General features: G+C 70.6%; 49 protein-coding genes and 1 pseudogene (1 of these 50 only partly in view). 33 read left to right on the top strand and 17 right to left on the bottom strand.

Annotated elements, in window-relative coordinates; translation table 11 throughout:
* Positions 1-937: 937 nt before the first annotated feature.
* The 3 genes and pseudogenes from AB0411_RS00150 to AB0411_RS00160 all read right to left on the bottom strand — a co-directional run.
* Positions 938-3079: a xanthine dehydrogenase family protein molybdopterin-binding subunit gene (locus AB0411_RS00150; RefSeq protein ID WP_366414893.1), complete on the bottom strand. Its 2142-nt coding sequence runs from the start codon at positions 3077-3079 to the stop codon at positions 938-940.
* Positions 3076-4068 carry an FAD binding domain-containing protein gene (locus AB0411_RS00155; RefSeq protein ID WP_366414894.1) on the bottom strand — a complete coding sequence of 331 codons (993 nt, stop codon included), beginning with the start codon at positions 4066-4068 and terminating at the stop codon, positions 3076-3078. The genes AB0411_RS00150 and AB0411_RS00155 overlap by 4 nt, the downstream gene beginning before the upstream one ends.
* 236 nt (positions 4069-4304) lie before the next feature.
* Positions 4305-4844: pseudogene (locus tag AB0411_RS00160) on the bottom strand (2Fe-2S iron-sulfur cluster-binding protein); the annotation flags it as partial.
* Between the two features lie 387 nt (positions 4845-5231).
* On the opposite strand from AB0411_RS00160, the gene AB0411_RS00165 reads away from it, so the two are divergent.
* From AB0411_RS00165 to AB0411_RS00180, 4 genes are all read left to right on the top strand, one after another.
* The gene (locus AB0411_RS00165) at positions 5232-5822 is read left to right on the top strand and encodes a TetR/AcrR family transcriptional regulator (RefSeq protein WP_366414895.1); all 591 of its coding nucleotides are present in this window, start codon (positions 5232-5234) and stop codon (positions 5820-5822) included.
* 684 nt (positions 5823-6506) lie between these two features.
* Positions 6507-6872: a hypothetical protein gene (locus tag AB0411_RS00170; protein WP_366414896.1), complete on the top strand. Its 366-nt coding sequence runs from the start codon at positions 6507-6509 to the stop codon at positions 6870-6872.
* Complete coding sequence (locus tag AB0411_RS00175) at positions 6862-8406, top strand: glycosyltransferase family 39 protein (RefSeq protein ID WP_366414897.1); 1545 nt, start codon at positions 6862-6864, stop codon at positions 8404-8406. The genes AB0411_RS00170 and AB0411_RS00175 overlap by 11 nt, the downstream gene beginning before the upstream one ends.
* Positions 8407-8488: 82 nt before the next feature.
* Positions 8489-8680, top strand: coding sequence for a hypothetical protein (locus AB0411_RS00180; RefSeq protein WP_366414898.1), 192 nt, complete (start codon positions 8489-8491; stop codon positions 8678-8680).
* Here AB0411_RS00180 and AB0411_RS00185 read toward each other — a convergent pair.
* A complete protein-coding gene (locus tag AB0411_RS00185; RefSeq protein WP_366414899.1) occupies positions 8677-9543 on the bottom strand; it encodes a GNAT family N-acetyltransferase in 867 nt (288 codons plus the stop codon). The genes AB0411_RS00180 and AB0411_RS00185 overlap by 4 nt on opposite strands.
* A 255-nt stretch (positions 9544-9798) precedes the next feature.
* On the opposite strand from AB0411_RS00185, the gene AB0411_RS00190 reads away from it, so the two are divergent.
* Positions 9799-10245, top strand: a complete 447-nt coding sequence (locus AB0411_RS00190) for a hypothetical protein (RefSeq protein WP_366414900.1) — start codon at positions 9799-9801, stop codon at positions 10243-10245.
* Positions 10246-10474: 229 nt separating this feature from the next.
* Entirely contained in the window at positions 10475-11209 is a 735-nt protein-coding gene (locus AB0411_RS00195; RefSeq protein WP_366414901.1) for a S1 family peptidase, read from the top strand.
* A 269-nt stretch (positions 11210-11478) separates the two neighbouring features.
* Here AB0411_RS00195 and AB0411_RS00200 read toward each other — a convergent pair whose 3' ends face one another.
* Complete coding sequence (locus AB0411_RS00200) at positions 11479-12066, bottom strand: TetR/AcrR family transcriptional regulator (protein ID WP_366414902.1); 588 nt, start codon at positions 12064-12066, stop codon at positions 11479-11481.
* Positions 12067-12170: 104 nt separating this feature from the next.
* Here AB0411_RS00200 and AB0411_RS00205 point away from each other — a divergent pair, with 104 nt between their 5' ends.
* Genes AB0411_RS00205 through AB0411_RS00215 form a run of 3 tightly spaced genes read left to right on the top strand, consistent with a single transcriptional unit; the run spans position 12171 to position 13949 of the window.
* Positions 12171-12587, top strand: coding sequence for a nuclear transport factor 2 family protein (locus AB0411_RS00205; protein ID WP_366414903.1), 417 nt, complete (start codon positions 12171-12173; stop codon positions 12585-12587).
* Positions 12584-13456, top strand: a complete 873-nt coding sequence (locus tag AB0411_RS00210; RefSeq protein ID WP_366414905.1) for an NAD-dependent epimerase/dehydratase family protein — start codon at positions 12584-12586, stop codon at positions 13454-13456. The genes AB0411_RS00205 and AB0411_RS00210 overlap by 4 nt, the downstream gene beginning before the upstream one ends.
* Positions 13457-13511: 55 nt before the next feature.
* Positions 13512-13949, top strand: coding sequence for an NUDIX hydrolase (locus tag AB0411_RS00215; RefSeq protein ID WP_366414907.1), 438 nt, complete (start codon positions 13512-13514; stop codon positions 13947-13949).
* A gap of 63 nt (positions 13950-14012) precedes the next feature.
* Here the strand turns inward: AB0411_RS00215 and AB0411_RS00220 are convergent, their stop codons facing one another.
* On the bottom strand, positions 14013-14630 hold the full coding sequence (locus AB0411_RS00220) for a hypothetical protein (protein WP_366414909.1): 618 nt from the start codon (positions 14628-14630) through the stop codon (positions 14013-14015).
* Positions 14631-14690: 60 nt separating this feature from the next.
* On the opposite strand from AB0411_RS00220, the gene AB0411_RS00225 reads away from it, so the two are divergent.
* The 3 genes from AB0411_RS00225 to AB0411_RS00235 all read left to right on the top strand — a co-directional run bounded on the left by AB0411_RS00225 (position 14691) and on the right by AB0411_RS00235 (position 16776).
* On the top strand, positions 14691-15050 hold the full coding sequence (locus tag AB0411_RS00225) for a cold-shock protein (RefSeq protein ID WP_366414910.1): 360 nt from the start codon (positions 14691-14693) through the stop codon (positions 15048-15050).
* Positions 15051-15551: 501 nt separating this feature from the next.
* Positions 15552-16040, top strand: a complete 489-nt coding sequence (locus tag AB0411_RS00230; protein WP_366415594.1) for a GNAT family N-acetyltransferase — start codon at positions 15552-15554, stop codon at positions 16038-16040.
* Between the two features lie 88 nt (positions 16041-16128).
* A complete protein-coding gene (locus tag AB0411_RS00235) occupies positions 16129-16776 on the top strand; it encodes a GNAT family N-acetyltransferase (RefSeq protein WP_366414911.1) in 648 nt (215 codons plus the stop codon).
* A gap of 970 nt (positions 16777-17746) precedes the next feature.
* On the opposite strand, the gene AB0411_RS00240 is transcribed toward AB0411_RS00235, so the two are convergent.
* The 3 genes from AB0411_RS00240 to AB0411_RS00250 form a co-directional block, all read right to left on the bottom strand.
* Positions 17747-18169, bottom strand: a complete 423-nt coding sequence (locus tag AB0411_RS00240; protein WP_366414912.1) for a hypothetical protein — start codon at positions 18167-18169, stop codon at positions 17747-17749.
* 972 nt (positions 18170-19141) lie between these two features.
* Positions 19142-19822 (bottom strand): response regulator transcription factor, encoded by a 681-nt coding sequence (locus tag AB0411_RS00245; RefSeq protein WP_366414913.1) that lies wholly within the window; start codon positions 19820-19822, stop codon positions 19142-19144.
* Positions 19819-21105 carry a sensor histidine kinase gene (locus tag AB0411_RS00250; RefSeq protein ID WP_366414914.1) on the bottom strand — a complete coding sequence of 429 codons (1287 nt, stop codon included), beginning with the start codon at positions 21103-21105 and terminating at the stop codon, positions 19819-19821. The genes AB0411_RS00245 and AB0411_RS00250 overlap by 4 nt, the downstream gene beginning before the upstream one ends.
* Before the next feature lie 295 nt (positions 21106-21400).
* Here AB0411_RS00250 and AB0411_RS00255 point away from each other — a divergent pair, with 295 nt between their 5' ends.
* The gene (locus AB0411_RS00255; RefSeq protein WP_366414915.1) at positions 21401-22288 is read left to right on the top strand and encodes a CPBP family intramembrane glutamic endopeptidase; all 888 of its coding nucleotides are present in this window, start codon (positions 21401-21403) and stop codon (positions 22286-22288) included.
* Between the two features lie 535 nt (positions 22289-22823).
* Complete coding sequence (locus tag AB0411_RS00260) at positions 22824-23330, top strand: hypothetical protein (protein WP_366414916.1); 507 nt, start codon at positions 22824-22826, stop codon at positions 23328-23330.
* A gap of 362 nt (positions 23331-23692) precedes the next feature.
* Here AB0411_RS00260 and AB0411_RS00265 read toward each other — a convergent pair whose 3' ends face one another.
* Complete coding sequence (locus AB0411_RS00265; protein ID WP_366414917.1) at positions 23693-24001, bottom strand: hypothetical protein; 309 nt, start codon at positions 23999-24001, stop codon at positions 23693-23695.
* Between the two features lie 112 nt (positions 24002-24113).
* Between AB0411_RS00265 and AB0411_RS00270 the strand changes: the two genes are divergently transcribed.
* Positions 24114-24413, top strand: coding sequence for a hypothetical protein (locus tag AB0411_RS00270; RefSeq protein WP_366414918.1), 300 nt, complete (start codon positions 24114-24116; stop codon positions 24411-24413).
* A 453-nt stretch (positions 24414-24866) separates the two neighbouring features.
* Positions 24867-25448 (top strand): DJ-1/PfpI family protein, encoded by a 582-nt coding sequence (locus tag AB0411_RS00275; RefSeq protein ID WP_366414920.1) that lies wholly within the window; start codon positions 24867-24869, stop codon positions 25446-25448.
* 406 nt (positions 25449-25854) lie between these two features.
* Here AB0411_RS00275 and AB0411_RS00280 read toward each other — a convergent pair whose 3' ends face one another.
* On the bottom strand, positions 25855-26202 hold the full coding sequence (locus AB0411_RS00280) for a hypothetical protein (protein WP_366414921.1): 348 nt from the start codon (positions 26200-26202) through the stop codon (positions 25855-25857).
* A gap of 882 nt (positions 26203-27084) precedes the next feature.
* On the opposite strand from AB0411_RS00280, the gene AB0411_RS00285 reads away from it, so the two are divergent.
* Entirely contained in the window at positions 27085-28128 is a 1044-nt protein-coding gene (locus AB0411_RS00285; protein WP_366414922.1) for a S66 family peptidase, read from the top strand.
* Between the two features lie 424 nt (positions 28129-28552).
* The gene (locus AB0411_RS00290; protein WP_366414924.1) at positions 28553-37024 is read left to right on the top strand and encodes an SDR family NAD(P)-dependent oxidoreductase; all 8472 of its coding nucleotides are present in this window, start codon (positions 28553-28555) and stop codon (positions 37022-37024) included.
* Between the two features lie 209 nt (positions 37025-37233).
* Here the strand turns inward: AB0411_RS00290 and AB0411_RS00295 are convergent, their stop codons facing one another.
* A complete protein-coding gene (locus AB0411_RS00295; protein ID WP_366414926.1) occupies positions 37234-37524 on the bottom strand; it encodes a hypothetical protein in 291 nt (96 codons plus the stop codon).
* Positions 37521-38156: a ParA family protein gene (locus AB0411_RS00300; protein ID WP_366415595.1), complete on the bottom strand. Its 636-nt coding sequence runs from the start codon at positions 38154-38156 to the stop codon at positions 37521-37523. Before AB0411_RS00300 ends, AB0411_RS00295 begins: the two co-directional genes overlap by 4 nt.
* Positions 38157-38662: 506 nt before the next feature.
* Between AB0411_RS00300 and AB0411_RS00305 the strand changes: the two genes are divergently transcribed.
* Positions 38663-39313, top strand: coding sequence for a LysE family translocator (locus tag AB0411_RS00305; RefSeq protein WP_366414927.1), 651 nt, complete (start codon positions 38663-38665; stop codon positions 39311-39313).
* Positions 39314-39408: 95 nt separating this feature from the next.
* Here AB0411_RS00305 and AB0411_RS00310 read toward each other — a convergent pair whose 3' ends face one another.
* Positions 39409-39870 (bottom strand): MarR family winged helix-turn-helix transcriptional regulator, encoded by a 462-nt coding sequence (locus tag AB0411_RS00310; RefSeq protein WP_366414928.1) that lies wholly within the window; start codon positions 39868-39870, stop codon positions 39409-39411.
* Positions 39871-39949: 79 nt separating this feature from the next.
* Between AB0411_RS00310 and AB0411_RS00315 the strand changes: the two genes are divergently transcribed.
* On the top strand, positions 39950-40321 hold the full coding sequence (locus AB0411_RS00315; protein WP_366414929.1) for a VOC family protein: 372 nt from the start codon (positions 39950-39952) through the stop codon (positions 40319-40321).
* A gap of 2 nt (positions 40322-40323) precedes the next feature.
* The gene (locus AB0411_RS00320; RefSeq protein ID WP_366414930.1) at positions 40324-41331 is read left to right on the top strand and encodes a DNA-3-methyladenine glycosylase family protein; all 1008 of its coding nucleotides are present in this window, start codon (positions 40324-40326) and stop codon (positions 41329-41331) included.
* Positions 41332-41908: 577 nt separating this feature from the next.
* Here the strand turns inward: AB0411_RS00320 and AB0411_RS00325 are convergent.
* The gene (locus AB0411_RS00325) at positions 41909-43222 is read right to left on the bottom strand and encodes a cytochrome P450 (protein WP_366414931.1); all 1314 of its coding nucleotides are present in this window, start codon (positions 43220-43222) and stop codon (positions 41909-41911) included.
* Between the two features lie 595 nt (positions 43223-43817).
* On the opposite strand from AB0411_RS00325, the gene AB0411_RS00330 reads away from it, so the two are divergent.
* Positions 43818-44552 carry an alpha/beta hydrolase gene (locus AB0411_RS00330; RefSeq protein WP_366414932.1) on the top strand — a complete coding sequence of 245 codons (735 nt, stop codon included), beginning with the start codon at positions 43818-43820 and terminating at the stop codon, positions 44550-44552.
* 548 nt (positions 44553-45100) lie between these two features.
* Here AB0411_RS00330 and AB0411_RS00335 read toward each other — a convergent pair.
* On the bottom strand, positions 45101-45523 hold the full coding sequence (locus AB0411_RS00335; RefSeq protein ID WP_366414933.1) for a YjbQ family protein: 423 nt from the start codon (positions 45521-45523) through the stop codon (positions 45101-45103).
* A 145-nt stretch (positions 45524-45668) separates the two neighbouring features.
* On the opposite strand from AB0411_RS00335, the gene AB0411_RS00340 reads away from it, so the two are divergent.
* The 7 genes from AB0411_RS00340 to AB0411_RS00370 all read left to right on the top strand — a co-directional run bounded on the left by AB0411_RS00340 (position 45669) and on the right by AB0411_RS00370 (position 52132).
* Positions 45669-45761 (top strand): putative leader peptide, encoded by a 93-nt coding sequence (locus AB0411_RS00340; RefSeq protein WP_366414934.1) that lies wholly within the window; start codon positions 45669-45671, stop codon positions 45759-45761.
* 395 nt (positions 45762-46156) lie between these two features.
* Entirely contained in the window at positions 46157-47083 is a 927-nt protein-coding gene (locus tag AB0411_RS00345) for an ABC transporter permease (protein ID WP_366414935.1), read from the top strand.
* On the top strand, positions 47056-47955 hold the full coding sequence (locus AB0411_RS00350; protein WP_366414936.1) for an ABC transporter ATP-binding protein: 900 nt from the start codon (positions 47056-47058) through the stop codon (positions 47953-47955). The genes AB0411_RS00345 and AB0411_RS00350 overlap by 28 nt, the downstream gene beginning before the upstream one ends.
* A 223-nt stretch (positions 47956-48178) precedes the next feature.
* Positions 48179-49225, top strand: a complete 1047-nt coding sequence (locus tag AB0411_RS00355; RefSeq protein ID WP_366414937.1) for an ABC transporter substrate-binding protein — start codon at positions 48179-48181, stop codon at positions 49223-49225.
* Position 49226: 1 nt separating this feature from the next.
* Positions 49227-50432 (top strand): LLM class flavin-dependent oxidoreductase, encoded by a 1206-nt coding sequence (locus AB0411_RS00360; RefSeq protein WP_366414938.1) that lies wholly within the window; start codon positions 49227-49229, stop codon positions 50430-50432.
* Positions 50433-50575: 143 nt separating this feature from the next.
* Positions 50576-51733, top strand: a complete 1158-nt coding sequence (locus tag AB0411_RS00365) for an NAD(P)-binding domain-containing protein (protein ID WP_366414939.1) — start codon at positions 50576-50578, stop codon at positions 51731-51733.
* A gap of 180 nt (positions 51734-51913) precedes the next feature.
* Complete coding sequence (locus AB0411_RS00370) at positions 51914-52132, top strand: hypothetical protein (RefSeq protein WP_366414940.1); 219 nt, start codon at positions 51914-51916, stop codon at positions 52130-52132.
* A 114-nt stretch (positions 52133-52246) separates the two neighbouring features.
* Here AB0411_RS00370 and AB0411_RS00375 read toward each other — a convergent pair whose 3' ends face one another.
* Positions 52247-53584 (bottom strand): MFS transporter, encoded by a 1338-nt coding sequence (locus AB0411_RS00375; RefSeq protein WP_366415596.1) that lies wholly within the window; start codon positions 53582-53584, stop codon positions 52247-52249.
* 122 nt (positions 53585-53706) lie between these two features.
* Here AB0411_RS00375 and AB0411_RS00380 point away from each other — a divergent pair, with 122 nt between their 5' ends.
* The 4 genes from AB0411_RS00380 to AB0411_RS00395 form a co-directional block, all read left to right on the top strand.
* Positions 53707-54459: a (Fe-S)-binding protein gene (locus tag AB0411_RS00380; RefSeq protein ID WP_366414941.1), complete on the top strand. Its 753-nt coding sequence runs from the start codon at positions 53707-53709 to the stop codon at positions 54457-54459.
* Complete coding sequence (locus tag AB0411_RS00385; RefSeq protein WP_366414942.1) at positions 54456-55946, top strand: lactate utilization protein B; 1491 nt, start codon at positions 54456-54458, stop codon at positions 55944-55946. Before AB0411_RS00380 ends, AB0411_RS00385 begins: the two co-directional genes overlap by 4 nt.
* The gene (locus tag AB0411_RS00390; protein ID WP_366414943.1) at positions 55943-56602 is read left to right on the top strand and encodes a LutC/YkgG family protein; all 660 of its coding nucleotides are present in this window, start codon (positions 55943-55945) and stop codon (positions 56600-56602) included. The genes AB0411_RS00385 and AB0411_RS00390 overlap by 4 nt, the downstream gene beginning before the upstream one ends.
* 132 nt (positions 56603-56734) lie before the next feature.
* Positions 56735-57671 carry the 5' portion of a hypothetical protein gene (locus tag AB0411_RS00395; protein ID WP_366414944.1) on the top strand. Its footprint extends 485 nt past the window's final position, so only the first 937 of its 1422 coding nucleotides appear in the window; its start codon is at positions 56735-56737; the stop codon falls past the right edge of the window.

The raw sequence follows: 57671 nt of genomic DNA on the forward strand, positions 1-57671 counted from the left end.
CGAGGGCCGGACACGGACGACTGACGGAGCGGGGGCCGGACACGGACGGTTGGCGGGACGAGGGCCGGACACGGACGACTGACGGAGCGGGGGCCGGACACGGACGGTTGGCGGGACGAGGGCCGGACACGGACGACTGACGGAGCGGGGGCCGAGCTCGGACGGTTGGCGGGACGAGGGCCGGGCGTGGTCAGTCGACGCAGCGGGAACCGGGCACGGACCCACGACGGGACAGGGGCCGGACCCGGACAACTGACGGAGCGGGACCGAACTCGGACAACTGGCGGAGCGGGCCGGGCCCGGATTCGCTGCCGTACCGGAGCCGGAACGCATGCAGGGCGGGACGGGGGCCGGGCCCGGACGCCCGGTGAGACGGAGGACGGCGCGGACACGTGACGGACAGAGGGCAGGCCCGTACGGCCGACGAAGCGGGAGCCAGGCGCGGACGCGTGACGGGACGGAAGCCGGGCCCCGCACCCACAGGGCGGAAAGCCACGCCCCGACGCCCAGCCCCAGCCGAGCCGCATCCCGACGGACGCCGGACGGGACGGAGGCCGGCCCCGGACCGGCCGACGGAGCGGGAGCCCGGCGCGGACGCCCGGCGATACGGAGGCCGACGGGCCGGAGGCCAGCGCGAACGCACGACGGGACGAAACCCGAGCCCCGCACCGCCCGCCCCACTCGCACCGCTCGCACCGGCAGGACGGAAGCCACCCCCGGATGCCCGGCCGAGCCGCACCCTGACCGAACGCCCGACGGGAAGGGATGCCAGGCCCTGACGCACGCAAGGACGGAGACCACGCCCGAACCCCCTGCCGAGCCGAAGCCGAACCGGATACCCGACAGGACGGGCAGGACGGGGCCGGCACCGGACGCCCGACCGAGCCGGCCCCGCCCGGCCCCGGAGCCCGTCACGCTCAGCCGGCCCCGCCGCCCCCTACTCCCCTATCGCTCCCCCTACCCCCGCCCGCAGGACACGGTCCGGGCGGATCGGCAGGTTCCGGTGGCGTACCCCGGTCGCGTGCCAGACCGCGTTGGCGACGGCCGCCGCGGCGCCCACGATGCCGATCTCGCCGATGCCCTTGATTCCTACGGGGTCGTCCTCGTCCGGGTCGTCCACCCAGTCCGCTTCGATGAGCGGTACGTCGGCGTTCGCGGCGAAGTGGTAGCCCGCGAGGTCGGCGCCGACATGGCCGCCCGAGGCCGGGTCCCTGACCGCCTCCTCGTGCAGCGCCATGGACAGGCCCCAGATCATTCCGCCGATGAACTGACTGCGGGCGGTCAGCGGGTTGATGATCCGGCCCGCGGCGAAGACGCCGAGCATCCGCCGTACGCGCACCTCGCCGCTGGTGACATCCACCGCCACTTCCGCGAACTGCGCCCCGTAGGAGTGCCGTTCCTTCTGTGCCAGCGCACCGATGGCCGCACCGGTGTCCGCCCGTGCCGTGATCCCCTGTGGTGGGATCTCCCCGCTCAGGGCGAGCTGTTCCTTCAGCTCGTCCACCGCAGCCGTGATCGCCCAGGCCCAGGAGCGGGTGCCCATGGAACCGCCGGCCACCATCGCCGGACCGAAGTCGCTATCCGCGATCTTCATGTGGATGCGTGCCGGCTCCACCTCCAGCGCGTCCGCGGCGATCAGGGTCAGCGCGGTCCGCGCCCCGGTCCCGACGTCCGCCGCGGTGATCCGGACGGTGAACGTGCCGTCCGGCTCGGCCGTCACGGCCGCCGTGGAGGGGGCGGCTCCCGAGGGAAAGGTGGCCGCGGCCGTGCCGGTCCCGAGCAGCCAGCGCCCTTCGCGGCGGGTGCCGGGACGTGGGTCGCGGTCCGCCCAGCCGAACCGTTCGGCGCCCTTCTGGAAACAGGCGAGCACATTGCGGCTGCTGAACGGCAGGCCGGAGAGCGGCCCCACGACCGGCTCGTTGCGCGCCCGCAGCGCGATCGGATCCATGCCGCACTTCTCGGCCAGTTCGTCGAGCGCGGACTCCAGGGCGAACGAGCCCGGTGCCTTGCCCGGCGCACGCATCCAGCTCGGCGTCGGCACATCGAGCGGGACCACACGGTCGACCGTGTGGTGCGCGTCCGCGTCGTACATCACCCGCCCGAACTGCGCGCTCCGCTCGACGAATTCATGGATCGTCGAGGTGACGCACTCCGCCTGGTGGTCGAAGGCACGCAGCCGCCCGTCGGGGTCGGCGCCGAGCCTGACCCGCTGCACCGTGGGGCTCCGATAGCCCACCACCGAGAACATCTGACGCCGGGTCAATACCACCCGGACCGGCCGGTGGAGGACGGTCGCCGCCATGGCGGCGAGCACCACATGCGGACGGGTCGCCTTGGCCCCGAAGGCGCCCCCGACGTGCTCGGACCGCACCCGTACCGAGGCGGGGTCGAGCGAGAACAGCTTCGCCAGTTCCTCCGACACGAACCTGCTGCCCTGGTTGGAGTCGACGACTTCGAGCCGGCCGCTGTCCCAGCGCGCCATCGCGGCATGCGGCTCCAACGGGCTGTGGTGCTCTTCCGGCGTGGTGTACTCCGCATCCACGACCACGGCGGACGCGGCGAGTTCGCTCGCCAGATCCCCCTTCTCCGTCTCCGTCGGCGCGGCGGGGGAACCACCAGGTGTGTGCACCCCGGGCCGCCCGCCGGAGAACGCGACGTCGTGCGGCTCCGCGTCGTACCGGACGACCAGCGTCTCGGCGGCCTCCCGGGCCTGCTCGGAGGTCTCGGCGACGACCAGCGCCACCGGCCAGCCGGCGTGCGGCACACGGTCGTGCTGGAAGACCTGGAGGATCGGGTCGGCCGCCCCGAAGGGCCCGGTGTAGTCGCCATTGACCCGCGGCGCGTTGCCGTGGTGCAGGACGGCGAGGACACCGGGCATGGCCAGTACGGGTTCGGACTCCACGGAGCGGATACGGCCCCGGGCGATGGTGGACAGCACCAGCCAGCCGTGGGCGAGTCCGGCGAAGGGGATCTCCCCCGCGTAGCGCGCCGCGCCGGTGACCTTGTCGCGACCCTCCAGGCGGGTATGGGCGGTGCCGGAGGCCCTCGTCGGCGGGACGGTCCTGGTGGTCGTGGTCATCGGGCACCCTCCTCGGCGAGTTCGGCCAACACCGCCACGACGAGGTTGCGCATCAGTGTCACCTTGTATCCGTTGTGGGGCAGCGTCTCCGCGGCCGACAGTTCGGCATCCGCGGCGGCGGCGAAGGCGTCGGCGCTCGCCGGCCCCCCGATCAGCGCCCGCTCGGCTTCCCGGGCCCGCCACGGCCGGGACGCCACCGCCCCGAAGGCGAGTCGGACGTCACTGACCATGCCGTCCCGGACATCGAGAGCAGCGGCGATCGAGCCGATCGCGAAGGCGTACGAGGCGCGCTCGCGCACCTTCCGGTAGCGGGAGCGCGCAGCGACCGGCGCCGGCGGCAGGGCGATGCCGGTGATCAGCGCCCCGGACGGCAACGCCGTCTCCAGGTGCGGGGTCTCCCCCACGGGAAGATAGAACTCCGCCAGCGGCACCTCCCCCGGGCCGTCCGCCGTCTCGTACTCGACGACGGCGTCGAAGGCGCTGAGCGCCACCCCCATGTCCGACGGGTGCACGGCCACACAGTGTGCGGAGGCACCGAGGATCGCATGGTTGTGGTGTTCGCCCTCGACGGCGGGACAGCCGCTGCCGGGATCCCGTTTGTTGCACGGCTTGCTCGTGTCGGTGAAGTAGCCGCAGCGGGTGCGCTGCAGGAGATTCCCGCCGACCGTGGCCATGTTGCGCAGCTGCCCCGAGGCGCCGGCCAGGACCGCCTGCGCCAACGCCGGGTAATGGCGCCGCACTTCGGGATGCGCGGCCAGCTCACTGTTGGTGACCGTCGCCCCGATCCGCAGCCCCCCGCCGCCCCGCGCCTCGATCCGGTCGAGGGGAAGCTCCCGTACGTCGATGAGCTGCGAGGGCCGTTCCACCCCGCCCTTCATCAGATCGACGAGATTGGTCCCACCGCCGAGACAGCGCGCCTTGGGGTCGGAGCCGAGCAGCGCAACCGCACCGGAAACATCAAAGACGCGTTGATAACCGAACTCCCTCATACCGCCATCCCCACGCCCTCCGTGCCCTCCGTGTCATCGGCGCCGCCCGCGCCGTGCGTACCGCCCGCACCGTGCGCAGCGCCTGCGCCATGCGCACCGCCCGCACTCGCCGTGCTGCCCGCGCCGTTCACAGCCGCCGCGTCCTCTGCGCCGCCCGTGCCCGCCACGCCGTCCACGCCACCGGCCCCGGCGCTCCCGGAGGGACCGCCTTCCGGCCCCGGAGCAGCAGGGGCCGGTCTCGCACCGGCCTCCTCCTCCGCCGCCCGCGCGACCGCCTGCACGATCGACACATAGGCGCCGCAGCGGCACAGGTTGCCGCTCATCCGCTCCCGGATCTCATCGGCGGTGAGCGCGGGCACCCCGGCCTCGGGCCGTATGTCGGCGGTGACGGCGCTCGGCCAGCCCGCCGCATGCTCCTCGATCACCGCGATCGCCGAACAGATCTGGCCCGGTGTGCAGTAGCCGCACTGGTAGCCGTCCAGATCGAGGAACGCCTGCTGCACCGGATGCAGCCGCTCGCCCTCCGCCACGCCCTCGATGGTGGTGATCACCCGCCCCTCCGCGGCAACCGCGAGCTGCAGGCAGGCGACGGACCGGCGCCCGTCGATCAGCACCGTACAAGCCCCGCACTGGCCGTGGTCGCAGCCCTTTTTGCTGCCCGTCAGGTCGAGATGCTCGCGCAGCGCGTCGAGCAGAGTGGTGCGGTGGTCGACGGGCAGCGTGTGCTTCTCGCCGTTGACGTTCAGGGTGATGACGCTGGACGTCGATAGGGCCATGTTCAGCCTTCTTTCGCGGGTGTGAGGACGCGGCGGGCGTGGGCGCGCGCGGGCCCGGCAGCCGACGTGGGTCCGGCCCGGACGTCGAAGTTTCCTGTCGCGCGGGAGCGAGAGCGCCGGACGCAAGGCCCCCGGAGAGAGCTCGGAAGACGGATCTCGGAAGACGGATAGGGAGAAGGCGATGTGGTGGGCAACGGCGTCAGCTCGGGCGCCGACGTCACGGGCGCTGGAAAGTAAGCAGGTCATGGTGGCCACCGGTCATCCACATCGGCTGAATCTGCCGCTATGGTGGACCTAATCGGACAGCTGTCCGTTACCTGAAGAACTTACCGGACACCTGTCCGGTTAGCAAGGCCCGGCCCACCGCGCATTCCGAAAGGAGGACGAGTGCAGCACAACAAGGACGCACCCCTGCGCTCGGACGCGCAACGGAATCGCGAGCGCATCCTGGAAGTGGCGCTGGAGGAGCTCACCCGCTCCGCCGACGCCCCGCTGAGTTCCATCGCGAAGAAGGCATGCGTCGGACAGGGGACCTTCTACCGCCACTTCCCCAACCGCGAGTCGCTGGTCCTGGAGGTCTACCGCTACGAGGTCCAGCAAGTCGCCGACACCGCGGCCCAGTTGCTGGAGACCCGCCCACCCGACGAGGCCCTGCGGGAGTGGATGGACCGCCTGGCCCAGTACGCCATGGCCAAGGCCGGCCTGGCCGACGCCATGCGCCGCGCCACCAGCAAACAGAACGCCCTGGCCGGCCTGGGCCACGGCCCCGTCACCTCTGCCGTCACCCTCCTCCTCAACGCCAACGAGGAAGCCGGCACCATCCGCCCCGGAGTCACCCCCGACGACTTCGTCCTCGCCATCGCCGGCCTCTGGCAACTCGACCCCCACACCCACTGGCAATCCCGCGCCGAACGCCTCCTGAACCTCGTCATGGACGGCCTTCGCGCGGGGGCTCCCGCCGGACGAGCGAACCGCTGACGGACCTCCGGCGCCCCCGGAAGAGCCCGCTCCGCCCATCGACAGGCGGAGCCGGTACGAGCCCGGGCCGAGCCTGGGGCTCTTGACTGCCGGGCCGAGGGGCGCGTGGCTGTTCGATGCGTCCGCCCCGATCAGGACGACTGCGGACGGCCGCATCCGCGAGCCCGGTGCCGACACCGCCCGAAGAGCAAGACCACGCGCACGCCCTCCACGCCGAGCGAAGCCGAACCCGGGGTGGCAGCCCCCCGTTACCCGCCCCCGCGCACCCCTCTCACCCGCAGCGCCGGGTGCCCCAGGATGCCCAAAACGCCCACCGTTCCAAGCATCCCTCAACATCTAAATCCAGACATCAACCAACACCTCACCCCTTAGCCTCACAAGCTCAACTGCCATACGTAGAGGCATTAAGCCGACTTGCCCCATCCCGCACGGCGCACCATTTTCGGACACACGCCCCAAATCCCGTTTGTCTGAGTGCCTTCCGCCCCCTACCTTGTGGCGCGATCACGAGGCAAGGGCAGCAGGCAAGTGCCTCGGTCGGGGGAGGGTGCGTCAGATGACGAAGAAGGCGATCACGGGGTTCGCCATCGCAGCAGCGGCGTCGAGGGGAGGATCGTCGGCCTTCGCGCCTCTTCACGGGCCGCTGACCAGCGACTGGCGGAAGCCCCGCGGTGGGTCAGCCCGGTGATCAACCGGTTCGAGGGGCAGCGGGCCCCTGCCCTTCCCGCTCACTCCTCCCCTGCCCCGGAGTTCCTGTGCTGCAGCCGCAAGGTCGCACCGCTGGGCGCGCTCACCGGACAACGGCGGGTCCGCTACTCGACTGCGGCCCGGACACTCCTCGTGCCGGTGCCGGCCTCGGCCGCCATCAGCGTGATCGCCGCGGGCCGGCTGGCAGCCCGGCAAGAAAGCGCGGCGTACCACATCGAGTTGTCGGACAACGTCCTGGCCACTACGGCCGGTGCACCGGCCGTGCTGGCTCTTCTCACCTGGTGGTGGGGCGCACGTGCGGCCGTTCGGCAGTCGAGCCCATGGCGTCCCTATGTCGCATGACATATCCCTGCGTCAGGGCCGGAACCGTCCGGATGGCGTCGAGGCGTTCAGCCAGGCAGGCATGCCCCGCTCGACCCGGCCGGCCAATGGGGGAACCGTGCGGCTCGGTCGCATGGCCATCTGTGCCGGTCCGGCCGCCCTCGCCCTCGTCCTCGGGCTGTGGGGCATCACGCGCGAGCACAGTATGTGGCGGGACGAGGCGGCGACCTGGCAAGCGGCGCATCGATCGCTGGCCGAGATAGGGCACCTGGTCAGCAATGTCGACGTGGTCCATGGCTTGTACTACGCCGTGATGCACGGGTTGTTCGCCCTCTTCGGGGACAGCCTGATCACGCTGCGACTGCCCTCGGTACTCGCCACCGCCGGTGCGTGCGCACTGACGGCACTGACCGGCGCTCGGCTCTCAGGGCGCTGGGTGGGGATCGGCGCAGGGCTCGCCCTCCCGGTCGTTCCTGCCGTCCAGGAGTACGCGCAGGAGGGCCGGTCCTACGCCCTTGTCCTCGCCTTCGTGGCGCTCGCGACCTGTGTCCTGGTGAGCGCCCTTGAGCAGCCGAGCCCCCGGCGATGGGCCGGGTATGCGGCGGCGCTGCTGGTCGCCGCGCTGCTCAATTGGTTCTCGCTGCTCGCGCTCATCGCCCACACGGTCACCATGGTGTGTGCCCGCCCTGGCCGGGCCAGAAGCATCGGGTGGGCGCTCGCCGCCGCTGGGGCTGTGGCCGGGGCCCTGCCGGTGGTGCTGATCAGCCGGGCTCAGGCCGAACAGGTTTCGTGGATCAAGCCGCTCGGGTGGCCGACCGTGCTCGGTGTGGTGATCACCGTGACGATCGGCGCTCTCTGCGCGCGCATGCCGCACGCGCGCCCGCCGAAGAGTGCGAGGAGGGAGGGGCCGCACGCGCGCGTGAGCCTCGCAGCCGTCGCGCTCCCGCTGTGTGCGGTACCGCAGATCGGCCTGGCTGTGGCCTCCCTCATCAAACCCCTCTACATCACCCGCTACGTCCTGTTCGCATACCTGGGCCTCGCGCTCCTCATCGGAGCCCTGTTGGTCACCATCACGGCGCGCATCAGGGCACACCCCCGCCTGCTGCTGCCCGCGGTCCTCGCCATGGCCCTTCTGACGCTGCTCCCCACCGAGCTGCGGCTGCGTACCGCCCCGAGCCGCGTCGATGACGTATTGACCGCAGCGTCCCTCGTCGGCCACGCGCGCCACACCGCCGACGGTGTGCTCTACATTCCCGCCGCACGTCGCGACACCGCCCTCGTCTCCCCCCACGAGTTCGCCGGCCTGCGGGACCTGGCCCTGGCCCAGAGCCCGGTGGAGTCAGGCACATTGAAGGGCACGGAGGCAGGCCTGAGCGACATAGCACGAGCCCTTCTGAGTGCGCAGCGCATAGTCCTCGTCACCGATCCCGGACCGCGTCAAGCCGACTCAGCACGTGACCGCGTCAAGCAACGCACCCTCGACGAGCACTTCGTGCTCCGCTCGGACAGCGTCGAGCGGGGCCGCCGGGTGAGCGTCTACGAACGAGTGAAGTGACCCAGGCCGGAAGCAAGTACGCGGATCGTGACGCTACGAGAATCCGCGAACACACCGGCCCCGTAAGACCCGAAACCTCGCGATGCTCAATGCCGACCTTCTCGCGCATGCGCCCACCGAGGTAGCCGCCTGCGCTCCCTTCCGGGCGGGGCAGGTCCGCGATGTCGAGGACCTCCCCCGCTCAGGAGCATGGGAGTACGCCCACCTGCTGTGGTCGGCCGACGGCGCCTGGGAACTGCTGCTCCGACAGGTCCAGGCGAGGCCGGCGTTCTAGTCACCCCGGCACAGGTCCCGAACCACGGCCCGTTGCTGGAAGCCCGCCGACTTGTAGGTGGCGACGGCGGCGACGTTGGAGCTCGGGGTGCAGACGAGCGCGCTCGACGAGCCCAGTTCCTGGAGCGCGGCCGCCGCGGCGACGGTGATCGACTTGCCGTAGCCGTGACGGCGATGCTCCCGGTGGACACCCATCGGTTCGAGCAACCCGGGCCTGCCCGGACCGGCCGACCACACCGTCACCGCGGCCACCGCGTTGTCCTTGTCGTCGTACGCAACCAGGCACCGGGCGTCGGCGAACGGCGATCCGGCCGCCATCGTGTGCCAGCGCTCGTCGGTGAACCGCGACCTGTCGAACGCTGCCCGCTGTACGGCGGCGAACACGTGCGCCTGCTCCGGCCCGGCCACCTCGATCCGCACGCCCGGGTCCTCCACCGGCTCCGTGAGGTCGCGGCGGAGCGGCGTCCACGGATCGGTGGCGTTCCAGCCGTCCTGGAACAGCAGATCCTGGACCAGCGCACCCCTCGGCGCGTCGATGTTCACCCGCCCCTCGGGCAGTACGCCGCGCCCGGGCTCGGTCACGTCCGCGACCACCTGCTGCGCCAGCCTCTCGTCCCGCTGAGCGTCCGGCGCGATCGTCAGCCGTAACAGCCCGGGGCTGTCCAGCAGCCCGACGGCGACAATCCGTCCGTCCCGGCTCCACGTCCTGACCGCCGCGGCGGTCGCTTCCGCACCCAACCGCCAGAACCAGCCCAGGTCCCCCGGATGCAGTTGCATCGGTGCCCCTTCGTACTGCCACTCCCGCAGCACGCCCTCGGCCTGGCTCAGCCCGTCGACTCCCGGCGTGCCCAACACAATTGCCATACCACTGATGACACACCACCGCACCGACGGTCCGCACCCGGTTTCCGGCCCGCCGACCGGCCGGTGAGGTACGTGTGATGCGGGTCTGAGGACTCGGGAGATCGCGGCGGGTCCCGGCGGCCCTTCTCCACCGAGCAGCCGAGTCGTCACGCTCTGCCGGTCGCACGTCACGGTCCTGTAATTCAGCCATCCGGGCCTCAACGCGCGGGGCGCTGACGGCATCTCACCTCGCAGCAACGACATGAGGAGTTCGAGATGCTTCGTCAGCGTTTATCTCTGGTCGCCGTTCCGGTCGAGGCCGTCCCCCTGCCCCTGACTGTTGCCGGTTACCAAGCCGTTGCGGCCACGGCGCCGGGCGCGGCCGGCACGGGAGAGTCCGGTGGAGCGGCCACGGCGGCGGCCCCGTTCAAGCGGGCGAACCCGGCCTCCGCCAAGGCCCGGCACTCCGACATCGGCGATCCCGGCGAGGCCCAGCAGCTCCGGATCGCCCACTACGGCGGTGACACCTCCCCGGGCCTCGCGATCCTCATCAACTCCGGTGACGGAGGGCTGGACCGGGACGTGCGCCTGACGAAGCCGGGCAGCGGTCCGGGGAACTTCGACCACGACCTGCAGGTGAAGTACGGCGAGTTCGGCACCACATCCGAGCCGCCGGCCATGCCCGGCGACGGCTGGAAGCACTTCCACAAGCCCTGCTCCTGACCACAACCGGGCGCCGACGACCCGCCGGGCAACGGCGGTGCCCGGCGCCGGAGCGGGCCGGAAACACACGGGTGAGGTGCCGCCCTCGGCCCCGGTCCGCCCCGTGACGTCCACGAAGAGCCGAAAGAAGCGCCCTGACCGTTGCACTGCAATCAGTCGGAGCCGTGCTGCCCAGCGGGCCATCTCCACACCCCTACGGCCCACGGCTCGACGAAAGGAGCTGTTCCGAATGGTGCGTCGAGTTCGTGTACTGCTGCTGTCCGTCCTCCTGCTGGTGACGGGCGTGGTGATGTCGTCCGCTCCGGCCTCCGCCGTCATCGGCGGGTCGAAGAGCACCTACGGCCCATGGGCGGTGCGCATGCTCGTCGACGGCAAACCGGAGTGCACCGGGACGGCGGTCACACGCGAGTGGATCCTCAGCGCCTCGCACTGCTTCTTCGAGCAGGCACAGCCGATCGCCGACGAGCGGATCTCGTTCCGGGTCGGCAACCTCGACATGCGGAAGGGCACCACCGTCCATCCGGTACCCGGTCAGCGCGCGGGAAGCGCGCACGCCGACATGATGCTCATCAAGGTCCCGCCGATGGAGATCCGTACGGCACCCCTGGCCACGGCCCCGGTCGATCCCGGCCGGATCGTGCGGCAGTACGGGTGGGGTGCCACCTGCACCGGGGACGAGAACACCTGCCAGTCCCCCGTGCTCAAGCAGTCGGACCTGCGCGTCGTACGGCCGGACGACCCCCGGTGCGACGGCTACACCGCACCGGGCGGCTCGGACTTCTGCATGGAAAAGGTGTCCGGGATTCCCGCCGGCGGCGACTCCGGCGGCCCGGTGATGAGCATCGCCCCACGGGGCACCGAAACCCTCCTCGGCGTCTTTGACGGCTCCGACCGGGAGCACATCGCCCAGGCCGGCGAGATCTCCCAGCAACTCGCCTGGATCCGCTCGGTTACGCAGCGGTAGCACGAGCGTCGGCAGGAGTGGATGCCGCCGACGGGCGTCGGCGGCTGGCTGGCTGGCTGGCTGGCTGGCTGGCTGGAGCAGGGAATGCGGAGCTTGCGCCTGGCCTACGGACTGCCTGCCGCTCCCCTCCGCCCGGACCACCGTCCCAAGTGCCTTCGCATCACCCACGCAGCCCGAGCACCGGGCGCCCGTCTGCTCCGGCGTGGCGAACGCCGGGCCGGGCGCACCGACAAGACGGCCCAGGGCCGACCTGCCGCCGAACTCCTCCCCTACACCCGCCCCAACACGGTGTCCACGAAGGCCGCCAGTCGATCCCTCATCCCCCGGGGGCTCATGCCCTCCACCCCAGCCAGATGCTCCACCAGGTCGGCACGGGTGGCCGCCAGCAGGGCATGCGCGGTGAAGTCGGCGTCGTCGCCCCTGCCAGGAAGCCGGCTCAGAGCGTCCCGGAGGATGCCGTGCCACCAGGCGTAGTGCGCCGCCTGGTACGGGCTGCCGCTGCCGGCCTCCTCCAGGGCGAGCGAGAGGTGCCGGTTGTCGAGCTTGAACCGCAGGAGCGCGTCGAGCACGGCCGGCACCCGCTCGCGCGGCGGGGCGGCGGGGCCGAGTGGCGCGGGGCCGGCCTCCACGGCCGCCCGCAGCGGCTCGATCCGGGACTCGAAGACCGCCCCGATCAGGCCGGTGCGGTCGCCGAAACGACGGAAGAGGGTGCCCTTGCCGACGCCGGCCGCCGCCGCGACGTCGTCCATCGACACGCCGCGCGGGCTCTCGCTGCGCGCGAAGAGCTCGTCGGCCGCGGCCAGGACCGCCTCCCGGTTGCGGAGCGCGTCAGCGCGGGCGGCCTTGCGTTCGGCCATGGGAAGCCTCCCCTTTACGAAGCGGACCGGCAGTCCGTATAGTCCGTGACAGCCAAGCGGACCACCGGTCCGCATTCTCCGCAGTCTAGAGGCGAGGCATTCCCATGCGCGACACCGACCCCGCGAAGCTCTTCCGCCACGGCTTGCAGCTGTTGCTGGACAAGGACATGGACGGCTGGGTGAACCTGTGCGACGACCGGGCGGTCTTCGAGTTCCCCTTCGCCCCGGCCGGCTACCCCGCACGGCTCGACGGCAAGGCGGCGATCGCCGCCTACCTGCGCGACTACCCCGACCACATCGACCTCCAGGACTTCCCCCATCTGAAGATCCACCGGACCGACGCCCCGGGCACCCTGGTCGTCGAAATGCGCGCCGTCGGCCGGATCGTGGCGACCGGGGAGCCGTACGAAATGGCCTACGTCGCCGTGGTGACGGTCGTCGACGGACGCATCACGCATTACCGCGACTACTGGAACCCGCTGGCGATCCCGGCGTCCATGAGCGAGGCGAAGGCCGCATGACCGGTCATCACACCGTCCTGGTCACCGGCGCCACCGGTACCACCGGCAGCCGCGTCGTGGCCCGCCTGGCCGCCGGCGGCCACACCGCCGTCGCCGCGAGCCGCCGCACGCCCCTGCCGACGGGCGCCGCCCGGGCGGTCCGCTTCGACTGGTACGACCCCGCCTGCCACGGCGCGGCGCTGTACGGCGCGGACCGGCTGTACCTCGTGCCACCCATCGGGGACCCCGACCCGGCCGCGGTGATGCTGCCCTTCCTCCGGCAGGCGCGGGCGGCCGGAGTGCGCCGGGCGGTCCTGCTCGGTTCGTCGGCCATCCCGGCCGGCGGGCCCGGAGTGGGGCAGGTGCACGCAGCGCTTCCCGGACTGTTCGACGAGTGGGCGGTGCTCCGGCCCTCCTGGTTCATGCAGAACTTCACCGGCGACCACCTGCACGCCGGGAGCATCCGGTCGGAAGGCGTGATCCGCACGGCCACCGGCACAGGTCGCGTCGGCTTCGTCGACGCCGACGACATCGCCGCCGTCGCGGCACGCCTCCTCACGAACGCCTCCGCACCGCCCGCCACCGACCTGGTACTCACCGGCCCGCAGGCACTGAGTCACGACGAGGTCGCCACCCTCTTCACCGAGGCGACCGGCCACCCCGTACGACACCTGCCACTCACCCCCGAGCAGCTGCGCGGCCGACTGTCCGCCACGCTGCCCGAGGGATTCGCCAACCTGCTGACCGACCTGGACCAGGCAATCGCCGCCGGATCCGAGGACCGGGTGACCGACACGGTGGAACGCATCACGGGACGCCCGCCACGTGCCCTCCGTGAGGTGGTGGAGGAGTGGGCCGCTGCCGCCTCGACTGCCCGCCGCAAAAGTTGACCGCGCCCGGACTGGAATTCTCGTTTGCCGGCTCTGATGCGGGGAGGGGCGAGAAATGATGGAAGACCGCGTGCAGACCCGGGTTTCGGCATACGCCATCGTGCGGAAAGACAACCGGCTGCTCCTGGTCCGCTTGTCGGACGCGTCACCGATCTTCGCGCCAGGACTGTGGCACCTGCCGGGCGGAGGAATCGATCCAGGCGAGCAGCCGTTGGAGGCCCTGGCCCGCGAACTCCGGGAGGAGACAGGACTCCAACTGGCTGCTGCCCAGCTGCTCGACGCAAGGACATACGCCGTTCAGCGACACGGGGTGAACTGGAACCTCACCGCCCTGTTCTACGCCGTCAGCCTCACAGCCGGAACACCGGCCGTGGCCGAGACCGACGGCTCCACTGACGCGGCGACCTGGATACCCACGACGGACCTGCAGGACTCCATGCTGTCGCCGGCGGCCGCCGATGCCCTTCGCATGCTCGAGTCCGACGACAGGTAGCGGATACGTCCGCCTCCTCTTCCCTCTTCATGCGGAAGAGCTCCAGAAGCGGGACCGCCCAGGTCACTTATTGAGGACGACCTTGCTGGTGACCGCCGGGGACCCGACCGCGGCCCGCGCCTTCTTGCCCGGGTTGATGGCGTACTTGAAGTAGAAACCCACCGTGGCCTTGCCGGTCTTGTGGCCGACCTGCACCGGGAACACGCAGGTCCCCGACAGCCCGTAGACCTTCTTCGCCTTGTGCGGGTGCGCCTTGCTGCCCACCTTGGAGTGCCACTGGTAGCCCACCGGGATCGACGGGTGGGAGTCGTGGTACTTCCCGTTCAGGCCCTTGGCCGTGCACTTCATCGGGCCGCGGGCGATGGCCTTCAGCTTCTTGTTCGTGACCTTCCACGACCAGGGCATCGGGTAGTACTTGGGGTACTTGCCCTTCAGGTCGACCTGGGCATGCAGGACCCCCGCCTTCCGCTTCGCCTTGGGTGTCACGTAGCCCTGGTGCTTGGGAGTGAATACGGTGGTCTTCTGCGCCTTCACATTCGCCGGGGCGGCCTCGGCCGCACCCAGACCTCCCATGGCCACCATGACCACCACGCCGGACGCCACAGCCGTACGGCCCAGGCGGTTCGTCTTCCTGGGAGCAGCGGCCTGCTTGCCGGCCGAGCGTATCGTCGTGATCTGCAAGGTGTCTCCATTCCTGTTACGGGAAAGAGGCGTTGACGCTCTTTCCGAGGTGTGCTGACAATGTGTGGTTCTTGCAAGGGAAAGAAATGTTATGGGGGAGTCATCACTAGCCATCCGGTTCACGGAACCGTTCAGTCGTGGGACGACGAGGAGGGATGGGGTGTCCTGACCTCACCCGACATTCCGGGCGAGATCTGGGCCCACTTCTCCGCCGTATACGCGAAACCAGGCGCGTTCGCCTCCCTGAACCCCGGAGAGAGCGTCCTGTTCACCTGGGAGGAATTTCCACAGGACGGCTACTCCTACCGGGCAGTTCACGTACGTCGCCCCAGCGACCCGGAGACCGACTGGGAATCCGAACAGGACGACGAAGACGTGGACGACCTGTCAGACGTCTCCATCGAACTCGACCCGGAATGACAACAGCAGCCCCCCTCGAACCTTCCGGCCCCGGACAACGAACATAGGGGCGAGGGGGCCGAGTTGGTAGATCCCTAAAGGTCAATGACCAAAAGGGAGGGCAGTCGGGGGTCGCCTGCATTCCGCTGGAAAGGGACGCAGGCGGCCCCCGGACCTATGCGGCTTGCGGCTTCCGCCAGCCCGACGGAAGAGGGAAACCTTCCGGTACGCAGGATTCGGGTCCTCACCCAACGACTCGGGCCCGAGAAACCGCCAGAACCACCCGGACCGCCACCAGCACGCATGAGGGCCTGCTCGACGCCCTGATCACACCAGCCGCAGCGAGAACGTCTCCACTGCCGGCCATTCGAGGTGTCCTCATGCGACAGACCGCGTTCGCTGTCAGCAGGCGTTTCTCTGATTGCCTGAGGAGCGGTGGCGGTAACCAGGAGCGCGGGCCGAGGAAACGGCTTTGCGTCCTGTGCGATCGGCGTGGATGCTGTCGCGCCGGAGGTACTGAAGGTGATCAACGTCGTGTTGAAGCTGTCGGTCCGTGACTTGGCGCATGCGGACCTGGCGTCGTGTGGGTGGGCCGGCTCGGACCATCACCTGGCAAACGTCGCCGCGCAGTTGGAACGAGCCGGCAACGGTGAGGTCGACTACCTTGCGGTCTGCCCTGCGACCAACATCCCTGTGGCGAAGGGCGGCGTCGACTACCAGGTCAAGGAGGGCGTCGGCACCTTGTGGCAGCTGGCAGTCCACCCCGCCTTGCAGTCATGCGGGATCGGCACGTTCCTTGTCGAAGCCGCAGAACTGCGGATCAGGAACCGCGGTCTGCGGCAGGCCGAGCTGGCTGTGGAGGAAAGCAACCCCCGGGCACACGCACTGTATGAACGACTGGGATACGTCGTGTACGACCGTCGGCCGGACGCCTGGAACGAGCAAGCCCCTGATGGATCGTTGCGCCGCTACGAAACCATGTGCACGTTGATGCGGAAAGAGCTCGCGTAGGCGCGGGAGGCAGGAAACGCCCTCCGCATCACGCCTCCTCTCGAAATCCAGTGGTCATGGTGACTGCAGGCCAGAAGAATCCGTGTTCATGACCTTACTGACCCACTGGCCGCTTACGGGCCTGCGGTTGACCACACCGCGTCTCGAGCTGCGATGGCCGAACCTCGATGATCTCGCTGAATTGGCTTCGCTGGCGGCCGAGGGTGTGCATGACCCGGCGGTGCAGCCGTTCACCGTGGCATGGACCGATGCCGAGCCCGAGCAGCGTGCTCGGAGCGTCCTGCAGTACCACTGGCGCTGCTGGGGCGCGTGGCGGCCGGAGAACTGGGAGCTGAACCTGGCGGTCGTGCGGGACGGCGCTGTCGTCGGAACGCAGGGCATCAGTGCCCGGGATTTTCCGGTCCGTCGTGAAGTAGGCACTGGCTCCTGGCTGGGCAGGAGCCACCACCGCCAGGGCCTGGGTACTGAGATGCGCGCGGCAATCCTCCACCTGGCCTTTGCCGGACTCGGTGCACACCATGCCGTTTCAGGAGCGTATGAGGACAACACGGCCTCGCTGGAGGTTTCCCGCAAACTTGGCTATCGCGAGGACGGCATGGAACGTCATGCCGTACGCGCCGAACCCGCCGTGATGCGCAGGCTCCGCCTTACTGCTGAACAGTGGCGGCAACACCAACTGGTGCCGGTGAAGATGGACGGGTTGCCGGAGTGCCTACCGTGGTTCGGCCTTGACTAGGTACGTGTGCAGTGCCTAGGCGTGGCGGTTGCGGCGACGGGAGCCGGCGACGGTGAACTGCCGCGGTGGCCTCGATGGGGGTGGGCCCACGATGTGTAGGTCGGGGTAAAGCGCAGCCGATATCGCCGGTCCAGGACTGCGGACTACGGCAGATATCACTAATCACGACGAGGCCCGACGAGGCACGACGAGGCACGATGAGCGGCACTCCGGTTCATGCGTGCCCGTTCACCTCGACCGGTAGTCGGTAGCCACGGGAGAGCAGCTTCGGAGCGGGGCGGACCTGCATACCCACCAGCCGGAGCGAGTGGCTGGCCGGCATCAAGCGCTTGGTGTTGATCTGGCAGAGGCAGGCCATTCACGGATTCCGCAACGCGTACGCTCGGTACGGCGCGGCGGTTCCGTCCTCGGCGGGTCGGTCGGATGGGCCGGTGCGGGTGAACTCCGCTTGGGCCAGGTCGGGGCCGGATGCGGGGTGGCGGGGTGGCGCAAGGACGCCCTCGCTCACTCCCTCGCTCGCACTCGACCGAAGCCTGGGCCTGGGCCTGGGCCTGGGCCGATCGGTCGGCAGGATGTCCGTTGCCGACCTCCTCATCCGGCGCCAAGAAATGTCTCATCCGGCGTCCTGGCCAACTGACGGCTCACTGCGCGTGTTTGCGGGTCGTTCTCTCATCGCAGCGCCGTGAGGGAAACGAGGCTCCTGGCGACTGCCCGGCAGCTGAGGTGACCAGAGCCTCCGACGCTCAAGGGGGCACCGGCTGTTCTTGGCCTGGAGTGGGCGGCGGAGGCCGAGGCGGCATGAGCACCGTCGGGAGCAGCGGCGACGGTAGGACAGTTCAGCCAGCACCACGCCCCGGCGCACCTGGCGCCGGGGCGCTCTGGGCGCCGGGGCGCTCTTCCGAGAAGCGCCTCGGTGCGCGGCCGTGGACGGTGGTCCGGCCGGCTGGCTGCCCACGGCCCCGCTGCCGACTCAGCGGACGTGGACCGTCACCACGTCAGAGGCGTGCAGGCGCACGGGATGCTGGTCGTGTGGGCTGGTCAGGCCGTACAGCACCGCACGGAACTGCAGGTCGCCGCGGCGCGCGGAGGTGCCGCTTGCCGTGACCTGCGCGTCGCCCTCGACCGCGGCACTGCACTTCTCCTGGTGCCACCCTCCGCCGAAGCCCTTCTCCTCCAGGCACAGCTGATGCAGGTAGCCGGCGCTGTCATCGCCACCGTGCGCCTTGACCGTGATGGTCTTGCCGACCTGAGCCGTGCCCCGCGCCGTGATGTCCACGCCGCCTTTGGCGAACGCCGGCCCAGCGGCCAGAGCCACTGAGGCCAGACCCAGCGCACCGATCACCGCCACACGGCCGCCCCGCGTCTTGCCCCCGGTCTTCTTCGTCCTGGTCATGGACTTCCCCTCCCACGGATCCCCCACTTGGTGGGGCCCGCCCCTTCGCGAAGACGCCCAGTGCGCCTCGCCGAATATCCAGATGAGCCGCCCACCCCGTGCGTTGCCTCTCGCCCGGCACCGTTACAAATTCCCGATATAGCCTGCTAACCAGATGCTGATCCCACCAACAGATGTCAAATCGCTTCTTGGTAGCGGTAGTTCGTCGACCCGAGCCCTCCCGTTTTCGCATCACAAACAGCCGGAAAGGGGCACGGGCACCGTCCAGCGGCCGCTCTGGACGACCTTTTCGGCCGCCTCAGGTGACAGCTCATAGACACGCGCGGTAAGCCCGTTCTGGCCCCTGGCACGGCACCCTTCACGCTTACGGCATGCCGTCGCGCAGCGTCCATCGCTGCCCACCCACCCGCGCACCTGGGCGCATTGAGGGCGCCCAGAAGCTCACGCACCGTCTGAACAGGCTCCTCAGCGCCCACACCACGAGTGCCGAAGGGGCACGCCTTCGCGCGACTGCGGGGCATGGGACCGAGGGCACCGGGCCAGGGAGGCCGCGGTCACCGGAGGAAGCGCGGCTCATCTCTCCTCGTCATCAAGCAGGGCGGGGCGCACAGGCAGGCCGGGCCGCGCACTCGTACCTGCAACTACCGGACTACGCCGGGACACTGCGACGCCCCGGCCTGTCCTCATCCCTCCCCCGCCCGCCTCGACACCACCACGAGCACCAGGACGACCGTCATCAGCAGCTACCACGGACGCCGGCCTGGTCAGGAGTCTCAGCGGGCTGCGCCTCGGTGACGATGGCGAGTTCACCATTCCGGGACAGCCCGGGACGCCCTGCCGGGCACTGCCGCTCAAGGGTGGAACAGTCGAGGAGAACGGGGAGAGGAACAGTCAAGGGGAACACGGGGTCAAGCTGCTGTTGCGGTGCTATCAGGGCCTGGCCGACCGACGGGCTTGCTGACCCTGGTCAGTTCATCCCCTCGGATCGGCCACCCCCGTTTCGAAGGCCAGGACGACCGCCTGGGTGCGATTGCCGACCCCCAACTTGGCCAGCACATTGCCCACATGGGTCTTCACGGTCTCCAGGCTCACCACCATCCGGGCGGCGATGTCCTGGTTGGACAGCCCGCGTGCCATGAGACGCAGCGTCTCTGTCTCACGGCCGGTGAGCGCGGTGGTCACGGAGGCGTCTCGTCGAACGGGCCGGCCCGCGGCCATCCGGCGGACCGCGTCCGGGAACAGCACCGAGTCACCGGTCGCCACCAACCGGATGGCGTGCGCAATCTGCTGTGACGGGGCCCGCTTGCGGATGAACCCGCTGGCCCCGGCCCGCAGGGCGTCCCAGACGTACTCGTCATTCTCGAACGTGGTGATCACTACGACCTTCGGTGGGTCGGACAGCGCCCGCAGCCGCCGGGTGGCCTCGATCCCGTCCACCCGCGGCATGCGCACATCCATCAGCACCACGTCCGGTCGGAGCCGGGTCACCGCGGCAACCACCTCGGCGCCGTCGTCGGCTTCGCCCACCACGTCCAGGTCGGGCTTGGCCGACAGCAGCGTCCGCAGACCGGTGCGGGTCAGTTCGTCATCGTCCACGACGAGCACGGTCACGGGCGGGTCCGCGTCCAGGCCCGGCGCTGTGGAGGCGTTCATGACACCGACCGTAGCGGTATCCGGACCCGGAGCCGCCATCGACTTTCCCCCGCGTCCCGACCGCCCAGGTCATTGCCACAGCCGCCACAGTCCCTGCCGTCCGCGTGGCCCCCGCCGTCGCCGTCGCAGCAGCCTCTGCCGCCGCCGCAGCCGCTCTCCACGACCCCGGCGTGCGACGTTCCCCGCAGCAGCCGCACCCGGTCCCCGATCCCCTGCACCCCCTGTCCCCCGGTCCGCTGCCGGGCAGGTCCCCCCGTACCGACCGGATTGGTCAGCTCCAGCTCCAGCCACCCACCCCGCACCGTCGTCCGCAGCCGGATCCCGGCTTTCCCCCCGTGCCGCAGGGCGTTGGTCAGGCCCTCCTGGACGACCCGGTACGCCTCCCGCGACACCGTGGCCGGCACCTGAGCCAGGTCACCCTCAACCTGCACTGCCAATTCCGCGCCGGCTCCACGAACACGCTCCACCAGCGGACCGAGGTCCTCGAGGGTCGGCCGGGGCACTGTGGACGGCCGTTCCTCACGCAGCATCCCGAGCACGTGATCGAGATCGTCCATGGCGGCTCGCGATGTCTCCTCAATGCTGTTCAGGGCGCGCCTGGCGCCCGCCGGGTCACTGTCCATCAGCTCCACCGCCACCGCTGCCTGGATCGTGGACGCCGTCAGGGTGTGGCCGATCGAATCGTGCAACTCCTGTGCCAGCCGGTTCCGTTGCGCCAGCAGGTTCATCCGCTCCTCGGCGGCGGCCAGCCGCTCGCCGGGCCGGTGGCCCAGGAGCACCGCCGCAAGCCCTCGAAGCAGCACCGCACCGCCGAAGGTGACCCCCGCCGCAAGCACCAGGCATCCCACTGCCGGCAGCAACGCCCACATCCCCCGCCAGCCCTCCCCGATCCACAGGGACAGCCCGAAGACGGTCATGCGCTCCTCACCGCCCAGCCAGACCGAGGGGAACGCAACGGCGCCGAAAACGGCCAGGCAGGAGACCGCCGTGACCACCCCACCGAGCACCATGTGGGGCACCAGCCACACCGCGGTGCGCAACCGGTTCACCCAGCGCGGTCCCGTCGTGTCCACCGGCTCGGGCAGACCGGCCCCCAGCAACCCGTTGGCCAGCCACACACTCGCGCGCCTGGCCGACAGAGGCGCGCCCATGGCCACGGTCACCACGGCGAACGCACACACGAAGCCCAGCACACGGAGCCCCGTCGGCCACGTCGGTGGCGCGCACAACAGCGCCGCCGTCAGCGGCGGCAGGCTCAAGGCCGCGCCGAGGGCCGCATACACCCAGTCCCGGAACCCGGTCCCGCACGAAAGCGGGCGAATTAATTTGTCCACGGCCGGACCGTACCCCGGCGCCGCACCCGGTCGCCTCCCCCGAAAGGGCCAGAACGCACCCCGAAATAGGGGGAATCGGAATTCGCTCTCGACAGCGATACAAACTTTTCCGCCCGATGCGAGAGTGGGAAAGGCAGCCACCGCAGAGGAAACAGCGACGGCGAGAGGAAATCACCCACAGGCCCACCACGCCGAACGCGGGGAGCGGAACCCCCGGCCCGAAAACCACGAAAGGCAAAAGTCAGTGCTCACCAACCATGAAAAATCCGTCACCCGCAAAGGTGTGACGGTCTTCCTCCTCATCTCCTTCGCCGGAACCTGGCTCTGGCTGCTGTTCGCGCGAGCAGGCCTGGGTCTGTCCGCGCTCCATCCTCTCCTGCAGCTACCCGGCTTCTGTATGCCCGGAATCGCCGCAGTGGTGGTCCGCCGCTGGATCACAAACGAAGGCTTCGCCGACGCCGGACTGAAACTCCACCTCAAGACGGCCTGGCGCTACTACGGTGTGGCCTGGCTGGGCCCGCCGCTCATCGCGGCAGCCACCCTCACCCTCGCCGCTGCGCTCGGCCTGTGGACCCCGGACCTGTCCGGCCCGGGCGGCTTACCCGGAACAAAAGAACTGGTGACCGTCCTCGGCCTCATGATGGTGGCCCTCATTCTCACCCCTCTCTACTCGGGCGAGGAATTCGGCTGGACCAGCTACCTCAGGCCACGCCTATTCGGCGGCCGCCCGGTGCCCTCCACCATCGCCACGGGGCTGATATGGACGGCGTGGCACTTTCCACTGGCCGTCATCGGCTACGTCGAGTTCACGAACCTGGCGATCGGCCTGGCGGTGTGGGCCCTCTCCTTCCAGCTCCAGGAGATCATTCTCATGTGGCTGTACCAGCGCAGCGGCAGCGTCTGGGTCGCGAGTCTGGCCCACGCCGGCAACAACATGGTCCTCTTCCTGATCCTCGGCGAAACCCTGGACGGGAGGAGAGGCCTGGGCACAGTCACTCCCATGCTGCTGGCCCTCGCCCCCATGGCCGTCATCTGCCTGTTGCTCCTCGGCACCCGAAGACTGACCCGCAAAACGCCGGCCCCCGGCCCCGCTGCTCGCACGGCATATTGCCGGAACGGACTGAGGAGGTAACGCGAAGTACTCCGTGGGAGCGTCCACAGCCTGCAGTGGAACCGAACGCCACCACCACACCAGCCATGACCACACCGATCACGACAGCCGCACAGAAGCCGACGGCTGCGAAGCCGACGGCACCGATCCCGAACCCGGTCACGCTCGCTGAACCAGCGTCACGGTGCCCGTCCGGGTTCTCCTGACCATCCACGTCGCCACTGCAGACGCGATACCAACGGTGACCTTCGCCGGAGGGGCTGGCTCCGCAGAAAGCTGGCACCCGGCCGACCCGAGTGGCAACCAGCGGGCATCGAAGGTCCGTAGTCCTCGGCCGGGACGAATGGCACGCCACCGGACTGGGCGTACCCAGCGACATCGGCGCCCTCCGGCAGAAGGTCGCCTCATCGAACGGCCAGACACCGACCTCAACACGCAGCTCGCCGACGAAACAAAGACTTGGAAGCTGACCGTGCCACCAACCGGGGCAAACAGCCCAGCTCAACAGCAGCCCTCGTCCTGTTACTGTCTGGGCAAGAATTGCCCAGGGGGCGGGATGGCGGATCAGCTCGAGTTCGATTGGCAGCTCAGCGGTAGCGGCTGGGCAACGTGCCGCATCGCCGACGCGTCTGCTGAAGCAAAGTACGTAGTCAGCTACTGCACCGATCCCTTGGCCGATCTCATCAATGGGCTAGCAGGCATGTACCGGCCGGAACCGGTCGAGCGGGTCTCCTTCGACCTTGAACCCGTCGAGATCAGGTGGGTGCTTCGTGGCGTCGCTACAGGTGTCGAAGTCTCGATCTACAGGTTCCCCGATATATCCGCGAGTTTCGCCGCTCCCGACGCCGACGGCACCCTCTCGTGGCGTACGTCCCAGCGTCGATGCAGCCTGGTACACGCCGTGGTCGAAGCCGCTCAGACAGTGCTGCGGGAGCATGGCGAGGCCGGCTACAAGGCCCGGTGGGTACGGTTTCCGTTCCCGGCCGCTGCCCTTCAACGTCTCCGGCAACTGCACCTGCTGGACGACAAGTGCGACCAACTGCACGACCTCTCCACGCCGTAGGCCGAAGGGCCCTCTCTCTTGATAGCCAATAGCCGCACGAACCCGTCGTGGAGGTGTCGCCGTCCGAGGTCGCCTCGCCTCGATCGCCACAATTGGCCAGCGCCCCGGCAGCCGGTGATCCAGGGACTCCAGGTCGCAGAGGCTCTCCGGCTCGCGGGCATCCGATCCCCGTAGTGGACCCAGCTCGCGGGCGATCCGATCCCGTAGGTGATGTGGCGGGCGTCGGCAATCAGCCTCGTCACGGTCCGCATGAAGCTCGCGCCGTCGGGACCCCGCCCCAACTAGGCAGGGGCACCTTGCGTTCTGCGCGCCAGAGCTCCATCCAGGGCCGACAGGCGTCTCCCTGGTTCGGATCGAGCCACCTACTCCACCGCGTACAGCAGGTTGTACTCGGCGCCTTCCGCCCTGAAGCGCAGACAGCGCTCACCAGGTGTATCCGTGATCCACTGCTCCCCGAGCCTGCCGTCCCCGGCTGTTCCGCCAGCCTCCCCGAGAGAAACGGCGATCGTTCCCGTGAAGTCGCAGTCGTACTTGACGGTGTACATCCGGTCTCCCACCACCGTCCCGTTCCACACGGTGCCACGATTCTGGACCACAAGCCTCGGCTCGTCGAAGCCGCGCCAGCCCTCAGTCGTGACGCACTTGAGCTTCTCCAGATAGAGCTTGGCCATACCGTCCCCTGTGAAGGATCCTTCTCGACACTTCACATCCTGCCGAGCCTCAATAAACGATCACTAAACGAATGAACGCGGTGTGCCGACGGTGGCTGCCGATGATCCAGCGGTGAGCGCCGTCGGCCAACACCGCGGCAGGTCCCGTGGGTCCGACACCGCGTCGGAGGAGGTCGCGCCAGCCGGTCGAGCCCCCGGTTCGTTCGTGGTCGTCCACTCGGCGAGCTCCACGGCCGTGGAGCGGGTCAGGCTGGAGCGTCCGCCGGGCGAGGCCACCGGCGCCGATGTGGTCGCCGCGCCCTTCGACTACCACATCGGGCGGGACGCGCTCGTGCGGTTCCCGGCGGCACCGTCGAGATCCACGACCACCGGCCGGGCCGCTGACGCAGCGCCGCACCCTCTCCCCGGCTGACACCCGCGGGCAGCCCCGGCTGCGTGCCCCGGGCAACGTGTGCCAGCGACAGCGGCAGAGCCAGCGGGAGCGCCGCAGGTCCCAGCCGTCGCCGCACGGATCAGGGGCTGGACGGGAACTATTCGACGGGCGCAGCGGACTTATGGAGCAAGCCAGCGCCACTCCCGAAGTGTGATGAGGGGTCGGACTTGACGAACGCGCGCAACCTCGTGCCGCTCATGAGCTCCTCGAGGCGACACGCATGCGGCCCGCAGAGGGCCATCCCAGCGCGCCGTCGCTCGCTGCCGACCGCCGCCGGCTTGACCGGAGGTCGGGCGAGTGATGAGGAGATGGGCCACTGCAATACAGGCACCTGCTCAAACCGTCAGCCACGACCGCTGAACTCGGTTCGTTCGGGATATTCGCAGTGCCCGCAGCACCCGCGGGCACTTCACCAGCCAAGGAGAAAAGCCAATGTCTTTACGTGTTCAGATCCTCATGTACGACGGGGTGGAGGAGCAGGACTTCATCGGGCCGCGTGACGTTCTCGGGCATGCCGAGCGGGCGGGTGGCCAGGTACAAACGACACTGGTGCGGCCATCGGCTCCCGGCGAGGTGACGTGCTTCTTCGGCACCCACGTCACGGTGCCGACCGCGTGGGAACCTGCCAACACCGATCTTCTGATCGTGCCGGGCGGCGACGACCAGTTGATCAAGAGTCCGGAGGTCCTACGGGACCTCGTGCGGGCACAGCAGTCCGGGGTCGTCGTCGCCGGTGTCTGCACAGGAGTCATGGTGCTGTCCGCAGCAGGCTTGACCAAGGGCCGTCCGTGCACGACACACCACCTCGCCAAGGCCGAGCTGGCCGCCCAGGGAGGCAAGGTGATCGACGCACGAGTCGTCGACGACGGGAACCTGGTGACCGCGGGCGGTGTCACCAGCGGAATCGATCTGGCGCTCTGGATGATCACCCGCGAGTGCGGGCCCTCCCTCGCCCTCAGCGTCGAGTCCATCATGGAATACGAGCAGCGCGGCGTCGTCTGGCGAAGCTCCTGATCGCCATGGCACCGGGACATCCCAGCTGACGCTGCTCAGAGCGTTCCGCCGACCACTGACAGCCGGCCCCGGGCCGGCCGGACTCTCGAACCTGGGCCGTACGTTCGTCGAGTCGAGGCCGGCGTCCGGCCTCACCTGCATGAGGCACTCCTCGCCGACTGCGGGCAACCGACTGAGGGGACAGGGACAGGGGCAGGGACATGCAGCAATCGACAGTCCCACATCAGCCCCCCAACAGGGACTCAGGTCGGCCGTTCACCCGTCATCCGCGGCCGCCCGGCTGTTCCGTCGCCGGCCCAGCCACCTGAGCGCCTCCGTCCGTTCCGGACGCCTCCGGCCTCTGGGGAGGCCTCCGTGATGGGCGGCGGCGTTCGGGCCCCGAGGCCGGGCGGGTCGGCTACGACGGTCAGCGGGCCAGACCCGCCTGGGCGAGCGCGCTGCCCACCATGTCCGCGCAGTGGTTCAGTTTGTTGCGGATCCGTACCGTGGCGGCCGGGGCTCCGGTCGTGGCAGCCAGACCCAGGCCGTTGGTTTCGGCTTCCATGACCAGCCGGTCGTCCTGAACGGACAGGCTCATACAGAGCCTGCCGGTGAACAGCTTGCTGCGGACCTCGTTTTCGCCCTCGCGCACCTCTGCGCTGCTGTTCGTCTGCGGCACCCAGTGGTAGCCCTGCCGCTCCAGCGCCGCGCGGGCAACGCCCAGGGCCTCCTGCGGCGCGGCTCCCGGCGTCAGTGTGATCTCTCGATTGCGCACGAACCCTCCGTCTGCTCTCAGCTCCGCCTGCGAATTCACTCGTGCCATGCCATGGCACTTTTTCGTGCCGGGGCGTGCATTCACGAGAGTTTCAGGACTCCGCACGAACTCCGATCCCGAAATCCCGTCCCGACATCCTGCTCGCGAAATCCTGTTCCCAGAATTCTGCGCACCCGTCATGTACCGCATACTGCTTACCGGCAGGCAGAGGAAACCCGCCTGCGGCAGGGGCGGTCGGCGACGCACTCCGACACGGCGGGGGCCGAACGCCGAGTCCCCGATCCCGGCCGATCGGCGTGACCGGAGATCTGCACGCCTTCCGGCCCCTTTCGAAGCCTACGATGCGACTCCTAGGTGATTCCCTAAAGCGGGCCGTTGAAGAATCCAGGCGAGTACAGCTTGCCTGGATTGCGTCATTTGATCTGCACACCTCGCCGGCGGCCCACCTTCCCCCTCCCTCCGAAGTGCAGAAGATCTCACTCACGAGCCGGACGGCGAAGTGCCCGGATGATGCGAGCACTCGGTGTACGACGGCTTCGGCACCCGCTGATCCCCCGCGCCCGCTGATCCACCGCTTTCACCCAGGACTCCCCCGAGTAGCTGGTTGCGTTCTGGTCGAGCGCTGGGCCGCCGCGCCCACTGGGAGGCTCACGATGCCGGTGACGCCATCCAGAAGATCTACCTCCCGGGGATCGTGCCGCGCATCGGGCCCGCTCCGCGCACCGTGGCGCGAAGTGCATCCGAGCATGCGCGTGCACAGCAGAAACCAAGCGGTAAGTGAGTGTGGAAACTTCCGCCGCGGACTGCAGGGGTGCGAGGCGTTCCTGACGAGCCGCGGAATATCCGCTGCAGCGTGGATCCACGGACTCCTATCATCACCGGATGACGGACCCTCTCTACCCTGTGAAGCCCCGCCCGGGAGATCGGGTCGCGGTGCTGTCCCCCTCATCCGGTCTGCCCGGTGCCCTTCCTCTGCCCTACCTATTGGGGCTGGCCAGGCTTCGGGACGACTTTGGATTGCAGCCTGTGGAGTATCCGACCACCCGGATGATGGGCTCGACGCCTGAAGCGCGGGCCGCGGACATCCACGCGGCCTTCGCGGACCCCGACATCAAGGCAGTGATCGCCAGTATCGGCGGCGATGACCAGATGACCGTGCTGCCACACCTCGATGGCGCACTTCTGCGCGCCAATCCCAAGCCTTTCTTCGGTTACAGCGACAACACCAATCTGCTGCTGTTCCTGCGGAACCTGGGCATCGTCGGTTTCCACGGCACCTCCGTGATGGTGGAGTTAGGGCGCCCCGGCGCGATGCACCCACTGACCGCCGAGTCGCTCAGGGCAGCGTTGTTCACCTCCGGCGAGTACGAGCTCACCGCGGCAAGCACTTACGGGGACATCGGCCGGCCCTGGGAAGACCCGCGGACCTTCGAGTCCGAACCGGAGAGGGAACCCGCTGACGGATGGACCTGGCACAACGGGGACCGCGTAGTCGAAGGGATCAGCTGGGGCGGCGAATTGGAGATCATTTCCTGGCTGCTGATGGCCGACCGTGCGGTACTGCCGGTCGATGCCTATGCCGGTGATGTGCTCTTCCTCGAGACGTCGGAAGAGATGCCCCGCGCCGAAGAGGTCTACCGGATCCTTCGGAACATGGGCGAACGCGGGCTCCTCCGGCAGTTCCCCGCACTGTTGATGGGCAGGGCCAAGAGCTGGTCCTTCGAGAACCAGCTCGGCGCCCAGGAGAAAGCGGAGTTCCGCCGGCAACAGCGAGAGGCGGTCCTGCACGCCTTCCAGCAGTACGCCCCCGACGCGATGCTGGTGTTCGACGTCGATCTCGGCCACACCGACCCCCAGCTCGTCATCCCCGTCGGCGGACACATCCGGGTGGACGGACCGGCGCGTCGGATCACGGTCACCTATTGAGGCAGTTCCTCCCATTCGTGCGGCATCAGCCTCGGGTGGGTGCTCTCTCATCGCGCGCCTCGCGAGAGCCTCTGCACGTGAGCCGTCTGCCCTTGAGGTGGCGAGTGCCCAGGTCAGGTGGGATTCGGAGCGGGAGTGGAACCGGTCGGGCGGGTACCGCTCGTGCCGGAAGGGGAACGCTCCATTGAGTCGTTCGACGGTTCGCTGCCTGCCCGGCTCCAGCTGAAATCTCCAATCGGAATCGACAGCGGGAAAAGGCCGATGGGGGAATCCCTCGCAGGCGGTTTTTATTTTCAGGGCGCGGCAACTCGTGGTGTCGTCCGCTCCGTTGCAGGTCCCGTCCGGAATTGTTCCCCCGGCTCGGCACACCGTTCGTCTATCGTGATAGTGCCAACTCCCTTATTCAGAGGAAGCGTTCATACTGGTGACAGTGCACATGGCCGCCCTCCGTCCGCTGCCGGATCTGCTTCGGGAGCATGCCCGGCGTCTCGGTACCAAGACCGCCTTCCAGGACGACCGTTCCCGTGTGACCTATGGGGAGCTGGAACTGCGGACCGGCCGACTGGCGGGACATCTCGTCGGCCTCGGGCTGCGGCACGGGGAACGAGCGGCGGTCCTCCTGGGCAACCGGGTGGAGGCCGTCGAGAGCGTCCTCGCCGTCATCAGGGCGGGCGCGGTCGGTGTGCCGATGGACCCGCGGAGCACCACCGCAGAGTTGGCGCACCTGCTGGACGACAGCGGGGCCCGGGTCGTCTTCACCGACCGGTCCTCCCTGGAGCAGTTACGGCCGTTGCTGCCGGAGCGCCCCCGGCTGAGCGTGGTGCTCGTCGAGGATGCGGGGACGCGAGACGGGTACCCGGCGGCGGGGGCAGGTGACGGCTCGGCCGACGAAGCGGGCATCTTCCGCTACGCGCCGCTGGCCGCCACCGAGCCGCCCGTGCCGGCTCCGGATGATCTCGGGCTCGACGAGGTGGCCTGGCTCCTCTACACCTCCGGGTCGACCGGCCTGCCCAAAGGGGTGCGCTCCACCCAGCGCAACCGGCTGTCGTCGGTGGCGTCCGGTTTCGTCACCGTCCTCGGCCTGTCAGCGGACGACCGCCTGCTCTGGCCCCTCCCCCTCCACCACGCCATGGGGCAACTCCTGTGCGTCCTCGGGGTGACCGCGACCGGGGCATCCGCCATGCTCCTGCCGCGGTTTTCCGTGACGGACGTGCTGGGCGAGCTACGCCGGACCGAAGACCCGTTCACGCTGCTGGCAGGTGTACCGGCGACGTACGGCAAGCTCGTCGACGCCGTGGGGGACGGCGGGCTGGGGACGCCCGCCCTGCGTGGCTGCGTCAGCGGGGGTGCGGCCGCCCCTCCCGCCTTCCAGCGGGTGTTCGAGGAAGTCTGCCGGGTCCCGTTCCTCGATCATTACGGAAGCACCGAGGCGGGGCCCGTCACCATGACCGCACCGGGCGCCGCCAAGGCGGACGGCTCCTGCGGCCGTGTGCTGCCGGGCATGCGGGCGCGTATCGGCGACGGCAGCGGCGCCCAAGCCTCGGGCGAGGGCGAGGGCGAGTTGTGGGTCTCCGGGCCCGGTGTCATGGCCGGTTACCACCAGCGGCCCGACGACACCGCCGAGGTCCTGCGCGACGGGTGGTACCGCACCGGTGACCTGGCCCGGATCGGCCCCGACGGTGAACTCACCCTCACGGGCCGGGTCAGCGAGCTGATCATCCGGGCCGGGGAGAACATCCATCCCTCCGAGGTGGAGGCGGTGCTGCTGGCCCTGCCGGGCATCCGGGACGCCGCCGTGACCGGCCTCCCGGACGACGTACTCGGTGAGGTCCCGGCCGCCTACCTGGTCCCGGCGAACGCCGGTGCCCTCGACAGGAGGGAGATTCTCGCCGCCTGCCGGGAACACCTCTCACCGTTCAAGGTGCCCGCCGCCCTCTACGAGGTGGACACGATCCCGCGTACCGCCTCGGGCAAGGTCAGGCGGTACGCGCTCGCAGGCTTGCCGGGGCGCCCTGTGCCGGCCGGAACCCGCACGCCGGCGGACGCGGAGACGGTGGACCTGGCGGCTCTGGTGCGGGCCGAGGTAGCCGCCGTGCTCGGCTGTGCCGTGGACGAGGTGGAGCAGAGCACCGCGTTCCGCGACCTGGGCCTGGACTCGTTGACGTCGACGGTGCTGTGCAACCGCTTGTCGACGGCGACCGGCCTCCCGCTGTCCGAGGCCGCGCCCTTCGACTTCCCCACCGCGGCCGAGCTCGCCGCACATCTCCGGGCGCGGCTCACCGGTGGGACGGCGACTGCCACGCCCAGTCGTCCGGAAGACGCCGGTACGGACGAGGACCCCGTGGTCATCGTCGGCATGGCGTGCCGTTTCCCCGGCGGCGTGCAGAACCCCGAGGACCTGTGGCGGCTGGTCGAGAACGGGACCGACGCCCTCACCCCCTTCCCCGCCGACCGGGGATGGGACGTGGACGGGCTGTACGACCCGGACCCCGGGCGGGCGGGCCGTACCTACGTACGCGCGGGAGGCTTCCTGTCGGGTGCCGACCGCTTCGACCCGGCCTTCTTCGGGATCTCGCCCCGCGAGGCCCTGGCCATGGATCCGCAGCACCGGTTGCTGCTCGAAGTCGCCTGGGAAGCCTTCGAACACGCGGGGATCGATCCCGGCACGGTGCGCTCCACACCCACTGGCGTGTACGCCGGACTCATGTACAGCGACTACGCCAGCCGTCTCGCCCGCACGCCGGAACGTGTGGAGGGCTACCTCGGTATCGGTAACGCGGGCAGTGTCGCCTCCGGCCGCATCGCCTACACCCTGGGCCTGGAGGGGCCGGCGGTCACCGTGGACACGGCCTGCTCGTCGTCACTGGTGGCCCTGCACCTGGCAGCCCAGGCTCTGCGCAGGGGCGAGTGCGCGCTGGCGCTCGCCGGAGGCGCCACAGTGATGTCGACGCCCCACTCCTTCGTCGAGTTCAGCAGACAGCGCGCGCTCGCCCCCGACGGCCGCTGCAAGGCGTTCGGGGCGACGGCGGACGGCACCGGGTGGGCCGAGGGAGCCGGGATGCTGCTCGTGACCCGGCTGTCGGAGGCCCGGCGGGCCGGCTACCGGATCCTGGCCGTGCTGCGCGGTTCCGCGGTGAACCAGGACGGTGCGAGCAACGGTCTGACCGCGCCGCACGGACCGGCGCAGCAACGGGTGATCCGCCAGGCTCTGGCGGACGCCCGGCTGGGACCCGCGGACATCGACGCGGTGGAAGCGCATGGCACGGGCACCCGGCTCGGCGACGTCATCGAGGCGGAGGCTTTCCTGGAGGCATACGGGCAGGCCGGAACACGCGAACACCCGCTGTGGCTGGGCTCGGTCAAGTCGAACATCGGGCATACGCAGGCGGCGGCGGGCATGGCCGCTGTGATCAAGATGGTCCAGGCGATGGCACACGGCGTACTGCCGCGTACGCTGCACGCCGAGCAGCCGAACCCCGGCGTGGACTGGTCGTCGGGTGCGGTGGCACTGCTCACCCGTGCGGTGCCCTGGCCCCGGACCGGGCGGCCCCGGCGAGCGGGCGTGTCGTCCTTCGGGATCAGCGGGACCAACGCGCATGTGGTGATCGAGGAGGCACCCGCGGAGAAGCCGGATGCCCCGGGCCGCCCGGATCGCGGATCAACGACCGCTCAGGTGGCCGCGGCCCCGGGGGCGGCCGTGGCGTTCCCGGTGTCGGCGAGGAGCGCCACGGCGCTGCGGGCGCAGGCGCGGCGACTGCACGCCTACGTGGGCGAACGCCCCGGAACAGATCTGCTGGACCTCGGTTTCTCCCTGGCCACGACCCGCGCCCGCTTCGAGCATCGCGCGGTGCTGGTGGCCGGTGACCGCGAAGAACTGCTCGCCTCGCTCGACGCGGTGGCGGAAGGCCGCTTCCGGCCGGGCCCGAGCACGAGCTGCCCCCGCCCGGCGGGCCCGGTCGCCTTCATGTTCACCGGGCAGGGCAGCCAACGGGTCGGCATGGGCCGCGAACTGTACGAGACCCAGCCCGTCTACGCCCGTTCCTTCGACGAGATCTGCGCACTGCTGGACCCGCTTCTGCCGGTACCGCTTCGGGACGTGGTGTTCGCCGCCGAGAGCGCCGACGCCGCCGAAGGCGGCGCGGGGAGCGCCGAGGGTGCCGAAGGCGGCGCGGGGAGCGCCGAGGGTGCCGGGGGCCCGCGAGCAGGTGGGCTCCTGCACAGGACGCGCTTCGCCCAGCCCGCCCTCTTCGCACTGGAGGTCTCCCTCTTCCGGCTGCTGGAGTCCTGGGGCGTACGCCCCGGCATGGTGGCGGGGCACTCGGTCGGCGAACTGGTGGCGGCGCATGTCGCCGGGGTGCTGTCCCTCGCGGACGCCTGCACCTTGGTCGCGGCACGGGGCCGCCTGATGGACGCTCTGCCCACCGGTGGGGCGATGGCCTCGGTACAGGCCGACGAGAGCGAGGTGACCGCGTATCGGGCAGGCGGAGGGGACCTTGCGCGGGCGTTGGACATCGCAGCCGTGAACGGCCGCTCCGTGGTCGTCTCCGGGGACGAATCGGCAGTGCTGGCGGCCATCGCGCACTGGCGCGCACAGGGACGCGAGACCACCCGTCTACGGGTGAGCCACGCCTTCCACTCGGCGCACATGGAACCCATGCTCGATGCCTTCGGCCTGGTCGCGCAGGGGATCAGCTACTCCCCGCCGAAACTTCCCCTCGTCACCGCGGTGGCGGACCGGCCCGCAACCCCCGAGGAGATCTGCTCGCCCCGGTACTGGGTGGACCATGTACGCCGACCGGTCCGATTCGCCGACTCGGTGCGGTACCTGTCGGAGCAGGGGGCCACGCACTTCGTGGAACTCGGCCCGGACGGTGTGCTCGCGGGTCTGGCCCGCGACTGCCTCTCCGGCCGCCGCCCGGCGGCCACGGCGGATACGGCGGCGGCGACGTCCGGTGGCGGTACGGACGCCCCCGCGCCTCTGGTCGTCCCGACGCTGCGCGGTCCACGGCCGGAGGCCGGGGCGCTGCTCACCACGGTGGCCGCACTCCACACCCACGGTGTGGACGTGGACTGGCACGCGGTCTTCGCCGGGCGCGGCGCACGGCACACGGCGCTGCCCACCTACGCGTTCCAGCGTGAGCGCTACTGGCTGGAGGCCGATGCGACGGGCTCCGCGACGGGGTCCGACACCGCGCCCCACCCGTTCCTGCGCGCCGTGACGTCGACGGCGGACGACGACGGCCTGTTGCTGAGCGGCCGGCTGTCCCTGCGTGACCAGCCCTGGCTCGCCGACCACGCGGTGCTGGACACGGTGCTCCTGCCGGCAACGGCCTTCGTCGAGATGGCGATCCACGCCGGCGACCGGATGGGTGCCCCCGTACTGGAGGAACTGACGCTGACGGCACCGCTGGTGCTGTCCCTCGACGAGACGGTCGAGCTCCAGGTGAAGGTGGCGCGAGCGGATACGGACGGGCGCCGGGCGGTGGTCTTCCACGCACGGACGCACACTCCCGGACACGACGACCGCTCGTGGACCCGTCACGCCTCCGGAGCCCTGACCCCTGCGGACTTCGGCCTGCCGGAACTGCGGACATCCGCGGAGGCACCGTCCCCATGGCCTCCGGCCGGCGCCGTACCGCTGCCGCTCGGCACCGGGGCGGGTGTCGGCCTCTATGGGGGACTCGCGCACGGTGGGCTCCGTTACGGACCGGCCTTCCAGGGGCTGCGGGCCGCCTGGCGCCTGGGCGACGACCTCCTCGCCGAGGTGGAACTCCCGGAGGACGAAGACGTAAACGCCCACCTGTTCACCGTGCATCCGGCCCTGCTGGACGCGGCGCTGCACATCCTGACGCTAGATCAGGCCGCCCCGGAGGGCGACGGTGGCAGCGGAGCCGGGGCGGTGTTGTCGCTCCCGTTCGCCTGGAGCGGTGTGCGGCTGTACCGGTCGGGCGCCCGCACCCTGCGGGTGCGGGTGTCCCGGGCGGAGGAAAACAGTGCCCGGCTGGAGCTGACCGACGGGACCGGAGCCCTCGTGGCCACGGTGCGCTCGCTCGCCCTGCGGCCGTTCTCCCCCGAGCAGTTGAGCGTCCTACCCGTGCACAGTGACGGTCTGTTCCGCCTGGAGTGGACACGTCTGCCGGATGCCTCCGCCCCGATGCCGACGCAGCCGCCTTCGTGCGGGCTCCTCGGCGAGCCGGGCCCACAACTGAGCCACACACTCGGGCAGTCGGGCATCCGGCCGATGCTCTACCCGGATCCGGCCTCGGCGGCAGCCGACGCCCCGGCCATCGTGATCGCCTGCCCTCCGTCCACCGGGGTGGACGGAGGGGACCGTGCCTCGGCCGCACACCGTGCGGCCGGCTGGGCGCTGCGGCTCGTACAGGGCTGGCTCGCCGAGGAACGGCTCGTCAACTCACGTCTCGTCGTCCTCACGTCTGGAATCGTCGCCACCGGAGCCGATCCGGACCCAAGCATGGGCACCGACGATGCTGCTCTCGTCCAGGCACCTGTGTGGGGGCTGTTGCGCTCGGCGCGGACCGAGAACCCGGGCCGCTTCTCGCTGATCGACATCGACGACCATCCCGCGTCCGCAGGGGCCTTGGCCCGAGTCCTGACGAGCCCCGAGCCGCAGACGGCCGTACGCCACGGTGTCACGTACGTACCGAGACTCGTCCGCGCATCCCAAGCGGCAGCGGCAGCGGCAGCGACAGCGACAGCGACAGCGACAGCGACAGCGACAGCGACAGCGACAGCCGATGATGCACCGCGCCGGCTGAATCCGGACGGCACCGTTCTGGTCACCGGTGGCTCCGGCTCCCTGGGCATGACGTTCGCCCGTCACCTCGTGGTCGCCCACGGGGTACGTCACCTGCTGCTCGCGGGACGGCGCGGAGCCGACGCGCCCGGTGCCGCCGAACTGCGCGCGGAACTCACCGAACTGGGCGCGGAGGTGACGGTGGCGGCCTGCGACGTCGCCGACCGCACGGCGCTTGCCGCTCTGCTCGCGAACGTGCCGCAGGCCCACCCACTGACCGGCGTGGTGCACACCGCGGGGGTCCTGGACGACGGCGTGGTCCCGTCACTCACCCAGGAGCGGCTGGACCGCGTACTGCGACCGAAGGTGGACGCGGGCCTCGCCCTGCACGAGTTGACCCGGAGCGACGACCTGGCTGTGTTCGCCCTGTTCTCGTCGGTGGCCGGGGTGTTCGGCTCCGGCGGCCAGGGCAACTACGCGGCGGCGAACTCGTTCCTGGACGCGCTGGCACGGCACCGCAGGGCGCTCGGGCTGCCCGGTACCTCGCTCGCCTGGGGGCCGTGGCAGCAGAACGGTGGGATGACGGCCGGGCTCCGGGGCGCGGACCTGCGCCGGATGGCCCGTTCCGGATTCCTCCCGCTGCGGGCCGAGGAGGGCCTTTCGCTCTTCGACGCCGCCGTCGAGGGACGGGACGCGGTCCTGGTGGCCGCGCGTCTCGACCCGGCGGCTGCCGGGGCCTCCTGGGAACCCGGGGCGCCGCTCTCCCGCGTACCGGGCCGACGGCCCGTACGGAGGGCCTCCGCCTCGCTCACCGGGCCCGGCGCCGACGGCCAGGACTCTCTGCGTCGACAACTGGCCGCCACGCCCCCGGGCGAACGCGGTGTTCTGCTCCTCTCGCAGGTCCGGGCGGAAGCCGCCCTGGCACTCGGCCACGGTCCGGGGAATTCCGCGATCGAGGCGGACCGCGCGCTGGCCGAACTGGGCCTCGACTCACTGGCCGCGGTCGAATTGCGCAACCGGCTCGCAGCGCTGACGGGACTCGCCTTGCCGGCCACGCTCCTGTTCGACTACCCGACGCCACGTGCGATCGCTGCCCGCTTGGAGGAACTCTGGTCCCAAGCCGCCCCTGCCTCACCCGGCCCGTTGGCCGCTCCCCGGTGGCAGGACGGTGCCACCGAAAGCACTCCGGCCCCGAGTGAGGACACGGACGCCGACTCCTTGTCCGCGCTCTTCCGTACGGCGTGCGCCCGCGGCAAGGCGTGGGACGGGATGGCCCTCCTGACGATCGCCGCGCGTCTCCGTGCGGTGTTCGAGGACGCCGCGGACCTCGGCGCACCACCCTCGGCCGTCACCCTTGCGACAGGGGGCTCCGGGACCCGCCTGATCTGCTTCCCCGCCCTCAGCGCACTGTCAGGGCCGCACGAGTACGCCCGTTTCGGGCCGGCCCTCCAGGACCGGCGTCCGGTTTCGGTACTGCCGAACCCCGGCTTCCTCCCGCGGGAACCGCTGCCCGCCACACTGGACGCCTTCGTGGCGGCGCAGGCCGCCGCCGTCCGCGCATGTGCGGGAGACGAGCCGTTCGTCCTGCTGGGGCGCTCGGCCGGCGGATGGGTGGCACACGCGGTCGCCGAGGAGCTCGAGAGCGCGGGCCTGCTTCCGTCCGCCGTCGTCCTGATCGACACCTATCCCGGCGAGGAGAGCGAACCCGGCGGCCGCGGTGGCGACGGGCCCGCGCTCTCGGCGATGACCGCGGGCATGCTGGAGAACGCCGCACAGTTCGCCTCAGCCGAGACCGACCGGCTCACCGCGATGGCCGGATACCTGGAGCTCTACGCCGGCTGGAAGCCGACCGCCCTGACGGCCCCCACCCTCTTCGTCCGGGCCGGAGACCCTCTGCCCGGCATCGAGGCAGCCGGTCCCTGGAGCCTGCCGCACTCCGAAATCACGGTGCCCGGCGACCACTTCACCGTGTTGGAGGACCATTCCCGCACGACCGCCCTCGCCGTCCACACCTGGCTCTCCGAGCACCTGCGAGTGGACGCCTCCGGAGACGAGTCTCAGGGCCACGACGGGGAAGCCGGACGGCAGCCGGCTTCCCGGCCGTCTCCCGCCCACGGCGGTGGACCGGCTCAGGACCTCTGACTCCCCCGTCGTGGCGGCGCCGGGAGGTCGCGGCGCGGCCGGACTCCCCGGCTACCGTCCCACCGAAGCGACCGACGAACTCCGGAAGCCCAAGCGAACCTGTCGGCGGGGATTGTCCTTCTCGGTGTCCACGGAACTCCGTAAAGCCAACCCCGCCCTCAAGCGCGCCGGCTGCTCCAAGCAGGACCCCTGCCGTGCGAGCCGGCTGGTCAGCGGCCCGAATCCGGAGCCTCGCGCGGGGCGGAGGAAGCCCGGTCTCCGGGCCGAGCGACCCAGCCGGCGGTGGCGGCCAGAGTACGCAGGACGGTAGCGCCGGCGAACACCGCCGAGGAGACCGGCCATCCCATCCATCGCGTCAGATCACCTCGCAGGTCGGGATCGACCTCGACGGTCACCCGGATGTATCTGCTCTGCAACCTGGTGACCCTGGTGGGCCGAGGTGCCGAGACGTCCGGCCCGCGCCGCAATGCCGCGCGGTAGCTCTCCTTGCGCTGGCTCATGCCTCATCCTGACGCTTGATCAGTTCCTCCGCGAAGTCCATGTACGCCGACCCCTTGGCCCGGACCGGGTTCCCGAAGGACTGGGCGTACAGGTCGAGCCGCGCGATATGGGTCTCCAGCACCTCGAAACCCCGCTCGGTGAGTGCCTCGCGAGCGTCCGCATCGGGCCCGGTGCGCGTGGCATCGGGACGGTTGGTGCGATTGAGCAGCACCGCCGAGCGGGCCGGCTCGGCACGCAGGGACTGCACGTCCGCCATCTCGCCCCGGATGGGTGCCATCCGGTCCAGTTCGATGGGGGCGGGGGTCACGGGCACGATCCACTCGTCGGCGTACCTCATGATGCTGCGGGCGATGCGGGGATGGTCCTCCAGCTGCGGCGCATCGAGCACGACGGCCTGCCGGTCGCCGAGGAAGTCGTTCACGCGGCGGTGGACGTCCCCCACCGGTAGAGCGATCACCGGAAACGGAAAGCCATGGGCCAGCTCGCTCCAGCGCAGCGCGGAAGCGGCCGGGTCACCGTCGACCAGCAGCGGCGACATACCCAGCTCATGAAACGCATGGGCCAGCCACACAGCACTCGTCGTCTTTCCGACGCCGGGCTTGAGATTCACAAACGCACAACTCAAAGGCACAAGAAAGGACAATAGGGGGCGTGATCGCCCATTTTCGGTCGGCGCGACGGCGTGGTCTCGTGGTTCACCCGCAAGCAGTGAGAAACGTCGGACACCGGTCGCGGTCGCGGCCGCCTCTGCGCGCTACCGGTTCCCCCTTCCCGCCCCACGCCGGACGGCATTCGGCCCTGCCCATCCGTACCGACCACTCCGCTCGGCCCCGCCACGACCCGCCCGCGAAACCCGGCGGACCAGCGCGTACGAAAGCTGGACAGCGCGGCCTCAGCCACCTGCTGGTCGCCGAGTGGCGGACGTCGAGCTCGCGAAGCCGCTGCTGCCGCACCGGCAGCAAACGGCAGCAGACGGCAGCAGACGGCCCACCCCTGCCGCACAAGTCGTCCGACACACCACGGCAGCCCCTTCCCCACACCCCCTCAACAAGTCGCGGAAGGAACGGACATGCCCCTGCCACACGCCCGTGGGCTGCTAGGTTGCGCCCAGGCGAACGCGTGTACGGAGGTTGTGCTGTGATCGGGCCGGGAGCATTGGCGGGGATCGCGGTGGTGGAGCTCGGCATGGTGCTGACACCGGGGCCGAACATGATCTACCTGGTCTCCCGCTCGATCGCCCAGGGCCGCCGGGCGGGGCTGATCTCGCTGGCCGGGGTCGCCCTCGGCTTCCTGGTCTACCTCTTCGCGGTCTCCGCCGGCATCGCCACCGTCTTCGCGCTCGTGCCGGAGATCTACCTGGCGATCAAGCTGGCCGGGGCGGGTTACCTGCTCCGGCTGGCCTGGAAGGCCGTCCGCTCGGGCGGACGATCCGCCGTCGCGCCCCAGGAGCTGACACAGGACGGGACCCGCAAGCTCTTCCTGATGGGCTTTCTCACCTGCCTGCTCAATCCCAAGGTGGCCATCCTCTACCTCTCGCTGCTGCCGCAGTTCGTCGACCCGGAGCGCGGCCATGTCGGCCTGCAGGGACTGCTGTTGGGGCTGACCCAGATCGCGGTGGGGGTCGCGGGCAACGCGTTCTTCATCGTGACGGCCGGCTCCGTCGCCGGGTTCTTCGCCCGGCACCCGACCTGGCAGCGCCTGCACCGCTATGTGATGGGCACCGCGCTGGCGGGCTTCGCCGTCAAGATCGCCACCGAACGAACGGGCACGGCAGTCGCCCTGCGCTGACAGCCGATCCGAGGGCGGTCAGTCGCGAGCCGGCAGGATCGACGAGCAGTTTCTCCAGGGCGGCCTGGTGGAGTTCACCGACCCGGGGAGTGGGGTCACTCCTCCAGCGCTGCCGCCATGCGGTCGAGGTCGGCCAGGAGCACCGCCAGGCGCCGCGCCGGGATCGCATCGACCATGCGCTGTTCGATGGCGTACACGGCGGCCTGGACGGCGGCCAGACGCGCGTCGCCCTCCTCGGTGAGGCGGGCGGGCCGGGCGCGGCCGTGGTCGGCGGTGGCGGGGCGGGTGATCAGTCCGGCTTCCTGCAGGCCCCGCAGGACGACGTTCCCGGATTGCCGGGTGACGAAGGTCGCGCGGGCGAGGTCGGCGTTGGACATGCCGGGATGCAGGGCCAGGAGTTCGAGGGTGGCGTACTGCGGCACGGTCAGGCCGTGCTCGCGCAGGACCTTGCCCATGGCCCCACGGAGGGCGGCCTGGGTGCGTTTGAGCAGGTATCCCACGTGTTGGGTGACGTCTTTCGCGGGGCGGGACGGTTCGGCCGACTCGTTCTGCAGCATGTCAGCATTTTGACATACGTGACGCGGCCACCTTAGCCTCGGATATGTCAAAGTCCTGACATTGAGTTCGAGGAGACCCATGACTGCCACCATCGACGGCCCCGACTTCGTCGCCCTGCAGGTGCGCGACCTGAACGCGGCAGCGGACTTCTGCGAGCGGCACCTCGGTCTGCGCCGGGCCGCGTTCTCACCACCCCACGCGGTCGTCTTCGACACCAAGCCGACCCCCTTCGCCGTCCGCGAACTCCTGCCGGGCGTCGACCTCGCCGACACCGCACGGCCCGGACTCGGCGCGGTGCTCTGGTTCCAGACCTCCGACGCCCATCAGCTCCACGACCAGCTCACCGCTGCCGGGATCAAGATCCTCACCCCGATCGCGGACAGCCCCTTCGGGCCGATGTTCTCCTTCGAGGGCCCCGAGGGCTACACCCTCACCGCGCACGGAGGCTGACCGTGCCCGCCGTCGCCCTCACCCCTGCCGGGCCCTTCTCGCTGGCCTCCGCCATCCGGTTCCTGGAGGGCTTCGGCCCCGCGCACTACCACGACACGGCGGACGGAATCCTCCGCCTGGCCTTCCCCGCCGACGACGGCGTCTCGGTCGTCGCGGCCGCCGTCCGGCAGGAGGTGAGGGCGGACGGCGGCACGGGAACGGTCCGGGCCGAATTCACCGTGCATCCCGGCACCCCGCACCCGGCGAAGGCGGTGACCGCAGAGGCAGCGGCCGGACCGGCCGTGCGAGCCCAACTCGCCCGCATCCTCTCGCTCGACGTCGACGCCACCGGATTCCCCGGCCTTGCCGCGGACCCCGTGGTGGCCGGGCTCACGGCGGAGCACCCGGGGCTGCGCCCGGTGTGCTTCCACTCCCCCTACGAAGCCGCCGCCTGGGCAATCATCGGCAATCGCCTCCGCATGACCCAGGCAGCCGCCCTCAAGGCCCGCATCGCCCAGCAGCACGGACACCGCGTCCACATCGCAGGCCGCACCCTGCACGCGTTCCCCGCCCCCGCTGCCCTGCGCACCCTCACCCACGTGCCAGGCCTCACCGACATCAAGATCCAGCGGCTGCACGCGCTGGCCGAAGCAGCCCCCGACGGGACACTCGACGCATCCCACCTGCGCGCCCTGCCCACCGACCACGCCCTCGCCGAACTGCGCACCCTGCCCGGGATCGGCCCCTTCTCCGCCGAGCTCATCCTCATCCGGGGAGCAGGACACCCCGACGTCTTTCCCCGCCACGAACCACGCGTCCACCAGGCCGTCGCCACCGCATACGGGCTCACTGCCCCGACCGCCGACGACGACGTCACGCAATGGGCCAAGATCGCCGATCGGTGGAGGCCCTACCGCAGCTGGGTCGCCTCCCTGCTCCGCGTCCGCGCCCAGGACACACCCCCCGCCGGGCCCCTCTGCCACGGCTCCCCGCCCTCGCCATCACGTCGTCTTCCGCACGCACGGAAATGAGTCGTTCCGAGCTGAGGGGAGTCCGCCGCGATGGCCGGCCCGGTCGAGGTCGCACCAGACGTGTGCCCGGGCGAGCAGGACGGTGAAGACCTTCGCCACGTGCGCCGGCCGCCCACGTCCGCAGCCGAATCCGGACGCACTTCTCTCACCCCTTTCCAGCACCGACCAGGGCGTGTCACCCGTCACCAACGTGCCGGGACAACTCACCTGGGCGCCTCGGTGCACGGCGCTCCCGTACGCTCCCGTGCGCTCCAGAGCCTTGCGGGCAGCGAGTTGGCCCACGGTCTGCCGGCCGGTTCGTGGGAGCCGCATGTCTCGGCTTGAACGTCGATCACGGGCAGCCAGCACAGCGTTGAGCTGACGGCTGATCATGGGACCTCACGGCGTTCCCAACGCCTCCCGACAGCTCCGCTACCCGGCCACTCCGGCGCCTTGCGAGGTAGCTCGGCATCCGTGGAGCGAAGGAAGAGCCGAGACGGAGAGGACGAGGGGGATGCCCCCGCGCCCTTAAGTCGTGGGGAGAGAACGCAGTGCACCGGACGCCGCGGCCTTTCCGACCTGGCGCCCTCGACAGGCCCTAGAGGTCCCGTGGCCGCACCGTCATCCGGATCCCGTCCCTCGCCCACAGCACGAACCGTTCCACCGGCGTCACTTCGTGCCCCGGCGCGGGCCGAAAGCGCAGGCGCTTGAGGAGGACGGCCAGGACAAGCTGGGCCTCGACCGTGGCCAAAGCGGCGCCCTCGCAGCTGCGTGGCCCGATCCCGAAGGGGACGTACGCCAGCCGCGGCCGCTTGGCCACCTCCTGCGGCGTGAACCGCTCGGGGTCGAACCGCTCCGGCTCGGGCCAGTGCTCAGGATTCAGGTGCACCGCCCAGAACGGATAGAACACCGTCGTCCCGGCCGGGATCTCGTACGGGCCCAGAACCAGGCCCTCGGTCGTCTCGCGTGCGCCGTACGGGCCGGGCGGGAACAGGCGCATCGACTCCTTGAGCACCCTGTCCAGATACGTGAGCCGCCGCAGATCACCGTAATCGGGCGCGGTGCGCTCGCCCAACACCTGGTCCAGTTCGGCGGCGACGCGACCGGCCGCTTCGGGATGGCGGCCCAGCAGGTGCAGTGTCCAAGAGACGGCGACGCCGGTGGTGTGGTGGGCGGCGAGCAGCGTCACCATCACGGTGTCCCGGATCCGCGCCGGGCTCTGACCGGCCTCGACCAGGGCCCCGATCAGGTCGCTGCGGTCGGTGCGGCCGCCCGAGCGGTGCGCCGCCACCACGCGGTCGACCGTCTCACGCAGATGGGCAAGGGCCGCCTCGGCCCGCTCCGCCGAGCGCGGGTCGGCCCGCGGCACCTGGTAGAGCTGCCCAAGGTGCTCGGTGAGCACGTCCTCGAACGCGGCGACGACACGGGCCGTGTCGGTTTCCGCGCCGCCGAGTGCGAACCCGCAGATCATACGGAGCGACAGCGCGGTCAACTCCTGTTGCAGCTCGACGGGTTCATCGTCGGGCTGCCCCGCCCAGCGGTCCGCGAGCTCCCGCGCCAGCTCGGTGAAGCGCGCGAAGTGCCGCTCGTGAGCCGGCCGTCCGGCGAGCACCGAGAGCAGCAGTCGGCGCCAGGGGGTGTGCTCGTCCGCGGGTAGCACTTGCAGGTTGCCGGCCTCGCACAGCGGGTCCAGGAAAGCGAACAGCTCCTCGGGCCGCGTGTCGATGTGCGCCGTGGCCTCCAGGAGCACGGGATCGGCGACCGACACGGCCGTGCCCGCCCCCGGCAGTTGGAAGCGTACGACGGGTCCGTGCGCCTCGTGCAGGCGTAATTGGTACCGGTGCAGCCCGCCCGCGGCCGCAACGGCGCTCAGCCCGCCGTCCTCCTGGTGCTCGGGTCCGGGGATACGCATATCGGTGCCTCCTGGCCCACGTCCTGCCGGCGATCGATTCCGTTCCGAGGGACCATCAACTCGCCCTCGTATCGGCCAGTTTCCCCTCGCCCCCGCCGCTTCCCTACCCCACGTCAGGCCCCGTGCCCGCACTGGCCTCGGCAAGCATTCCGGGGGTCGCGGAGGGGCGTTGGCGCGCCGGCACCGGGCTGGTGTCGCGGTGTCATAGAAGCGCTCGGCCACTGGGCCGGTGTGAGTGCGGGCGTATCGCCTCCGCGCCCCGGGTGAGGTGCACCGACACTCGGAGAGGCAGTTCCCCGGAGCGGCCGGTCCACCCTCCGCCATCAGGGTTCCTTTTCCGTTCAGAAGCTCGCTCAACCGAGTTCCGGATGAAGACCGTGTCCTCTGTGGTCAGGCGGCATCCGGCCACGGAGCCGCGGCAAAAACCCGTTGGCGGACCACGGCGACCACTGCTACCTTCCGGAAGGCCGTGCGAAATTACGAGGAGGTGGTACCCGTGAACGCAGTAACGACATGGGTGCTCCCCTCCGGGGTCACGGTCGGGCGATAGGTCGTCCGGGAGCGCCGACCAAGCGCACTCCCGAAAGGCACGACCATGCACTTCACTTCTGAACAGCACCTCGACGACGGCGTCCTCGAACGTGAATTCACCCTCGGCGAGATCCCTGGCATCCTGTGGACGCCCGCATCCGCACCCGCACCGGCGCCGCTGATCCTGCTCGGCCACCCTCCGCTCGGACTGCGCGCGATGTATCCCCGGCTCGCGGGGCGGGCCCGGCGCGCCGTGGCGGATGGTTTCGCCGCGGCCACCATCGAGCTCCCCGGGAGCGGTGACCGGCCCCGTTGGGCCGCCGCCGAGCAGGCCCGCGCCGACCTGCGCCGGGCGAGGGAGGCCGGCGAGCCGGTCGGCGACGAGATCATCGACGCCCTCGTCCTCCCGCTCGTCGAAAAGTCGGTCCCGGAATGGCAGGCCGCCCTGGACGCGCTCCTGTCACTGCCCGAGATCGGCGGCCCGGTCGGGTACTCGGGGGGAGTGATCTCCATCGGCATCCGGCTTGCGCTGGCCGATCCGCGCATCTCGGCCGCCGTTCTGTTCGCCGGGAGCCTCGTGCCCGCCGCCATGTTCGAGGAGGCCCGCCGGGTCACCGTTCCGCTGCACGTCCTGCTGCAGTGGGACGACGAAGGGAACGACCGGCGGGCGGCCCTGGACCTGTTCGACGCCTTCGGATCCAAGGAGAAGACGCTGCACGCCAACATGGGCGGGCACAGCGGCGTCCCGCAGTTCGCGGGGGACGCCGCGGCCCGGTTCTTCGCCCGGCATCTGCGCTAACCGCAGGCCGGCGCCGCCGGGCCAGTAGACGGTAGGCGGTGCCGGCCAGCACGCCACTCATCAAGGACAGGCCCTGGCCCTCCTCGACGGCCCCGGCCGCCAGCTGCACAACCGCCCCGATCGCGTCGGTACCGGCCATCGACGGCACCGACCGGTCGGGGCGGCGCTCGGCCCGTTCGTGTCCGACAGGACATGCGTCTTGGATGCCTTGCTCACCCCGATCCTCGGACCCCGGACCGAGGACCGAGGACGTAGCTGATCGCGGCGAACAACGACAGGCGCCGGCTCCCCTGCCCGGTCAGGTGGGCCGCTTCGCTACTGGAGGGTGCGGTGTTGCGCTCGGGGTCGGCAAGAACCCGGCGACGAGGTCGTCATACCGCCCCGCTCGTCACGAAGCCACGCGTCGAGCTCGGGCCGGGTAGCCGGGTCCGTGACGCCCGATACCTCCCAGTCGTCGGCTCAGCCGTTCATGAGCCCGCCGACAGTTGCCGCGGCTGTCAGCACGTCCTCCCGTTGGCGCTCCGGGACGACGTGGCCAGCGATCTTGATCAGCCCAGGAAGCTCAGTCGTACCTGGCGGTTCGGGTTGTCCACGTTCGTGTCGACCAGGCAGATGGACTGCCAGGTGCCCAGGGCCAGGTGGCCGGCGATGACCGGGAGGGTGGCGTGGGGTGGGACGAGGGCCGGGAGGACGTGGTCGCGGCCGTGGCCGGGGCTGCCGTGGCGGTGGCGCCAGCGGTTGTCGGCGGGAAGGAGGTCGTGCAGGGCGGCCAGGAGGTCTTCGTCGCTGCCCGCGCCGGTTTCCAGGACGGCGATGCCGGCGGTGGCGTGCGGGACGAAGAGGTTCAGCAGGCCGTCGCGGCCGTCTGCCGTCTCGCGGAGGAATGCGGCGCAATCGGCGGTGAGGTCGGCGACGGCTTCCGTCGATCCGGTGGTGACATCGAGGGTGCGGGTGGTGAATGCGGTGCTCATGGGTTCATTTTCGTACGGACGGCGTGCGCTTGTCCGCAACCCCACGGGCTCCTTCCGCAATGCTCCCTCCATGCTGCGGCAACAAAGGTCCACCAGCCGAGATGACGTTTGACCCCTCTTGCAGCGCACCGCTACGTTCAGCGACATGTCTACAGCAGCCCTGCTCACCACGCGCGGTCACATCGACCTGCTGCGGGTGGCCTCTGCCGCGTGTCGCCGCGGCGGCTGTTGTCGTTGATGGCATTGCGTTGCTGATGTCCTTGCGGTTGCCATCGTGGTTTCCGTTTCCGTCGCCTTTTTGTTGCTGCCGCTGTTGCTGAGGCTGCTCTAGATAGCGCGGTGCGCGGTGCGCTGCGTATTGGCGCGGCCAATTGTGGCGGGCGGCTGTGTTCCCTGCGGGATGCAGCAGGTACGGCCGTACGCGGTGCGGCTCGGCGACTCCGCGCTGGCTCTTTCGCCTTGGCCGGCTTGGTGGTTCTGAGCGGGCTTCTGCGCTGCGTATGGCCAATGTATTTCCCGGTGTCTTCGTCGCCGCCTTGAGCGCTGCGTTGTGAGCGCTGTGGCGTCGCTCAGCCGGGCTTGTCTCCCTCTCCCCTCTTCACCTTCTTTCCTCCCCCTCCCCGTGGAGTATTCATGACTTTCGATCAGGCCGTGGCACGCGATGCCCCGGTCGATGTAGCCGCTGAATCGACAGGGCCGCCGTCTGTTCGGAAAGGTGAGGAGACGGGGGTGAAGTCCGCCGCTGGTGCCGGGCGGCTTGAGCTGGTTCGTGTCGATCCGGTTTCCGCTCGGCGCTGGTCGGTGCCACGGTGGGTGCGGCGTACGGTGGGGCCTCTCGCGTTGCTGGTGCTGTGGCAGGCGCTGAGTGCGAGCGGTGTGCTGGAGGCCGGCATTCTGGCGTCGCCCGGGACCATTGCCGCCACCGCCGGGGACCTGGTGTCGGACGGGACGCTGCCGTCGGCGATGCTGGTTTCCCTGCAACGGGTCGCCGTCGGGCTGGTGTTGGGCGGCGTGATCGGGGTGGCGCTGGCGCTTGCGTCGGGGCTTTCGCGACTCGGCGAGGATCTCGTCGATGCGACCGTGCAGATGCTGCGCTCCGTTCCCTGGGTGGGCGTGATTCCGCTGTTCATCATCTGGTTGGGAATCGGTGAGGCACCCAAGATTGCGTTGATCTCGCTGGGTGTGGCGTTCCATCTGTATCTGAATGTCTATGCCGGAATTCGGGGCGTCGACGCCCAGTTGGTGGAGGCCGGGCAGTCGCTCGGGCTGAGCCGATGGGGGCTGATCCGGCATGTGGTGCTGCCCGGCGCGCTTCCGGGTGCGATGACCGGGCTGCGCTATTCGCTGGCCACCGCGTGGCTCGCGCTGGTCTTCGGTGAGCAGGTCAACGCCGATGACGGCCTCGGCTTTCTGATGAACCAGGCCAGGGAATTCTTCCGCACCGACGTGATCGTGGTGTGCCTGGTGGTCTACGCGATCCTCGGGCTCCTTGCCGACTTTCTCGTCCGTACCCTCGAAAGGCTGCTGCTGCAATGGCGACCGACGTTCACGGGTCAGTGACCACCCCCGAGCAGGGAAAGCAGGTCGCGGGCGCCGCGGCCCCGGACACCGCCGTACAGGTCGACGGATTGGTGCGGGCGTTCGGTGGACGGTCCGTCATCGACGATCTCCACCTCTCCATCCGGCCGGGCGAGTTCGTGGCGTTGCTCGGGCGCAGTGGCTGCGGCAAGTCGACCTTGCTGCGGGTCCTGGCGGGGCTCGATCAGGAGATCGACGGGGAGGTGCTGGTGCCGCGCCGCAAGGCCGTGGCATTTCAGGCGCCGCGGCTGATGCCCTGGAAGCGGGTCTGGCGGAATGTGCTGCTGGGTCTGCCGGGCCGGCCCGAACGCGATGCCGCCGTCAGGGCGTTGGAGGAGGTCGGGCTCGGCCATCGGGCGGACGCCTGGCCCAAGACCCTCTCCGGCGGAGAGGCCCAGCGCGCGTCGCTCGCCCGTGCGCTGGTGCGCGAGCCCGATCTGCTGCTGCTCGACGAGCCGTTCGGCGCCCTCGACGCACTGACCCGGATCAAGGCCCAGCGGCTGGTGGCCGAGCTGTGGCAGCAGCGCGGCTGCGCGGTGCTGCTGGTCACCCATGACGTGGAGGAGGCTCTGCTGCTCGCGGACCGGGCGCTGGTGATGGACGACGGCCGGATCGCGTACGAGACCACGGTGGATCTGCCGCGGCCGCGCACGGTCTCCGATCCGCGCTTCGGTGCGTTGCGCGCCCGGCTGCTCGACCGGCTCGGTGTGGACGGCGAGGCGGATGAGGAAGGCACGGAAGGCCAGAGCACCGATGAAGGCGCGGACGGCGGTGCGGGCTCGGGGGGCGTCGTAGGCGGGACGGAGGTCGTCGGCGTCGGCGCTGCCTCCGGCTCCCCCGCCGCTGCAGCCTGACCCTCACCAGGCGATGGGCGGCAGGCAACCCGCCCGCCGTCTCCTCATTGCCCGGCCGCAGCCTGCTCCGGTCGGTCAGCCGGTCGATCGGTAGGTCGGTCGGCCCGAAGACCCTCCGCTCCCCCAGCTCCCTGCCTCGCAGACCCGATCCGCCCCACCCCGCCCCACCCCCCTGACCCACCCCATTCCCAGAAGCAAGAACAAAGAACGAAACGGACGCCCCATGAGAGCACGCCCTGTCGCCCCAGCCGCCCTGCTGCTTCCGCTCACCCTGCTGCTGGCCGCCTGCGGTGGTTCGCCGGGGGCCAAGGGAGCCGGTGGGGGGACCGGTAGCGGGACCGACGGCAAAGGATCGCTGACGCTCCATGTCGGTGATCAGAAGGGTGGTTCGGAAGCGCTGCTGCGGGCCGCCGGTGAGTTGGACGACCTTCCCTACAAGATCAAGTGGTCGACCTTCACCTCGGGTCCGCCGCTGCTGGAGGCGATCAACGCGGGAGCGGTGGATGTGGGCGGGGTCGGCAACACTCCGCCGGTGTTCGCCGCCGCCGCGAAGTCGAAGATCAAGGTGATCGCCGGGACCCACAGCAGGTCGGACGGCGAGGCGATCCTGGTGAAGAAGGGCTCTCCGCTCAAGCGGCCGTCGCAGCTGAAGGGCAAGTCGATCGCGGTGGCCCAGGGCAGCTCGGCGCACTACCAGCTCATCGCCTCGTTGAAGAAGGCCGGGCTGGCGCCGAAGGACGTCACGCTCAACTACCTGCAGCCGGCCGATGCGCTCGCCGCGTTCACCCGGGGGAAGGTCGACGCCTGGGCGGTGTGGGACCCGTACACCTCGCAGGCCCTGGATCAGGCCGGTGCCCGGGTGCTGACCACCGGGCAGGGGGTCGTCAACGGGCTGAGCTTCCAGGTGGCCGCGCCGGCCGCCTTGGACGACAAGAAGAAGTCGGCGGCGCTGAAGGACTACACGGACCGGTTGCGGCGGGCGCAGAACTGGGTGTTCAAGCACCCCGACGTCTGGGCGAAGGCCTGGGCGAAGGAGACCGGGCTGCCGGACAAGGTGGCGCTGGACGCGGTCAAGCGCACCCGGGGTACGGCGGTCGCGGTCTCCGTGGACAAGGCGGCCATCGCCTCCGAGCAGCAGATCGTCGACTCGTTCGCGGCGGTGAAGCTGATCCCCCGCTCGTTCCGCTTCGGGGACTTCGTCGACCCCCGTTTCAACGGTGGCCTGCCGCCTTCGAGCACGGCGCCGCGTACCTATGGAAAGGCTCACTGAGATGTCCGTACACCTGCATTGGTTCCTGCCGACCGGCGGCGACGGGCGGACCCTCGTCGACCGCCACGCCTACACCGACGGCGGCATCCGGCGGGACCGCATCACCCCGGTCAGCGGGGTACGGGCCCCGGACATCGAGTATCTGGCGCAGATCGCCAAGGCCGCCGAGCAGTTGGGCTTCGAGGCGGTGCTCACGCCGACCGGTACGTGGTGCGAGGACGCCTGGCTGACGACGGTGGCGCTCACCCAGGTCACCGAGCGGCTGAAGTTCCTGGTCGCGTTCCGTCCGGGGGTGGTCTCGCCGGTGCTGGCGGCCCAGATGGCCGCGACCTATCAGCGGATCTCGCGCGGGCGGCTGCTGCTGAACGTGGTGACCGGGGGCGATTCGACCGAGCAGAGGAGGTTCGGCGATCATCTCGACCATGACCGGCGCTATGCCCGTACGGATGAGTTCCTGCAGGTCGTCCGCGGGGTGTGGGGTGGCGCGCCGTTCGACTTCACGGGCGAGCACTATCAGGTCGAGGGCGGTCTGACGGCGCTGCCGCCGGACCCGCTGCCGCAGATCTTCTTCGGCGGCTCGTCCGCTGCCGCGGGGCCGGTCGCCGCCCGGAACGTGGATGTGTACCTCACCTGGGGCGAGCCGCCCGAGGAGGTCAAGCAGAAGATCGACTGGATTCGCGGCCTGGCGGAGAAGGAGGGGCGTACGGTCCGGTTCGGCATCCGGCTGCACACCATCTCCCGCGACTCGTCCAAGGAGGCCTGGGCGACCGCCGACCGGCTGCTCGACGATCTCGATCCGGCGACGGTGGCGGCCGCACAACAGGCGCTGGGCAAGAGCGAGTCGGTGGGGCAGCAGCGGATGCTGGCGCTGCACGGCGGCTCGCGCGACAAGCTGGAGATCTCGCCCAATCTGTGGGCGGGGGTCGGTCTGGTGCGCGGCGGGGCCGGCACCGCGCTGGTCGGCAGCCATGCCGAGGTGGCCGACCGGATCGAGGAGTACCACTCCCTGGGCATCGAGCACTTCGTGCTCTCCGGCTATCCGCACCTGGAGGAGGCGTACTGGTTCGGCGAGGGCGTACGGCCCGAGCTGGCCGCCCGGGGGCTGCTGGAGGCGGGGCCCGCTCCGCTGGACGGTGTCCCGGCGGCCAACGGCCGGCCGGCCTCCGCGCCGGGCGGGGCGCCGCTGCTGATCGCCGGCGGCCGCTGAGCGGCGGGGCCGTGTGGCCCGAGGTCCGCCGGCCTCGGGCCACACGGCTCCGGGCCTCGGGCCTCGGGCCTCGGGCCTCGGGCCTCGGGCCTCGGGCCTCGGGCCTCGGGAAGACAATCACCGCTCCCCGGGTTAGGTGAAACATGAACTACACCGGGGTGCGTGAAGTCGAGGTCGTGGTGATCGGCGCCGGGCAGGCCGGCCTGGCCGCCGCCTTTCATCTGCGGCGGGTCGGTTACGTACCGGACCGGGACTTCGTGGTCCTCGATCACTCCCCGCGGCCCGGAGGCGCCTGGCAGTTCCGGTGGCCCACGCTGACGTTCGGCAAGGTGCACGGGATGCATGCGCTGCCGGGCATGGAGCTGACCGGCGCCGATCCGCTGCGCCCGTCGTCCGAGGTGATCGGCGCGTACTTCGACCGGTACGAGCGGACCTTCGGGCTGCGGGTGCACCGGCCGGTGCGGGTGACGGCCGTCCGCGAGGGCGGTGCGGAGTCCGCCGGGACGGAGGCCGGCAAGGCCCCCGGGAGCGGCCGGCTGCTGGTCGCGACATCGGAGGGGGACTATGCGGGGAGGGCCCTGATCAATGCCACCGGGACCTGGGACCGGCCGTTCTGGCCGCGGATTCCCGGGCAGGAGGCATTCGGCGGCCGCCAGCTGCACAGTTCCCAGTACCAGGGGCCGGAGGAGTTCCGCGGCGCGCGGGTCGTGGTGGTCGGCGGCGGAACCTCTGCCGTACAGCAGCTGATGGAGATCTCGCGGTTCGCGGCCGCCACGACCTGGGTGACGCGGCGACCGCCGGTGTTCCGCGAGGGACCGTTCGGCGCGGAGCAGGGCCGGGCGGCGGTCGCGCTGGTGGAGGAGCGGGTCCGGCAGGGGCTGCCGCCGCAGAGCGTGGTGAGCGTGACCGGGCTGCCGATGACCGAGGCCGTCCGACGCGCCCGGGACAGCGGTGTGCTGGAGCGGCTGCCGCTCTTCACGCGCCTGACGCCCACGGGTGTGAGCTGGGACGACGGCCGCACCGTCGAGGCCGATGCGATCCTCTGGGCGACCGGTTTCCGCCCGGCCATCGACCATCTCGCACCGCTGCAATTGCGCGAGCCGGGCGGCGGCATCCGGATGGACGGCACCCGTGCGCTGCGCGATCCCCGGATCCATCTCGTCGGCTACGGACCGTCGGCGAGCACCATCGGCGCCCACCGCGCGGGCCGTGCCGCGGTCGCCGCCGTCCGCCGGCTGCTCACCGCGACCGAACAGCCGGCCGACGGAGCGAGGGAGTGGGCCGGCAGCCTCGCGTCCTAGAGGGTGGGGTGTCGTCGCACGCGCGCCGCGGGGCGGACGGACAGTGGACGCGGAAAGCCCCCGGAAGCCCTGCGGGGAGCCCCCGAGAAGCCTCCCGGGCCGCCCCGCGCAAAGCCCCACCCGCCTTCCCTCGCAAGCACCGTCGGGCGAACAGATGCACCCGGGAGCAACTGTTCGCCGGTGCACATTCTCGAAAAGGGAAGGGCTTCAATTGACTCACGGCAACGGGCGATGATGACGGGGCGCGAGCGGCGGGCTGCAGACCGTTACCACGCCTCCGGTCCAAACCCCTTGCTGGGCCGGGGAGTTGAGTCCCACAACTTCAAGGAGAAGATCCCGATGGACATCCTCACCGCTCTCTTGGCCCACGTCCTGCACCTCGTGGGCTGGCTGGTCTGACAGACCTCATCCCCAAGGCGCCGCTCCTCCCCGTCCCGGGAGGGGCGGCGCCTTCACGTGTGCCGCCGGGCTCGGTCATGCGGGCCCTGGTCCGCCGGGGCCCGTTCCGCCCGGCTACTTCTCCAGCTTCTGCCGGGAGGTCTCCGGCAGCGTCAGATAGACCAGGAACGAGACGAGGCACAGCGCGGCCACGTACCAGGGGAAGAGGTCGGGGTGGCCCGCCTGCTTGAACCAGGTGCCGACGTAGGGGGCCGTGCCGCCGAAGAGGGCGACGGTGAGGGAATAGGGGAACCCGATGCCGGCGGCGCGCACCCGCGCGGGGAACACCTCGGCGTTGACCGCCGCGGCGACGGCGGTGTAGCCGGTGAGCAGCACCATGCCCGCGCACTGCACCAGCAGCAGCGAGACGAACGCGTCGGTGACCAGGTGCAGCAGCGGCACGGCCAGGACGGCGAAGCCCAGGGAGAAGCCGAGCAGCAGGGGTTTGCGGCCGATGCGGTCCGAGAGCAGGCCGCCGAGCGGCTGGAGCAGGGCGAAGAAGACGAGCGAGAGAGTGCCGGCAGTGAGCGAATCGGCCTTGTCGAAGCCCGCATTGACCTGCGCGTAGGTGGGCAGGTAGGTCGTCCACGTGTAGTAGGCGAGGGTGCCGCCCGCGGTGATGCCGCAGATGAGCAGGGACTGGCGGGGGTGGCGGCGCAGCGCCTCGAAGAGGCCGGGGCGGTCGGCCGCCTGCGGTGCGAGGTCCGGGGTGTCCCCCGAGAAGTGGCGGGCCGGGGAGAGGGTCTCCTGGGCGCCGCGGCGGATCCACAGCCCCAGCAGGCTCAGCAGCGCGCCGACGAGGAACGCCACCCGCCAGCCCCACTGCCCCATCTGCTGCTCGGTGAGCAGCCCCGCGAGCAGCGCCGCGGTCCCGGAGGCCAGCAGCTGGCCGACGGTCGTGGACACGTACTGGAAGCTGGAGAACAGTCCGCGCCTGCCGGGTCCCGCCGATTCGACGAGGAAGGTCGTGGAGGCCGCGAACTCGCCGCCCACCGACAGACCCTGCACCAGACGTGCGGTGACCAGGACGAGCGGGGCGAGCAGGCCGGTGGCCTCGTAGGTGGGGGTGAGGGCGACCAGCAGACTGCCGCCGCCCATCAGCAGGATGGTCAGGGTCAGTGCGGACCGCCGGCCGCGGCGGTCGGCGATCGCGCCCAGGAGCAGTCCGCCGACCGGGCGCATGAAGAAGCCGACCGCGAAGACGGCGAAGGTGGAGAGCAGCGGCACCAGGGAGTTGCCCGCGCCCTCGGGGAAGACCTGTCCCGCGAAGTAGACCGCGAGGAAGGAGTACGCGTACCAGTCGTACCACTCGACGGCGTTGCCGATGGAGGCGGCGGCCAGCTGCCGCAGGCGTGACGGCGGGCGGACACCGTTCGGCGCCCGGTCCGCTGCTATGTGTTCGGCACTCGACATGGTCCTCCGCTCCCGGTTCTTCTCCTCGGCCTGCTGCTGGGGCAGGATGAGCCGACAGGTGATCATGTACCGCGGAAGCGGATGGCCGCCAGGGGCTGTGGCGGCCGAAAGGAGATGGCAATGTGCGTGTAGCACTGTTCGTCACCTGCATCAACGATGCGCTCCATCCGCGGACCGGCCGGGCGGTGGTGACGCTGCTGGAGCGGCTGGGGGTGGAGGTCGACTTCCCCGCCGAGCAGAGCTGCTGCGGCCAGCCGCAGTTCAACACCGGATACCGGCATGCGACCGAGCCGCTGGTGCGCCGCTTCGACCGGGCGTTCAGGGACTACGAGTACGTGGTCACCCCGTCCGGCTCGTGTGCGGCGATGGTGCGGGACAACTACCCGCGGATCGGTGCGAAGGCGGCCGCCGAGGGGCGCGGCCGGGGGCTCGCCGACGCGGCGGCGCTCGCGGTGCCCAAGATGTACGAGCTGACCGAGTTCCTGGTGGATGTGCTGAAGGTGGAGGACGTCGGCGCCTCCTACCCCCATACCGTCACCTACCATCCCACCTGCCACGGGCTGCGGATGCTGGGTCTGGGCGACCGGCCGCTGCGGCTGTTGCGGCACGTCAGGGGGCTGCGGCTGCGGGAACTGCCGGGCGCCGAGGAGTGCTGCGGGTTCGGCGGCACCTTCGCGGTGAAGAACCCGGCGGTCTCGGCGGCGATGGGCGACGACAAGGTCCGCCACATCCTCTCCACCGGTGCCGAGGCGGTCTGCACGGTCGACAACTCCTGTCTGCTGCACATCGGCGGCACCCTCGGTCGCCGGGGTGCGGCGGTCCGGCCGGTCCATATCGCCGAGATCCTGGCCAGTACCGAAGGGAGCGTGCAGTGAGCGGTGCCTACCTGGGCATGCCGGCCTTCCCCCGGGCCGCCGCCGTGTCCACCCGTGACACCCGGCTGCGCGCCAACCTCACGCATGCCACCCGCACCATCCGCGACAAGCGCGCCGCGGCCGTCGCCGAGCTGGACGACTGGGCTCAGCTGCGGGCCGCGGGCGCCGCGGTGAAGGACCGTACGCTGCGCCATCTCGACCACTATCTGGAGCAGTTGGAGGCCGCGGTCGTCGCGGCGGGCGGGCAGGTCCACTGGGCGGTCGACGCCGACGAGGCCAACCGGATCGTCACCCGGCTGGTGCGGGAGACCGGCGAGACGGAGGTCGTCAAGGTCAAGTCGATGGCGACGCAGGAGATCGGGCTGAACGAGGCGCTGGCCGAGGCCGGGATCCGCGCGTACGAGACGGACCTGGCCGAGCTGATCGTGCAGCTCGGCCGGGATCTGCCGTCGCACATCCTGGTCCCGGCGATCCACCGCAACCGCTCCGAGATCCGCGACATCTTCCGCCGCGAGATGACCTCCTGGGGCCGCCCGGCGCCGGAGGGGCTGGCCGACTCCCCCGCCGAGCTCGCCGAGGCGGCGCGGCTGCATCTGCGGGAGAAGTTCCTGTCCGCGAAGGTCGGGATCTCGGGGGCCAACTTCATGGTCGCGGAGACCGGCACCCTGGTCGTCGTGGAGTCCGAGGGCAACGGCCGGATGTGCCTGACCCTCCCCGAGACATTGATCTCCGTCGTCGGCATCGAGAAGGTGGTGCCCGACTGGCAGGACCTGGAGGTCTTCCTGCAGCTGCTGCCCCGCTCCTCCACCGCGGAGCGGATGAATCCGTACACCTCCATGTGGACGGGCACCACGGACGGCGACGGGCCGCAGGCCTTCCATCTGGTGCTGCTCGACAACGGGCGCACCGACACCCTTGCCGACACCGTCGGGCGGCAGGCGCTGCGCTGCATCCGCTGCTCGGCCTGTCTGAACGTCTGCCCGGTGTACGAGCGGGCCGGCGGGCATGCGTACGGCTCGCCCTACCCCGGCCCGATCGGCGCCATCCTGACGCCCCAACTTCGGGGAGTGGCAGGTGCGTTGGAGGCGTCGCTGCCGTATGCCTCGTCGCTGTGCGGGGCCTGCTACGAGGTGTGTCCGGTCGCCATCGACATCCCCGAGGTGCTGGTGCATCTGCGGGAGCGGGTGGTGGAGGGCGGGCCGGTGACCCGGGGCGGGACGCGCACCGTCCTGAAGCCTGCCAAGGGGCATGCCGCGGAGCGGGCCGCGATGCGTGCGGCGGGCTGGGCGTTCGACCATCCGGGGGTGCTGCGGGCCGGGATGCGGCTGGCGGCCCGCACCCGCCGGTTGCATCCACGGCGGCTGCCGGGGCCCGGTCGCGCCTGGTCGCGGACGCGTGATCTGCCCGCGGTGCCGGCCGAATCCTTCCGCGACTGGTGGCAGCGCACCCGCGGCGCCTCGCCGGAGCAGCAGGGAGGTGCCGAGTGAGCAGCCGGGACGTGGTGTTGGGGCGGGTACGGCGGGCGCTGGCGGATGTGCCGGCCGGGGAGGGGCCGGGCGGCCGGCCGGTGGCACGGGACTACCGCCGGGTGCACGGGGCCCGGACGACCGGGCAGACCGTCGACCTGCTCGCCGAGAACCTCGCGGACTACCGGGCGGTCGTGCACCGCACCGATGCCGAGGGGCTGCCGGTGCTGATCGGCCGGCTGCTGGCGGCGCGCGGGGCACGGACGCTGCTGGTTCCGCCGGGCCTCGATGCCTCCTGGACGGCCGGCACGGACGTCACCCGCGTCGAGGACCGCGCGTCCGACACACCCCGGGAACTCGACGCCGTGGACAGTGTGCTGACGGGCTGTGCGGTGGCCGTCGCGGAGACCGGCACCCTGATCCTGGATGCGGGCCCCGACCAGGGCAGACGCCGGATCACGCTGGTGCCGGACCATCACCTCTGCGTCGTCCGCGTCCCCGGTCAGGTGGTCGGCTCGGTGCCGGAGGCGCTGCCGCGGGTGGCGCCGGACCGCCCGCTGACCTGGATCTCCGGTCCGTCCGCGACCAGCGACATCGAACTCGACCGGGTGGAGGGGGTGCACGGGCCGCGGACGCTGGAGGTGATTCTGCTGGCTGCGGCGCAGGAAGCGGAGTGAGCCGGGGGCGTTCGTGGCCGCGGAGGGCTGCGACAGGTGTGCGACCCCGTTGTCAGTGGGGATTCCTACACTGATCGGGATGCCTTTCGCACACGCGGTGCGGGGGTGCGCGCCCGGGGGGGGAGGGAGCAGATGGTGCTGCGGCAGGGCTTACCACCACGGCGTTCCGGCGCGGCGGGTCGCTCACCCGCACCGGAGCCCACTCCTCCGTCCGCTGCCACGCCCCGCTCCGGTGCCGCTCCCCCGGACTCCGCCCCCGCGCGGCTGCTGACGTGGCTGGGGCGCCTCGGCGTCCCGGCCGCCGCGTTCGCCGTGTTCCAGGCGCTGCTGGGGATCCTGCCGCAGAACCTCGCGGGCGAGGCGGCGCGTTACTGCGTGGCGGCAACGGCCGGGATCGGCGTGGGTGCGGTGGTGTGGCTGGCGGCGGTCCTGCTGCGGACGCGCGCCGCAGCCTCAGGCGCCGTCGCCGCGCCGCCCTCCGCTCCCGCGCCCCCGCCCGCCGGGTCGCTTCCCGAGCTGACGGACGGCACCTACCAGGCGCTGCGGCGCGGCCTCTCGGTGATCGAAGTGGCCGGGCGCGGCCCGCTCATCGGCTGGCCGCACTCCCTCGCCGAGAGTGATCCGCCGGTGCACCCGACGGCGTTCGGTACGGCGTACGGGCTGCATCTGCTGCTCGACATCGCGCCGTACGACGGCCGCATACGGGCGGGGCAGGTGGCCGAGACGCTGTGGCGGCTGCGGCTTCCCGGCGGCGGCTGGGCCGCCCGCTCCCAGGGCAGCGGGGCGCGGCCCGAGGTGTCCGCGATCGTGCTGGGTGCGCTGGCGCGGGCCGGTGCCGATCCGCGGCTGCTGGAGGCCGAAATACGTTCCTGCGAGGTGTTGTGGGACCCCCACCATGACGCATCGGGGCTGGCGAACACCTATGTGGTGACGAACGTGCTGCGCGGGCTGCTGCGGGCGGCGCCCGGCTCCACCGCGCTGGACGGACTGCGCGAGGTGCTGGTCAACGGCGCCACCGCCGACCCGGCGCGCGGCAACCACCGCTGCTGGGGCGCGGCGCTGGCCACCG

This window comes from Streptomyces angustmyceticus, from assembly GCF_040701845.1.
Classification (GTDB): Bacteria; Actinomycetota; Actinomycetes; order Streptomycetales; family Streptomycetaceae; genus Streptomyces; species Streptomyces angustmyceticus_A.

What these genes read in the sequence shown, in the direction of transcription:
- AB0411_RS00285 (WP_366414922.1), top strand. Translation starts at nt 27,085, where the DNA reads ATGACGGACCCTCTCTACCCTGTGAAGCCCCGCCCGGGAGATCGGGTC.
- AB0411_RS00275 (WP_366414920.1), top strand. Translation starts at nt 24,867, where the DNA reads ATGTCTTTACGTGTTCAGATCCTCATGTACGACGGGGTGGAGGAGCAG.
- AB0411_RS00260 (WP_366414916.1), top strand. Translation starts at nt 22,824, where the DNA reads ATGGCGGATCAGCTCGAGTTCGATTGGCAGCTCAGCGGTAGCGGCTGG.
- AB0411_RS00200 (WP_366414902.1), bottom strand. Translation starts at nt 12,066, where the DNA reads ATGGCCGAACGCAAGGCCGCCCGCGCTGACGCGCTCCGCAACCGGGAG.
- AB0411_RS00240 (WP_366414912.1), bottom strand. Translation starts at nt 18,169, where the DNA reads ATGACCAGGACGAAGAAGACCGGGGGCAAGACGCGGGGCGGCCGTGTG.
- AB0411_RS00205 (WP_366414903.1), top strand. Translation starts at nt 12,171, where the DNA reads ATGCGCGACACCGACCCCGCGAAGCTCTTCCGCCACGGCTTGCAGCTG.
- AB0411_RS00195 (WP_366414901.1), top strand. Translation starts at nt 10,475, where the DNA reads ATGGTGCGTCGAGTTCGTGTACTGCTGCTGTCCGTCCTCCTGCTGGTG.
- AB0411_RS00365 (WP_366414939.1), top strand. Translation starts at nt 50,576, where the DNA reads ATGAACTACACCGGGGTGCGTGAAGTCGAGGTCGTGGTGATCGGCGCC.
- AB0411_RS00210 (WP_366414905.1), top strand. Translation starts at nt 12,584, where the DNA reads ATGACCGGTCATCACACCGTCCTGGTCACCGGCGCCACCGGTACCACC.
- AB0411_RS00185 (WP_366414899.1), bottom strand. Translation starts at nt 9,543, where the DNA reads ATGGCAATTGTGTTGGGCACGCCGGGAGTCGACGGGCTGAGCCAGGCC.
- AB0411_RS00150 (WP_366414893.1), bottom strand. Translation starts at nt 3,079, where the DNA reads ATGACCACGACCACCAGGACCGTCCCGCCGACGAGGGCCTCCGGCACC.
- AB0411_RS00355 (WP_366414937.1), top strand. Translation starts at nt 48,179, where the DNA reads ATGAGAGCACGCCCTGTCGCCCCAGCCGCCCTGCTGCTTCCGCTCACC.
- AB0411_RS00155 (WP_366414894.1), bottom strand. Translation starts at nt 4,068, where the DNA reads ATGAGGGAGTTCGGTTATCAACGCGTCTTTGATGTTTCCGGTGCGGTT.
- AB0411_RS00180 (WP_366414898.1), top strand. Translation starts at nt 8,489, where the DNA reads ATGCTCAATGCCGACCTTCTCGCGCATGCGCCCACCGAGGTAGCCGCC.
- AB0411_RS00190 (WP_366414900.1), top strand. Translation starts at nt 9,799, where the DNA reads ATGCTTCGTCAGCGTTTATCTCTGGTCGCCGTTCCGGTCGAGGCCGTC.
- AB0411_RS00235 (WP_366414911.1), top strand. Translation starts at nt 16,129, where the DNA reads ATGACCTTACTGACCCACTGGCCGCTTACGGGCCTGCGGTTGACCACA.
- AB0411_RS00330 (WP_366414932.1), top strand. Translation starts at nt 43,818, where the DNA reads ATGCACTTCACTTCTGAACAGCACCTCGACGACGGCGTCCTCGAACGT.
- AB0411_RS00295 (WP_366414926.1), bottom strand. Translation starts at nt 37,524, where the DNA reads ATGAGCCAGCGCAAGGAGAGCTACCGCGCGGCATTGCGGCGCGGGCCG.
- AB0411_RS00360 (WP_366414938.1), top strand. Translation starts at nt 49,227, where the DNA reads ATGTCCGTACACCTGCATTGGTTCCTGCCGACCGGCGGCGACGGGCGG.
- AB0411_RS00225 (WP_366414910.1), top strand. Translation starts at nt 14,691, where the DNA reads ATGTGTGGTTCTTGCAAGGGAAAGAAATGTTATGGGGGAGTCATCACT.
- AB0411_RS00375 (WP_366415596.1), bottom strand. Translation starts at nt 53,584, where the DNA reads ATGTCGAGTGCCGAACACATAGCAGCGGACCGGGCGCCGAACGGTGTC.
- AB0411_RS00335 (WP_366414933.1), bottom strand. Translation starts at nt 45,523, where the DNA reads ATGAGCACCGCATTCACCACCCGCACCCTCGATGTCACCACCGGATCG.
- AB0411_RS00350 (WP_366414936.1), top strand. Translation starts at nt 47,056, where the DNA reads ATGGCGACCGACGTTCACGGGTCAGTGACCACCCCCGAGCAGGGAAAG.
- AB0411_RS00265 (WP_366414917.1), bottom strand. Translation starts at nt 24,001, where the DNA reads ATGGCCAAGCTCTATCTGGAGAAGCTCAAGTGCGTCACGACTGAGGGC.
- AB0411_RS00325 (WP_366414931.1), bottom strand. Translation starts at nt 43,222, where the DNA reads ATGCGTATCCCCGGACCCGAGCACCAGGAGGACGGCGGGCTGAGCGCC.
- AB0411_RS00340 (WP_366414934.1), top strand. Translation starts at nt 45,669, where the DNA reads ATGTCTACAGCAGCCCTGCTCACCACGCGCGGTCACATCGACCTGCTG.
- AB0411_RS00175 (WP_366414897.1), top strand. Translation starts at nt 6,862, where the DNA reads ATGTCGCATGACATATCCCTGCGTCAGGGCCGGAACCGTCCGGATGGC.
- AB0411_RS00345 (WP_366414935.1), top strand. Translation starts at nt 46,157, where the DNA reads ATGACTTTCGATCAGGCCGTGGCACGCGATGCCCCGGTCGATGTAGCC.
- AB0411_RS00315 (WP_366414929.1), top strand. Translation starts at nt 39,950, where the DNA reads ATGACTGCCACCATCGACGGCCCCGACTTCGTCGCCCTGCAGGTGCGC.
- AB0411_RS00215 (WP_366414907.1), top strand. Translation starts at nt 13,512, where the DNA reads ATGATGGAAGACCGCGTGCAGACCCGGGTTTCGGCATACGCCATCGTG.
- AB0411_RS00310 (WP_366414928.1), bottom strand. Translation starts at nt 39,870, where the DNA reads ATGCTGCAGAACGAGTCGGCCGAACCGTCCCGCCCCGCGAAAGACGTC.
- AB0411_RS00245 (WP_366414913.1), bottom strand. Translation starts at nt 19,822, where the DNA reads ATGAACGCCTCCACAGCGCCGGGCCTGGACGCGGACCCGCCCGTGACC.